The sequence below is a fragment of the Marinicella pacifica genome, from assembly GCF_014636635.1.
GTDB classification, from domain to species: Bacteria; Pseudomonadota; Gammaproteobacteria; order Xanthomonadales; family Marinicellaceae; genus Marinicella; species Marinicella pacifica.
In genome coordinates this window covers 1-48,059 of the sequence record NZ_BMEO01000015.1, presented here as the reverse complement: position 1 = coordinate 48,059, position 48,059 = coordinate 1, and the positions used below count along the sequence as shown (strand labels likewise).

Below are 48,059 nucleotides of genomic sequence, written 5' to 3'. Positions count from 1 at the left end.
ATGACGTAAGTAAATGACATATAAAACAATAACTTATATGTCAGTATAGAATAGTCAATATGAGGAATTGCATCCTGGTGGGCAATTTGGGCCAAGATCCAGAAGTCCGTTACACCCCCGCAGGCGCTGCCGTTACCACCATTTCAGTGGCCACCACTGAGGCCTGGAATGACAAGGACGGCAACAAACAGGAACGCACTGAGTGGCACCGCGTGGTGTTTTTCCGCCGCCTGGCTGAAATTGCCGGCGAATACCTGAAAAAAGGTTCGCAGGTCTATATTGAAGGTCAGTTGCGCACCAATAAATGGCAGGACAAGTCCGGTAACGACCGCTACACCACCGAAATCATCGCCAATGAGTTACAAATGCTTGGCGGCCGTCCCGGTAGTGGCGGCTCAATGGGAGGTGGCGGTAACATGCCCTCAGCCCCAAAAGCCAAGAACCCATCCAATAACAACAATAACAGCAACGATAACGGCCCCAATTACGATGATTTCGATGATGAAATCCCGTTTTAAAGGGCACGCTTTCAATACATAAAAGCCTGAACAAACAGGCTTTTTTTATACCCTTTATTGCAACATTCCTATGGCGGTTAAAATCCGAATTTCATCTGATTCATACCATATTGTGATTGCAGGCTATCGGCAACAATTGGCCAAAGCCATTCATCAAATGGGCGTGAGTTATTCAGTGCTCACTGAAAAACCACTTAAAACAACCCCGCCGGGTGTGCATAAAATCTGTGTGATACCTTTTTCGGCTCTCAGTAAAGCCACAAAAACTGACGATTTAATTCGCCATGGACTGTCATTCAAAAAAACACCCACGCATGTGATTGCCGGTACCGAATCAGGGGTGTTTCCGGCCGCCGTTCTGAGAACAATTTATGATGCCCGCCGTTCTTCTAAAGCCTTGTTAAATCGTTGCACGGATAAATTAGCCATGAAGAACTATTTAAAAGAACACAACATTCCGATGGCTCATTTTGTACCGCATCATAAGGATGTAAATACTGCAGCACTGACCGAAGAATTAGGTTTGCCGGTGGTGGTTAAAGACCGTAAAAATTCCGGTGGGCGCAATGTGGTGATAACACACACAGAAAAAGAACTTGGGCCCTTGCTTAGGCCCGGACGTCTTTACGAGCAATTTATCGATGCCCCGGAGGGCAGTATCGAGTCCTTTATTCATGATGGCCAAATAGTCTTTTCCAGTATCACCGAATACCACACCAATAAAGTGGCGAATATCGTTCCTGCCGGCTTTTCGGATGACGAGCAAAAGCGTATCCGCGCATTCAATGACCGGGTGGTTAAGATGCTCAACATTAAATGGGGTTTAACCCATCTTGAATATTATCGAGACAAAAACGGCTTGCTATTCGGTGAAATCGCCTTACGCCCGCCCGGCGGCTACATCATGGAATTAATTAGCTGCGCCTATGGCTTTGATCCGTGGAATGTATTTGTTCAGCTTGAGCTGGGAATACCGGTTCAAAATCTGCCTAAAACACCCGACCGGATTTGTGGGGTTGTTCTGTTTCATCCCGGTGCGGGCCAGGTGAAAAAAGTTTATCATCCGGTAAAATCAAATTATCCCACACTGGCCAGAACCCACATCAAGGTCAACCCCGGTGATAACATTAAACCGCGCGAAGGCGTCGGTGAAAGTGTCGGACATTGTTTTTTCAGTGCCGACACCTATAACCAGATCAGGGCGGATATTGATCGAATATGCCATGATGACCAGTCAGTCATCGAACTGGTGGATTAACCACTTTGTAATCGAACAGCCAGCCATCGCCTGGCAAAATCAACATCTCTGGAAACCGTCGCCTGACTGCAGTTAAGCATATCAGCGGTTTCAACGATGCTCACACCGGATAAAGTATGTAAGCGAAAAGCCATGGCATGGCGCGGATGAAGTGCTTGTAGGTCATCAATCAAAGTTAATATGTGTAACAGGGTGTGATCAGGTTGTGACAGCCCGGCCGATAAAGACAAGACCGGTTTTTGTCGTTTGATGGCCATGCGTTGACGCAAAAGATCAACACAGGTGGCATGCAAAATGGCAGAAGCCAAGTTATAAAAACCCAGACTGTTTTCCGGGGGATTTTGGTCAACAGCGCGCCCGATGCGTTCATAAGCTTCATGCACCACTTCCTGAGGATTCAGTGAAATGCCACCCACTTGTCGGTGTTTTTGGCGGGCCATGTTTACAAGCTTTTGGTAGGTAATTGTAATTAACTTTTTTCCGGCTTCAGCATCACCATGATGCCACTTCTGAATGAGGATGGTTATTTGACCTTTTGTTGGGCTCATTATATATTGACTAAAAAAGAGTTGATTAGCGAGGACTTACATGCCAAACAGTATAGTGGAATTATTTAATCGGTGCCATCAGTTAGATCGTGTAGAGCAACAAAAGGTCATAGAAAAACTCAGATTAGATGATCCCAAAATGGCGGATGAACTGGATGCACTGCTCAAGGCAGAACCGACCCAATTCGGTATCCCTGCAAAACCTGACGACCACCAAAGTTCATCTTTCCAGATACCCCAGGTTATTGATGAATACCGTGTTGAGGGTATTCTTGGTGTTGGCGGAATGGGTATGGTGCTTCAGGGACATCGTGCCGACATAGATTTGTCTGTTGCCATTAAAGTGGCGCATCAAAGTAACACCAGCAAAACCACAAAAATAGCCCTCGAACAAGAAGCCAAGATTTTGGCCTCATTGGAACACCCCAATATCGCTTCCATCAAAGATTGGGGAACAATTGACAATTTTGGTCACTTTATTGCCACAGAGTTTATCCGCGGCAAAACCATTCGACAATATTGTGAAGATGAAAACCTCTCGATTAAAGCCATTATTCAGCTCTTTTTAAAAGTCATCAGCGCCGTTTCACATGCCCACAGCCGGTTGGTTTTACACCGCGACATTAAACCCAGTAACATCATGGTCACCGACCAGGGTGAGCCTAAACTGATTGATTTTGGTGTGGCTAAAGTCATGACCTCGATTCACGAAAGTGAAGAGCAAACCCTCAGCGCAGGACTCACACCGTCTTATGCCAGCCCCGAGCAGTTGGCAGGGAAGCCATTAAGTATCAGAAGTGACATTTTTTCACTTGGCGTTGTAATGCTTGATTTAGTGCTACCAGTGAATTCTGACCATAAACTCAAATCAATCAACAACATAGAACAGCGGTTACAACTTTCTCGTCAAGAAAACAAAAAAATCTGGCAAGGCCTTAACAATCAAGCCGTCGCTGATTTAGCTTTGGTACTTATTACAGCCACAGCCGAAGATCTTAATGTGCGCTATAAAAATGGTGAAGATTTTGCCAACGATCTTAATGCAATCCTGTCACAAAGACCCATTAAAGCCAGAGCCCCCAGCAGCTGGTATAAGTTTAGAAAATTTGTATCGAGAAACCGTATAGCTGCATCCATTTTTGGAATCACCTTGCTCATGACATTAGCGGCATCTGGTCTTGCTGCCTGGCAATGGCAAGAGGCGATTTTGCAGAAAGAGTTAACATTGCAAACAAACAAAGAACTTGAAAGTTATTCAAATTTCTTAAATACAAATTTTAAATTAATGAATGCATTTAATGGCGGTGATCCTGATCTAAAGATGCGAGAGTTCATGAGTAAAGCTGTAAACTTGCTTAAAAATGAAGAAACTGTACCACCAGAGAGATTAGCCAAACATGCTTTTATGATTTCACAAACTTATAATAGTTGGGGAAAGTATAACGAGTCTTTGGATGTTATTGATGAGGCTTTGAAAATTATTGAAAACACTCATCATCAAAAAATCAGGATTGAATTATTAGCAGAAAAGGTTGTTTTGTTACACAATTTGGCAAATTTTCAAAGCTGTGTAACTACTGCTATTTTAGCTTTAGAATTAGCATCTGCTATACCCCATGATGGTCGTGATAAATTTCAGCTTTCTATTTTAAGCAACTTACAATTTTGTTACGTTGGATTAGGGGAGGTTTCAAAATCTATAAAAGTATCAGAATCTATACTCAAGTTGAAACCAGAACCAGAGATTGCTGCAAAAGCACATTTTGCATTAGCAAACTCTAGAGTTAGCTTAATGCAACTAGAGAAAGGTTATTTAAATTTGGAAGAAACACTTTCCTTCTACAAAAAGGAATATGGAGAAGATTCTGGACTATATTTGAATGCACTCGCTTTACAGTTTAGATACAAATCTCTTTTAAATCCTGAATCTTTAAATGATACGCTAGTGGAAGAGATTAAACAAAAATTTGTATCCGTATATACCCAAGAACACCTTAACAATACCATTGTTAAGGCTACATTTGCAGAAGCATATTATTTGGGAAACCAGATTGATAAGGCTGTAAAGCTACAGAATCAAATGCTTGATGAGTTTACCCAAATTGGACTACCACCAACAGTTATTGCTATGACTAAAATGCTCGCCATAAAGTATTTAATTTTGAATAACGAACTTGATAAGGCGAGTAAACTTCTATTATCAATTGATATAACTGATAGCCAGTTAACTAAAGCAGCAGAATTAAGTCAATTTTATTTGCTTAACTCTGATTTGGCTATAAAGATGGGTCAATTTGAACAAGCGAATAAGTTTTTGATGAAAGCAAAGAATTTTATTGATGAAACCGATTCACCTACAGACGATGTAGATTATTATTTCTTAATTGCGTTAGTAAGTGCAACACAGGATAACTGGCAAAAATGTTATCAATCAGCTAATAATACAGCCAGTAAAGCTATAGGGCTTTATCCAAAAACCTGGCAACTGCCCAACGTTTACCGTTATCTTGCTGATGTCTGTCAGCTAAAACATGACAACAGACAAGTCAATAATAGTGATTTCCCTTATCTGCAGGCGGTTATGGATTCACCCTGGAAGCAGGAAGCGATGCTGGTCTCGCAAATCTTGAATACAGAATAAGCCAATTATACAAACGCCTGCCAGAGCGCCCTTTTAAAATAAAAATTAAGATTTATTGAAAATAGTTGAGGTGATTCAGTCCCTCTTGACGACTTATTAATTACTGTAAGTTAAAAGAGAAAAGAATCATGAAAGATTTAGCCAAAGAACTATTAAATTTTAATAATCTCATCACCCCTCAGGTCATCACCTTTATCTATTGGTTGCTAATGGCCGGCTCGGTTATTGCCGGTTTAGCCGTGATGAATATGGGATATCGCAGCATGACCTTTGTTCAGTTTTTGGTGGGCTTGGGTACAATCGTTATTGGTATTGTTGTCACCAGAATCTGGTGTGAACTACTGATTGTCCTGTTCAAAATGAACGAAGCCCTGCAAGACATCCGCTCAAGCAAGCCATCAGGAGAGCAGTCATGAAAGTCAAATTATATGTATTTTTAGTGGCCTTGTTTTATGGTTTCATAGCGCAAGCCGCTGTTCCTCAAGCGGAAAGAGATGCGCTGGTGGCACTGTATAACAGCACCGATGGCGACAACTGGAATGAAAACACCAACTGGTTGGTGGGAGATCCATGTGATAATTCATGGTATGGGATAACTTGTGGTGTTGATACAGTTACTAAGATAATTTTGGGTGCATATGAAGATGGTAATAACTTAACAGGTTCAATACCTTCAGATATTGAAAACCTGAGCAATTTGAGAAATCTGGAATTAGGTTTTAATCATTTGACTGGCACAATACCTCCAGAAATAGGCAATTTATCAAATCTGGAATATTTAGATTTATGGAATAATCTAATTGAAGGTCAGATACCACAAGAATTAAGTCAATTAAACCTGATATCTTTGGAACTAAATTCAAATCGACTTGAAGGTAATTTACCAGACTGGATAGGTCATATGACCAGCTTGAGGTTTTTGTTTTTAAATAAAAACAAGTTTTATGGGGAAATCCCAACAAGTTATGAGAATTTGATTGGTCTGGTTGCAGGTGGTATTGGGTACAATGCTTTGTATACGGATAATCAGGCCATCATTGATATTTTTGATTACGATAGAGAAGTTCAAACATTAGCTCCCACTGAGTTTGAAATAACTGGATCAAGTCAGTCAAGTATTAGTCTAAAGTGGAGTAAATTGATTCCTGGGTTTAACTGGGAAACCAGGGCTCACTCAGGAGGCCATTCTCTATTTATATCTGAAAACCCTAATGGCCCATTCACTAAAATACATGAAACAGTAAGCAAAAGTGAGATTGCACACACGGTTACAGGTTTATCACCTTCAACAAATTACTACTTCAAAATAGAAACTTTCACAAACCCCAGCAGCGAATACAATCAAAACACTGTCACCAGTGAAAAGAGTGTTGCAGTATCAACCTACACATCGAACTTTTCTACAGAAGTTGATTTGGAGGTTAGTGTAGAAGCTGAAATTCGCAATTCACCCAGTTCCTATGATTATGAAATTAAAGTTAGCAACTTAAGTGCAGTTGATGTTTTTGGAGCAAACTTGATACATAACCTGCCACATGGAACTGTCAATTATGGCTGGACTTGTGAAATAGAATCTGGGAGTGCTGTTTGTCCAAGCATTAGTTCTGATCGTGATCTTGATTTGCTATTAGATTTACCAGCAAACTCAAGCTTGGTTTTTAATTCTAGGGCTTTTTTAGTAATAGATGAAGAAGACAGTGGTTTGATGTTAGCGACCTTGTTGCCTCCTGATAATATTTTAGATACCGACATCAGCAATAATTTTAGTTCAGTCAACATCAGAGACACCATTTTCGCAGATGGTAGTTTTGAGTGACACTCATTATTATATTTCTATAAATTTTTGAAAGATATTATTGGGATATTATTTTCGATGAGATTGGCCTTTAATAAGCCCTTGCGATGTAAGTACTGTCATGGTGGCAAAAATTGTCACCATGGCAGTGAAATATATTTTGGTTTGAGTTCAATAAGACCTGTAATATGGATTTGGGCTTAATTAGCGCACAATTTAGTTGACAGTGAACATTTTGCTTATTATTTTTATTTAAAAAAAGGTGAGATATTTCAGTTGTTTGCTAAAAAGTTCAGGTTCGATAATATATTTTTTGCCAAATTGATGGTGACCTTACTGGGTGTCTATGTTTTTGTAATTAAAGACTACTTTCATCTGGAAGAATACACCAACCAAATGAGTCAGAATGTGACCACACGGTTTCTGTCTTACTTTTACCCCCGGGAACCTGATGACATTGTGGTGGTGAACACCGATCAACACAGTGTCGAGCAATGGCCGCCTTCTTACATTGATTATGCCAAATGGCTTGAATTTCTGATTGATTACAGCCCCAAAGCCATTGTTGTTGATATTAATTTTGAACAGCGGCTGCATGCTGAATACAAAGACGCGCTGGTCGAGGTTTTGGCGGACGCCCATGATTATGAGGTGCCGATTTATGGGATTGTCAGTGAAAATTCTGATCCGGATATTGCTCAGTGGTTAAAGCCCATTGGCACGCGTTGGGATGATCTGGAATTGGGTTATTATCCGATTCGGGATAGTAACAATCATTTCATGGCGGGTGTGCAGATATATCATGATTTTTACACAGAAGTCGATCAGCGTTATCAGGTACCGATGTTTTTAAAATGGCCCAGTCGGCCTTTACCGCAAGGCAGTGGTTTTTGGTCAAAACTCAAAGCCGGTTGGGATTGTGTGCTGCATTGTGCTGATCATCCTGACGACAAACCGTATTTTGATAAATTTAAAGTCCAGGATATGGTGGTGTCGCATCAGCAAGCCACAGAACAATTCACCGATCGCATTGTTTTTTTCGGTAGTGAGCGCCCGGCTTCTAAAGATTTCTTTCCGAATCCGATTTACGGTCAGGTGCCGGGTGTGTTTTTACATGCGTTGGCTTTGGATAACCTGATTAAATACGGGGATAACTACATTAAACGAGATGATTCCTTGCCGCTTTTCGCCGGTCAGGGGGCTGGGGGATTAATCGAAATACTTTTACTGATCACCAATTTGTGTCTGTTTTTACGTTTTGAATCAACCTTGAATGAAGATGATTTCAAGCAACCGCGTCAAGTGGGCAAGGTGTTATTGAAAACGTTTTTATGGGCTGTTTTCTGTTTTGTAATTACTGTGCTGGGCGTGGCCTTGAGCCATCTCTTATTACGTAGTGATCCAAGTAATATCATCGGTTTACTGGCCACCAATATATTTATGTATGAAACGATTTACTATTTTTTTGTGTGGTTATTTGCGTTAAATATTTTTCGTTTGACTGCACGTTCACCATCAAACCAACTAAAGGAGAATCCATAATGATCAGATATATCTTAATCATGCTATTTGCCACAGGCGCTGTTTTTGCGCAAAGCCAGGAGAGCCCTGCCTTTCCAATCGTTAAGTTCAAAAAGGAAATGCTTAAATTGTGGGAATATCCAGAGGCAAAAAATTCCATCAAGATTAAATCATCTGAATTGGGCCAACCTTCGCAAGTGGCGGTTATTGGTTTTGCCGGTAAATCGAATGAACATCTGGTGATTACTTACCAAGGGAATGAGTACAGCTTTTCACGGGCAAAAGTCATTTTAAGTCCTGATTTTGATACAAGAACAGCCACAGGCTTAAGTTGCACCCAATCTAATCTCGGTAAAAATGAGCAAAGAGCAGAAACCACTTCTGTGTGTGAACGATGAGCCGGTTGTTATTTTTGAGAGCGACAATCACTGTGATTTTGTTTCAGGTCTCCTTTAGTCATGCTATTTTACCCGAGGAAGATCAGCCTAAAAAGAAAGTTCCAAAGGTTCAAGTTATTGAGGAGTTGGTAAAGATACGCAACAAAAACCTCAAGAAAATAAAAAGTGGCAGTGACGGTGTCTTAAAGATTCGTTCGGCAGATTTTGATAAGCAGTATTTTATCGGTGGCGACGTTCAAAATTATGTCCAACGTTTAAGCAATGATTTGATTGATGTACTGGCGGATGATTTTCCGGACATTCATCAACAATTGTTGGATCAGATAGAAGTTTATGTGGTGTATGGAAAAACCTTAAATGCACATGCCTCTCATAACAACATCATTTTATTGACATCACAATGGATTATGGATGCCAAAACAGAAGGTGAGATTGTGGCGGTACTGGCGCACGAAATTGCCCACATTATCTTAAAACACCCGGACACCAGTGTGGATAGAGAAGGTCAGGCCAAATCGTTAGAAAAGTTCGTCCAAATAGCCACGGTGGCCACATATTTTGCCAATATAGAAAGCAAATCAAGTGGCGACAATGTTCATTTATACTTGAAAAAATCCGGTCAAGAAGAGATTGCCAATGCAGTCATACTGGGTGCGTTAATGAATGATGTAAAGTTGCATTATATGAACACACGGGTGTCTCGTAAAAATGAAGAACAGGCCGATTATTTAGCAACTGATTTAATGGAAATAGCAGGTGTTAACCCCGATTCAGCTAAGAAAATGCTTCAGCTTTTACATGATGATGAGACCCGAACCGAAGCAGTTCTTGAGTCAGCTGAATCTTTGTTGGAATTAGCAGATCCATTTTTTCAGTCATGGGTCAGTCATGAATTAACCCGTTTGGCCGGCGATGATGTGCTTAAATTGATACTGGCACAGGTTGTACAGCAGTACGCGGCTAAAGTGGCAAATAAATTCAGTGGTTGGCTGAGTGACAAAAGAAGAAGTCATATGAAAGCAGCCATTCGCTATTACCGGGTTGACGATTATATTGATAAGTTTGATTATGGTGGCGATCGCCCATCAAAAAGTGAGCCGGGTGAATTAAGTTATGATGAAATAAAAAACCAAATTATAGCGCTATACAATGAGTTTGAACTGCTGGAAATAGCCAACAATCAAATTGATTTGGGTGAATACAACAAAGCAGAAAAAAATATTAAAGAGGCTTGGAGAAACATATCCAAAAAGAAAAATAAAGAACTCTACCAGCCGGCGGTTATCAAACAATGGGTGGTGCGTTCTAAATTAAGGATAGCACAAGGAAAAAACAAAGATGCTGTTGAAAATGCATGTTTATATATCATGCAGTTTGACAATAAAGACTGCCATAACGAAAACTTTGCGCAACAAGCCGAGGATAAACAATTTATTATTCCACAAGATATGTTTGTATTATTGGCTGAGGCCTACATAAATCTGGGTATGGTCAGCCAAGCAGAGGCGGTTATTCAACAGGGTGCTGAATACTATGATATCCATCCTTTTCATTTACATCATGTGTTTTTGGCTTGCCAAGCTAAAGATTATCAAAGATTTGATGAATCACTGGAATTGTGTCAGGACAGAAGTCATTTTGATTCAGCCAAGTTTTGTGGTGTTATCCGCAATGATTTAGATGTCATGAAAAAAACGGCTGACGAAGAATTACAAAAGACAAATCCGTTTGCAAGAGCCAAATTTGAGGACATTAACTGGTGGGAATCCTGTGGAATGGTAAGTAATCGTCCCTTTAGTTCTGTAAAAAGTTATCGACAAATAAGCGAAATAAGAGAACAAACAGAACAATTGATCGAGCAAAGAAAGCAACGCATGAAAGAAGAACAAGATAACCAAGCCAAGGTTGGAACAGCCGTTGAGTCAATTTAATTGAATCGCCCGAGCCCTTATAAAATCAGGCGGGCGCAAGTGGCTGATTTTCTGCAAATTGCCGCTTTAGACCGCGTCGGGTGGCAACAAAATAAAGCTGCCGACTATATACCGGACGGGGAGCATCTTTGGCGGTTTTTTGTGGCGTATTCCGCTGTTTTCGTGGCTGAACATGATGAAAAAATCATTGGTTTTGCCAATGTGTTTCGGGCCAATGATAAGGCGATTTTTGTATTGCTTAAGGTGGTTGTTGATCGTAAATTTCGTGGTCAAGGTGTGGGACAAGGCCTGTTCTCTCAGGTTGTAAAGGAATGTGATCGCCATGGTTTTGCTTGTTTGACTACAGTCGATCCCGAAAATAATAGCATGTTGCATGTGTGCCAGAAATTTGGCTTTACTGAAAAAGAATACAAAGCGGGTTATTATCGACCTGAAGAACATCGTTATGTCTTGAAGCGTTACCCCTCCCGTTAAACCGATTGCTGAATAGGTTTTCGTGCATTACGCCGGTTAATCATCACCGAAGACACTAAAATTAACAGCGCAAAGACAATAAACGCCCTTGTGAGGCTTGCCCCCAGAAACACGATTAAAATCGCCGTGGAAAACACAGGAATCAAATAAGCCAAACCCAGCACCGGTTTTATATGGCGGCTTTTCAGGGCCGCTTCCCAGGCAATATAACCCAAATTAACCACAGAAAAACCCACCAAACCAAACCATTCCCGGCTATCGGGTATGATCGGGCTTTCAAACACAATGCTGATGATACCGGCACACAATCCCATAAGCCCAAACACATAAAATAAACCACCTCGGGGAGCCTGAATAAGTCGGGTCAGATTATTGTAGAGCGCCCATATCAAGGCGGCCATTAAAGCCAGGAGATAGCCCCAATGAGCATTTTCAGACACCGTGAATTCACCTGTATGACTGAATGTTAATAAGCCGACACAACCGATAAATGCCGTCATCAGCCAAAACCAAAACACCCGATCCAGTCGAGCCACCCTAAAAAACAAGCCGCCCAACAACGCAGTGAAAACCGGCCATAAATAATTGAGCAAATTAACATGCAAAGCCGGCGCCAGTTTGAAAGACAGCACATAACAACAAAAATAACCAAATATACCGACAAAACTCACCCAGAAGCCAGTATTGAGCCGTGCAACAGCAGGAATCACGGGTCGCCATAAGAAATGGATAGCCACATAATAAAAGCAGGTTAGCAAAGAACTCACGGCCAGCGTCATAAAGGCCGGTACATTGCCGGTCAGCACCATCATGAGTGCTGATAACGACCATAAAATAACCGCTGTCAGCCCCAAAAGAGTGGCTGAATTCAATTTGGTCTGCAGAAGGTGGTTGTTTACTGAATGATTTTTCATGAGGTAAATACAGCATCAATATCGACTAAAAGATAAGTGTCCGGGTGGCTTGGGAAAAGTTGGCACACCAAAATATGACCTTTCCTCACTGCCCGGACACTTAATTATAGTCGCATATTGACCGTAAAGTGGTTCTTTGGCACATACCATCTAATAATTAATGAAAATAAATGATGCATTTTTAAGTGATTTGTCGACTTAAGAATTAATCAATCAGTTCAATGGGAAAGCAGCATGAAAAAATTTAACAAACTTTGTTTATTAATAGGGCTTTTAATGGTTAGTGCCGTTACACAAGCAACACCGCAAATGGCAGTAGAAATTAATCCCAATCCGCCGGCCATCGGTGAAATGGTGGATGTCCAAATTCTGTTATCCAATTCGGATAACACCGTAACCGGTAACTTGTCGGTTGAGCTGGTGTGGCCGCAGTATTTGCACGGCAACATAAGAGGACAAATCGGTGGTGGTGCCTGTTACGGTTCTTGTAGCACCGGAGAAGTGTTTCTTTGGGACACTTCGGACTTAGGCAGTTTGGCTTCCGGGCAGTCAAAATTAATCGCTGTGAATTCTGCCATATCCAATAATACACCGGATGGTTCAAACCTTGATTTTATTATCAGACTTTATGAAAATGGATATTTGCGCCAGACCATCAACAAAACCATTACCACAAGCACCACAGGCGAATTGGATTTAACCATTCAGTCCCGGTCAAACTTTGTGCAAGCCGGTGGACAGGTTATTTATGATGTGGTTTATGGTAACCACAGTGCCACACCGGCACAAAATACCCTGTTGAGTGTTCCGGTACCACCCGGGACAACTTATGCCTCCGCCACAGGTAATGGTGTGCTCAATAATGGTGTGGTTGAATGGAATTTAAACACCCTGCCGGACTACAGTCACGGCCGGCAACAAGTTACCTTTGATGTGAATGCCGGTTTAAATGAGGGGGATTTTATCAATATCGAGTCAGCAGAAATTTCAGCGGATTATAATTTTGTAAATCAGAGTGCTTTTGCTGATGCAATCGGTGTCATAAAAGCACATGAAACGCTCAAGTTCTCAGTGGAAGTGAACCCCAATCCGATTGAGTCCGGAGAAACTTTTGATATTCAGCTTAAAATCAGCAATACGGGTAGTGTCAATGAAGATTTATCGGGTTTGACGTTTCAGTGTGTTGATTATGTCCGAGAATATTATAAAACAACCGGTGGCGCCACTAATTATAATGGATGTTATGGGGGTGAATTTATCACCTGGAGTGATACCGCATTGGGTGTTTTGCCACCGGGTGAAACGGTTGTTGTCTCAGTCAATTCCTATGTTAATCAAGGGACTAATTCCGGCCAGGTGATTCCATTTGAGGCCCTGGTTTTTGTGGATGGCTATTGGCGTGGTCGCGTTTCCCACAGCATTGCTGTGGATAATGACAGCGGTTTGGATCTGACGGTGAGTCCACAAAATAATCCCGTGGCGCAGAATAATCAGCTGATTTATAACTTAAGCTACGGCAATCACAGCACCGCTCAAGCCACCAATGCTGTATTAAGTTTTCCTTTGCCCGAAGGCGCCATATTTGTTTCTGCGAGCGGTAATGGTTCATTGAATGGTGATGTGGTCGAGTGGACCATCGGCACCATAGCAGCCAATAGCCATGGCTTTCATCAGCTTACGCTGTTGGTGGATGGCGGACTAACCGATGGTACACCCTTGCTTGTTGAATCGGCGGTATTACAAGCCACCATCAACTATTTGCCTCAGGAGGCACAGGCCACGGCTGTAACACACGTCAAAACAAATGAACCCTTGCGTTTTGAGATGGAAGTGAACCCGAATCCGGTAGAGCCCACAGAAACCTTTGACATTCAGTTAAAAATCACCAACACAGGTGTTGTTAACGAGGATTTATCGGGTTTGAAGTTTCAGTGTGTTGATTATGTTCGGATATATTACAAAGCCACCGGTGGCGCAACAAATTACAGTGGTTGTGATGCGGGTGAATTTATTGATTGGAGTGATGCGGTGTTAGGCATTTTACCTCCGGGTGAAAGCCATGTGATTTCCGTCAATTCCTATGTAAACCAAGGGGTGGCCTCGGGTCGTGTGATTCCCTTTGAAGTGATGATGTATGCGGGTGGATTATGGCGCGGCAGCGTTTATGACAATGTGGTGGTGGATGCTGACAGTGGTCTGGATTTAGCGGTTTATCCACAGTCTGACCCGGTGGCACAAGGTGCTCAACTGCTTTACAAATTAAATTATGGTAATCACAGCAACTTACAGGCCAACAACACACATTTAACATTTCCCATACCAGAAGACACAACTTTTGTGTCCGCCAGTGGCAATGGTGTGTTCAATAATGGTGTTGTTTTCTGGAATTTGGCTGAATTAGCGACAGGCCAATTTGGTCAGGAACAGGTTATTGTTGCGGTTGATAATGGACTGGCTGATGGTGAAACACTGGTTGTCAATGCAGCAGCGCTTAAAGCATCAATCAATTATCTGACTGAAACCGTACAGGCCACGGCGGTCAGTCAGGTTAAAATGAATGAGCCGCTGCAATTTGAGATGGAGGTGAACCCCAATCCCGTCGAACCTTCAGAAACCTTTGACATCCAGTTAAAAATCACAAACACCGGAATGGTCAATGAGGATTTGTCAGATTTGCTGTTTCAATGTGTTGATTATGTTCGGATGTATTATAAGACCACTGGAGGTGCGACAAATTACAGTGGCTGTTCCGGTGGTGAATTTATTGCATGGAGTGATGCAAATTTAGGCTTGTTACCGCCCGGTGAAAGCATGGTGTTATCCGTGAATTCTTACGCAGGTCAAGGGGTGGCCTCGGGTCGGGTTATTCCTTTTGAAGCCATGGTATACGTGGATGGACTATGGCGTGGTGGTGTTTACAGCAACACCACAGTGGATGCGGACAGTGGCTTGGATCTGGCGATTGATCCCCAGATGGATCCGGTGATGCCGGGGGCTCAATTAACATATCATTTAACCTATGGCAATCACAGTGGTTTTCAGGCCATCAATGCCAGTCTGGTCTTTTCTGTCCCTCAAGGGACAAGTTTTGTGTCTGCCTCCGGAGGCGGTATCGAAAATAACGGTACGGTTACATGGCAATTAAGTCAAATTAATTCAGGACAAGGTGGCAGAGAACAGGTTGTGGTTGAAGTTGATTCTGCATTGCCACAGGGCGCTCTATTAACGGTTGAAAACGGTTTTATACAGGCTGACATTGATGGGTTGTCACAATCAAGTCACGCCATGAGCAGCAGTGAAGTTAATTTACCTGTCGATTTTGCTCTGGATATTATGGCCTGGCCGGTACCTGTTGACACAAATGATCAGTTAAATATGCTCATCGATATCAAAAACCTGCAAACCGTCAACAGTGATAATTTAAGTTTACGACTGATGTGGCCGGATTATATGGATCAGTACCCGGTAGCGACCAATGGCGGTTCCTGTTCTGATTGCGGTATTGGCGGTTATTTATCTTGGGATGAGAATGATTTAAGTTTATTGCCCCCACAAGGTATATTGAATATTTCTGTGGTGGAAGACGTCGATTATTACACACAAAGAGGTCGGGTTATTCCTTTTGAAATTGAGCTGTTTGAAGGGGGTATTTACCGTCGTAGTATCAGTGACAGTGTCTTGGTGGGTGATTTTACTGACTTCGATAATGATGGTATAGCCGATCCTTTTGATGAAGATGACGATGATGATGGTATGCCCGATTGGTGGGAAAATTACTATGGTTTGAACCCTTATAATCCGGCCGATGCGCATCAAGACCCCGATAATGACAACTTCACCAACTTACAAGAATATTTAAACGGTACTCATCCATTTATTTCAGATATTCCTGACTTAATATTTGAAGATGGGTTTGAAAGTTAAAATGGACAAATCCGAAGAGCCTCTGTCTTCGTGGCTCTTCGGATTGAAGTCAATGCTGTTAGTCAAAATATGTCGCACATATTTAACAGACATGAGGAAAATGCTCGCATAAACCTATAACTTACCTTAAAGTAAAAATCGAATTGTTCTTAAATATGTCCTAATTATTAAATATGCAACAACTTACTATCAAATTAAGTCCTGATGTTACCAAACAATATTTGGAAATTGTGGAAAGTAAAACACAGGCAGAACAAGAGAATAGTATGGAGGCATCCGGAGTGACTTTAGATATTAAGCTCAGTTTAATGCCAGGTTTGGAAATGCTTGATGACATACTGATAGATGGTCAATCTTTGATGTTGAATAAGGATGAAATTAATGGGGTCAGTGTATTGCTTGAAGACCTTGAAAATTAAACTTGTGAGACTCTAACAAGGGAAAAGGCACAATAAATCAATGATGAAAACAATAAAAAAATTAAAAGAACACAGCCCATCGACTACTGAACTTATGAATTTGGACTATAAGTTTCAGCCAGAATTGACTGTTAAATTAGACGAAACGAAGTCTGAATTTGATCAATCCGTGATAAACGAAATCGTTTTGTGGAAAACCAATCGCTATGCTCAATTAAGTATTGAAACGCTCAATTTGGTCAATAAAATTGACCCAAATTCTGATGCCATAGATTTAGATTTAACCCATAAGGTGTTAACAAATTTACTCAAAACCAAGGGTGTTCGATTGCCCATGGCTTCGACTATTTTAAGATTCAGGAACCCATATATTTACCAAATTATTGATCAAAGGGTTTTTCGATTACTGTATGGGTATGAGCTTAAATTAAAAGAGTATATAAATGATAATAATATAAATGAAAATATAAATCGATACCTGGACTATTTAATTGAATTAAAAAATACTTGTGATGAATACCAAATCCCGTTTACTGAATCAGACAGAATTTTCTACGCATACGACAAAAAAGTGAACAAAAAGAACATTAATTAAAATTGTCTAAAGCAGTTTTACTATTCAGGGTGTTTAGTTTTTTAATCTATTGCCCCAAAGCAAAAATCCCTTTAATCACCAGACTAATCATTCCGACCGCCAGCAAACCCAAACACCACAGGCCGATAAACCAGAGCCATTGTTTTGTTTTTGATTTTGTCATGATATTTAATACATGTGCTCGTGACTGCTTTTACCGCGGAAGGTGAAGAAGCTGAAGGCGGTGTAAGCAAGGATAATGGGTAGGAATATAACTGTACCAACCAGTAGCAGCATTAGTGAACTGTTGCTGGCGGCTGCTTGCCAAAGGGTCAGTTCAAAAGGTACGATCCAGGGGAAAATGCCGATAGCCAGTCCCACATAGCCGGTGACAAATAGTACCATGGCATAAATAAAAACTTGATTATGAGAGACTTTGTTTTGTAAATGCCGAATAATTTGTACTATCGTAAACAGGCTGATTAAAGGTATGGGTAATAAATACCAAAAGTTGGGAAATGTAAACCAGAGTTTGGCGATGCGTTCATCCATCAGTGGCATAATCATACTGATTAAGGCCATAAATAAGACCACGAAAATCAGGCAATATTTACCGGCGATGCGGGCCCACTTTTGGGTGATTTCATCGGTTTTCATTATGGTCCACCCGGCACCCAGTAAGCCATAAGCAAAGATCAAACCAACACCGCTAAACACGGCAAAGCCGTTGGCCCAATCCAAGGGGCCACCGGCGTATTGGCCATCGATGACGGTAAAGCCTTGCACAAAGTTACCTAAAATCAGGCCTTGCATAAAAGTGGCGAGTAAGGAGCCAAAATGGAAAGCCGCATCCCAGACCCAGCGTTTCATACCGGCTTTGAAGCGAAATTCAAAGGCCACGCCGCGGAAAATTAAGCCGATAAGCATCAAGATAAAGGGTAAGTAAAGTGCCGGCAGCACAATGGAATAGGCCAGCGGAAACGCGGCAAATAAACCGCCGCCACCAAGCACCAGCCAGGTTTCGTTGCCATCCCAGAAAGGTGCCACCGAATTCATCATCCGGTCACGGCATTGTTCTGAGGGCGCGAAGGGGAATAAAATTCCGACACCCAAATCAAAACCATCCAACAGTACATAAAGAAAAATGGCCAGGGCTAAAATGCCACCCCAGATAAGTGGCAAATCAAGCCAATTTGCAAATTCACTCATCACTCACCTCACTGCCTACTCGTTGGCGGCTGTGTTGATAATAATCCGGATCACTTTGATCACCCGGGCCTTTTTTGAAAATTCTGAAAATATAATAAGTGCCGGCGCCGAACAGGGCGGTATAAACCACGACAAAAATACCCAAAGACAAAGCCACTTGCTCACCGATGACCGGAGATAAGCTGTCCGCTGTTCGTAAATGACCAAATACGGTGTACGGTTGACGGCCGATTTCCGTGACAAACCAGCCGGCAATAATGGCCACGAAACCGGACGGTCCCATTAATACACACCATCGCATAAACCAATCAGAGCGGTATAAGTGCCCGCGCCAATAACGCCAGGCGGCGACTAATCCTGTAAAAATCATGGCAAAACCCACCGCCAGCATCACCCGAAAAGACCAGAATACCGGCGCCACGGGTGGGTGTTCTTCGACCGGCCAATGGTTTAAGCCTTTAACTTCACCATCCAAACTGTGTGTCAGAATCAGACTGGATGCATAGGGAATGTTGAGTTCAAAGTCATTGCGTTGTTCTGTTTGATTGGGCCAGGCGAGGACGCGAAAAGGTGCGCCTTGCTCGGTTTCCCAGACCCCTTCCATGGCCGCCACTTTAATCGGTTGATGTTCTAAGGTGTTTAAGCCGTGTAAGTCACCAATAATGAGTTGTGCCGGGGCCACAAACAAGGCCATGAGCATCGACATGCCCAGCATAATCCGGGCTTCGGGTAAGTGTCGCTGTTTCAGAATATGCCAGGCACCGACGGCACCCACCACAAAAGCGGTGGTTAAAAAGGCCGCGGTGACCATGTGTATCAGTCGGTAAGGGAAGGATGGATTAAATATAATCGCCCACCAGTCCTCAGGATGAAAAACCCCGGCAGCATCACGGCTGAAACCGGCCGGTGTTTGCATCCAGCTGTTGGCCGATAAAATCCAAAAAGCTGAAATTAAAGTGCCCACCGCGACAATCACGGTGGCGGCAAAGTGCATCTTTTGACTAACCCGGCCCCAGCCGAACAGCATAATACCCAGAAATGAAGCCTCCAGAAAAAAGGCGGTCAAAACTTCATAACCAAGCAGTGGTCCGAGTATATTGCCGGTTTGGGTGGAAAATAACGACCAGTTGGTACCGAATTGATAGCTCATCACCACACCGGACACCACCCCAAGACCAAAAGCCACAGCGAAAACTTTCACCCAAAAACGATAAAGCCGCTTATAAACCGGGTTGTCGGTTTTTAGCCATAAACCTTCAAGCACTGCTAAGAAGCTGGCCAGACCAATGGTAAAGGCAGGAAAGATAATATGAAAGGCAATGGTAAAACCGAATTGAATGCGTGCCAGAAGCAGGGCATCAAAGTTGTCTAATACAGCCATGATAAAATATATTAGAAAAATATAATTATAGTTTATTTAAATTATTAATTCAAATACTGGATGATATAAATGGAATTTATCACCGTATAGCCAAGCTATGTTGATAAATAAAATTGACACAGGTCATCATTTAATCGGCTTTGATTTTATTTTGATGAAGGCGATGCTAAAATGAGGACTTTCTTAAAACGAACGTTTGAATATGGCTAATTTACCCGCACCGATTAAAGACATACAATTTATTGCCGATGAAGTTTTGGACTTGACCGGCCACTACCAAAAGCTTGGCGTTCATGAAGAGCTGGATGCTGAAACCTTTGTGACAGTTCTGGATGAAGCGTCCAAGTTTTTGCATGAATATGTTGGACCGTTAAACAACCCGGCTGATGCGCAAGGTTGTCGTATTGAGGGCAACATAGTGACCACGCCGGATGGTTTTAAGGAACTCTATAAAAATTACTGTGAATCCGGTTGGTCGTCGTTGGATGGTGACCCTGAATATGGCGGCCAGGGCTTAAGTTACTGGCTTCAACTGATCTTAGGTGAACTTAACACCTATTATTGCCCCGGTTGGTCAAATTATCCGGGATTAACCCACGGTGCCAGAGAATTATTGGATCATTTTGCCTCGGAAGAACTGCAAGCAAAGGTATTACCGAAACTCACCACCGGCGAATGGTCGGGCACCATGTGTTTGACTGAGCCGCAATGCGGGACTGATCTGGGGATGGTGGCCACCGCAGCGAAACCCGCAGGTGATGGTAGCTACCGTGTCTCCGGTACCAAAATATTTATCACCTCCGGTGAACATGATTTGACCGAGAATATCATCCATTTGGTTTTGGCGCGTTTACCGGATGCACCTGAAGGCACCAAAGGCATATCGTTGTTCCTGGTACCAAAATTTCTGATTAATGATGATTTAAGTGTCGGTGAACGCAATGGTGTGGCGGCGGCCAGTATAGAGCATAAAATGGGCTTAAACAGTTCCGCCACCTGCGTGATGAATTTTGATGACGCCAAAGGTTATTTAATCGGTGAGCCCAATCAGGGTTTGCGTATTATGTTTACGATGATGAACGGTGCCCGTTTAAATACCGGTATTCAAGGTCTGGCAGCCACCCAGGCTTCTTTTCAAAATGCGCTGGCTTATGCCAAAGAACGGCTGCAGATGCGGGCGCCGGAAGGGCCTAAATACCCCAATAAACCGGCCGATCCGATTATTGTCCATCCCGATGTGCGGCGCATGTTATTAACCCAAAAAGCTTTTGCCGAGGGAAATCGTGCGATGGCTTATTTCGCCGGACAGCAGCTTGAGGTGATTAAACATTCCAAAGACGCTGAAGAAGTGAAGCGGGCTGAACAGATACTGGCTTTTTTAATTCCCATTATTAAAGGTTTTATCACCGAAACGGCTTTGGAGGCCACCACTCATGGCATACAGATTTATGGCGGCCATGGTTACATCAAAGAACACGGCCAGGAACAGTGGTACCGTGATGCCAGAATATTTACCTTGTATGAGGGCACCACCGGGATTCAGGCCCTGGATTTAACCGGACGAAAATTATTACAAATTCAAAAAGGTCAAATCGGCCACATGGCGGACATTATTCAGGATTTTATCAACCAGCATGACACACCTTATAACAAGCAACTGCAAAAAGCGCTTGATGACTGGCAAGACATAACAGCATTTATTACCCGGTCTGCCACCAAGGATCCGAATGAAGTGGGATCGGCTTCGGTGGATTACCTGATGTTGTCAGGTTATGTTGTCCTTGCATATTTCTGGGCGCGATTGCATAATTCAGCTGAGCACAGCAAAGGTCAGCTCGGTGCGGAATTTTATGCCGGTAAACAAAAAACGGCAGCATTTTATTTTGCCAAAATATTACCACGGATTGAAAGCCACCAGGCAAGCATCCGTTCGGGGGCTGATTCTTTGATGGATATTCAGGCATCAGAATTTTAATGAACCAGATTGCGTATACCTAAAAAACAATTCATAACATTATTAACATGGCTTTTCATCGTGTTAACCGGGGTGGTTTGGGGGCAGTTTTTACTGTTCCCCAAGCACCTGTCCGGTGAGATTGAATCGGCCACCGCGCCGCAAAAGTTAAGTGCCGATATTCAAAGTCGCCCGCCATTATCCGGCTACCACTTATTGGGTTCTTCTGCCACCACTGAAACCGACTTAAATCCCGCCATAACTGGTGAAACCGGTTTGGATTTAATCATAACAGGCACCTTTGCAAGCAATGAAAAAGAACACGGTCAGGCGTATATTCGGCAACCCGGCGGTGATGAGAAAATGTTCCAGGTGGGTGACCGGGTGTTTAATGTGGCCAAATTAAGCGCCGTTTATCCCGATTATGTGCTTTTGGAACACAATGGCCGGCAGGAAAAGCTGTCTTTGTCCAAAAACAGAATCCAAAGCAACTTTGGTGGTTCAGCGCCTTTAAATATAAACCAAAACCAAAGCGACGGCGGTGTGCAAAATCCGCTAACCGGTGGTCCCCAAAACTGGCAGGAAGCCTTAAATCAAACCAAATATGATCCCAATAAGATTGCCAAACTGGCCGGCAATGTGAGCGTGGTACACAATAATTCGGGTCAGATTGCCGGTTTGAAAGTATCTGCTTTAAGTGCCAATGATGCCTTGATGCGGCAGGGATTGCGCAGCAATGACCGCATCATCGCCATCAATGGCGTGGCCATCGCCGGAGATAACTTATTTGCCATTAAGCAACAGCTTGAGCAAGGCCAAAGCGCAACCGTGACAGTTAACCGCAACGGTCGGGAAATCCGCCTCAACCTCAATTTATCTGAGTTTCAACAATGACCAAAACAACCCATCTCATCTTGATAATCTCCTGGCTAATATTCAGCCTGACTGCCGCTGCACAACAAAAGGAACAACCGACCCATACTTTAAATTTACAGGACACGGATATTCGCTTACTGGTGGAAACCATCAGTGATATGACGGGAAAGAATTTTGTGGTGGATCCTGAGGTGCAGGGGAAAATCACGGTGATCTCCAGTCAGCCGATTCCAGAAGATGAGGTGTATGACTTGTTTTTATCCGTGCTCAGCGTCAATGGTTACACCACCGAAGAACAGGGCAATGTCATTAAAATTTTACCGCTGAGTAAAAGTAATCCGATGTATGCGCAAACCGACGGTCATCCCGATGACATGATGACCCGGATTTTCCGGATTGAACACATGTCAGCGGATGATGTCACGCAGGTGATTAAATCAATTAATCCCAAAGCCAAAATCATTGCCAATGCCGATGGCAATATGCTGATTGTTTCGGATAAGCGTAGTCACCTGGATAAAATGAAGTCATTGATTGATAACATTGACTTGCAATCAGACAGTGCCATAGAACTGATGGCATTACAACACGCCAACGCCCGGGATGTGGCTGAGACCCTGACACAGTTGCTTGATACCGGAAATAATTTAGGCCCGCAAACCAAAATTGTTGCCGACAGCCGCACCAATACCCTGGTGGTGAGCGCCAATCCCGCTTTGAAAAATAAAATACAGGGTATTATTCAGGAATTAGATCAACCCTTACAAACCAACACCCAGGCCCAGGTGGTTTATTTGAAATACGCCTCGGCAGACAATCTGGTACCGATTTTAACCACCCTCGCCAACAGTCAGCAAGGCGAGGAAAGTACCGATAACAGCATCAGTATTCAAGCCCATAACGAAACCAATTCGCTGGTGATTAAAGCGCCACCGGCGGTGTATCGCAATATCGAACAGGCCATTGCCAAACTCGACATCAGACGCCAGCAAGTGTTGGTGGAAGCGATTATTGCCGAAGTGTCGGTGGACAACTCCAAAGAACTGGGGGTTGACTGGTATGCGCCGATTGCCGGCGATGGTGATGATGGTTTGGTGGGAGGATCATTTACCGGTAGTCAACTGCCCAATCTGGGTGCGGACGATCCGTTGGATGTGTTTGGCAGTTTATTGTCAGGCGGTTTGAACCTGGGGTATCTGAATTTTGGCATCGGCAACGACGGTGAAAACCAATTCAAATTCGGCGGCTTACTGCGCGCCATCAGCACCGATGGTAACAACAACATTTTATCCACACCATCGGTGGTGACTTTAAATCACCAGGAAGCCTCTTTATCGGTGGGTCAGGAAGTGCCTTTTGTGACCGGTCAATATTCGGCCACCGGCAATGCCGACAGTTCCGGCTCACCCAATCCATTCACCACCATTCAACGTGAAGACGTGGGTTTGTCTTTAACCGTAACGCCGCATATCAATGAAGGCGGGCAAATTGTGGTGGACATTGCCCAGGAAATATCCAGTATCGATCCCAACGCCACCACCGCGGTGGACATTGTCACCAAAAAACGCACCTTAAATACATCAGTGATGATTCCGGATAATTCGGTGCTGGTGCTGGGTGGTTTGATTGATGATTCGGTGCAGGAAAGCATTAAAAAAGTACCCTTGCTCGGTGATATTCCCTTAATACGAAATTTATTCAGAACCAAAAAGCGCACCCGGGTGAAACGTAATTTAATGATATTTATCCATCCGCAGATACTCCACACGGATGGCCATCAGGAAGCCATCACTCGTCAGCGTTATGACGACATTCGCCGGCAGCAATTAGAGGAAGTGAAACCCGAGACTTTTCGCCGCGGCAAGCCTGAATTAGCCCCTTTGAAAGATCAGGTCAGTGACGGACCGCCCTGAGTACTATGAAATCTATTGAGTTACCCAGCTATCGTTTTGCCAAAAACCGGGGGGCCACCATCTGGCAACAAGCCGATGACGGCACCTTGACGCTGGCGGTTTCAGAAAAAGCCCAGCCGTCCGCCATCGCCGAATTACAACGCTTGTCCCAACAACCGGTTGAGCTGAAATTTCTGGATGAAAACCAATACCGCAAGGTGATACAAAAAATATACCACCACCAGCAATCCATGACCGAAGACGTGGTGGCGGACCTGGACAGCAGTGAGTCGGAACTGGCGCAAGTGGCCGAAGTGCTGGCAGAGCCTGAGGACTTACTGGAAAGCAAAGACGACGCGCCGATTATTCGGCTCATTAACGCTTTACTGGCCGATGCCGTGAAATTGGGGGCCTCGGATATCCATGTGGAACCGGGTGAGCAGCAATTGTCGATTCGTTACCGGGTTGATGGTGTTTTACAGGAGGTGCTGACCCCCGATCGCGCATTGGCCGGTTTAATCGCTTCGCGCATTAAAATCATGTCGAAACTGGAAATTGCCGAAAAGCGCCTGCCGCAAGACGGCCGCATTTCCTTAAAAATCGCCGGCCACCCGATTGATGTGCGGGTCTCCACCATACCAGGTGCCTTTGGTGAACGCATTGTGATGCGCTTATTGGATAAACAAAGCGGTCAATTGTCTTTAAAACAGCTGGGTATGAACGACACCCATCTGGCGCAGATGCAGCAATTGCTACAACTTCCGCATGGTATTGTGCTGGTCACCGGCCCCACCGGTTCGGGTAAAACCACCACCTTGTATGCCGCCTTAGAAGCGCTGAATGAACGCTCGCGGAATATCATGACCATAGAAGACCCCATTGAATACCACCTTGATGGCATCAGTCAAACCCAGGTTAACAGCCGAATTGACATGACCTTTGCGCGGGGTTTACGCGCCATTTTACGGCAGGACCCTGATGTCATAATGATTGGCGAGATTCGAGATCTGGAAACCGCAGAAATCGCCATCCAGGCGAGTTTAACCGGTCATCTGGTGTTTTCAACCCTGCACACCAACACCGCCATCGGTGCGGTGACCCGATTGATTGATATGGGCGTGCCGCCGTTTTTATTGGCTTCATCGGTGAAAGCCATGATTGCCCAGCGTCTGGTCCGGCGTTTGAATCCCGCGCATCGAATTAAACAAGCCCTCACAACACAAAGTCGAGAAACTTTGGGTTTGCCGGAGAATGTAGAACATATTTATCAAGCGGATGAGCATTTACCGATACAACAGGCCTACAGTGGCCGAATTGGGATTTATGAAATCATCACCATGACTGAAAACTTAAAACAACTGATTCATCAACAACAAAACGAACAGGTGTTGGCGGCAGAAGCCCGGCAGCATTTTGCGCCGATGGCGGCCGATGCCCGCGAAAAATTACTGGCCGGTATCACCTCAGCGGATGAGATTATGCGGGTTTTAAGTGACTGAGCATGGAGGCCTTTGAATACACATCCTTAGATGCCGCCGGACGCACCCGTAAAGGCATTGTTCAGGCCGAAAGTGCTAAACAGGCACGCCAGTTAATTCGCGCTCAGCAGCTCACGCCGATTGATGTCAAACAGGTGATTGAACGCCGCAGCCGTCAATCAGACAGCCGTCAGTTTCGAATACGTTTTAAAAAAAATGAACTACCGCTGGTGATTCGGCAATTGGCCACATTGGTGGAAGCGGGTTTGCCGCTGGATGAGGCGCTAACCACTTTGCAAGAGCAAAGTGATCACCGCAATACTGAGCGGATATTATCCACTTTACATGCCAAGGTTATGGAAGGCCAGTCGCTGGCTTATGCCATGCGCTTATTCCCCAGAGCCTTTGATGAACTGGTGGCCACCAGTGTCGAAGCCGGCGAACAGGCCGGACAACTGGCCGAAGTGTTATTGCAATTGGCCGATTATCTGGAAACCCGCGAAACCCTCGGTAAAAAATCCTTATCAGCATTAATTTATCCGATGATTTTAATTGTCACCGCCATTGCGGTGGTGGCCGGATTGATGGTTTACATCGTGCCCAAAGTGATTGATGTGTTTGCCTCGGCCAATGTGGCCTTGCCGATGATGACGCAGATTTTAATTACCGTCAGTGACTTTCTGGCTGGCTACGGCTGGTTATTGTTGCTGGTGTTTGTGTTGTTGCTCATGGCTTTTTTCGCTGCTCTGCAAAAACCTGAATTTCGTTTGGCCTGGCATCGGGGGTTGTTGAGGTTGCCGGTTTTTGGCCCATTGACCCGAACCGCGCAAAGCGCTCGTTTTACCCGGACGCTGGGGATTTTAACACACAGTGCGGTGCCGATTGTGTCGGCCTTGTCCCTGGCCGCTCAAGTGGTGCGCAATGCAGTCATGCAACAGGCCTGTCAACAAGTGGCGACGTCGGTGCGTGAGGGTGCCTCACTGGCCGGTGCCATGCGTTCGGTGGGGGAATTTCCGTCGCTGGCTGTCAAACTGGTGCATTCCGGTGAACAAAGCGGTCGGTTGAGTGAAATGCTGAACCGCATTGCCCTGGTGCAGGAGCGGGACGTGGAAAGTAAGCTCACCACCTTAACCAATGCCATTCAGCCGCTGGCAATCTTGTTTGTGGGTCTGATGGTGCTGTTTATTGTCCTCGCCATGCTGTTACCCATATTTCAGATCAATACCTTGTTGAATTAGATATGATTACCTTTAATCGCGTCAGTAAATCTTACGGCAAACACAACAAGGCACTGAGTGATGTTAGTTTTGAAGTGGATGCCGGTGAGATGCTGTTTTTAACCGGTCACTCGGGTGCCGGTAAAACCTCGATTTTAAAGCTTATCATGCGCATTGAAACCATTTCCTACGGTCAGGCCGAAGTAAACGGCCACAATATCCGACATTTGTCAGATGCCGCTTTGCCCCATTATCGCCGGGATTTGGGCATGATTTTTCAGGACCATCGCTTACTTGAAAATCGCACCATTTTAGATAATGTGGCGATGTCCATGTGGTTGCGGGGCTTCACGGTCAAAGAAAGCCGCAAACAAGCCCGGGTCATTCTCGGACAGGTGGGGCTGGCTGAAAAAACCCGGTTTTATCCCAGTCAGTTATCCAGTGGTCAGCAACAGCGCGTCGGCATTGCCCGAGCCATTATTTCAAAACCGGCGATTTTACTGGCCGATGAGCCCACCGGTAACCTCGATCCGGATTTGTCCCTGGAGTTGATGGATTTGTTTATGCGCATCAATGCCAATGGCACAACGGTGGTGATTGCTTCTCATGACCTTATTTTGATTAAACGCCTGCGTAAGCGGGTGCTGGTGCTTGATTCGGGGCAGCTCATTGATGATTACAGACCGTCATGAACCAAACTGTTGATAATCAACCCAATGCCTTCAAACGCTGGTACCGTGGACATGGCCGGGCTGTACTGGGTGGCTTTCAAACACCCTTGCAAACCCCTTATAGCAGCTTGTTTACCGTGATAACGCTGGCCATTTGTTTTTATCTGCCTTTATTGATGTGGACTCTGTGGCAGAATTTTGACGGCGTACAGCAGCAGTGGCAAAACCAGGGCAGCGTGGCGGTGTTTCTAAACCCCAAGGTGGGCGAACAACAGCGCCAAAACCTGCAACAAGAATTGTCTCATAAAAAACTGATTGCTGATGTGACCCTGGTGGCCAAGCAAAAGATCAAAGCTGACCTCAGTGACGACCCGCAACTTAATCAGGTGATTTCGGTCATTGATGATTATGATTTACCCGATCAACTAATGCTCAAACCGCATAAAGCCGCCACCGTTGAACAATTAAAATCCCTTGCAAAGCAATTACAATTACACCCCGATATTGATTATGTCAGCTTTGATGCCGACTGGTATCGCCAACTTCAGGCCGTAACCCAGGCGCTTTATTATCTCACTCAGGGCAGTATTGTTATCTTTCTCACCATCGTGCTGGTGTTCTTAAGCCATTCCATCGGCAATGAAATCGCCGCCCACAAAGCTGAAATCAGCTTGAAAAAACTGCTCGGCGCCGCCCCCGGCCAGATTCGCCGGCGATTTTTATACAGTGGTGTCTATTATGGAGTGCTGGCCGGTTTACTGGCCTGGTTATTACTGATGATTACTTTGTGGTGGATGAAAAAACCACTGATGGCACTGACCATGAGCTTTGGCAGAGCTTTTGAAATTAATGTTGGCTCCTGGTCACAATGGCTGATTTTTATCGGGCTCTGCGGTGCCATAACCTGGCTCGGTGCCCGCATCAGTAGCTCCGGTCATATTCACAAACTGTGAACAATTCAAAAACAGTTTTGATGCGTATCGTGTACAATAAAGCCCATGACTGATTCCCATAAAGTTTTGATTGCTGACTCTTCGAAATTGGCGCGCACCATGACTGAAAAGCTGGTGAAAAAAATTAAACCCTACACCGATGTGATTGCTGTCAGCAGTGTCGCTGAGGCGTTAGAGCATCTTAAAGAGCATCGGGTGGATTTGATTTTGACGGCCTTGCGTTTAAAAGATGATGATGGCACCAAAATTTGTGCTTATGTGCGTGAAAATCATCATTATTTGCCGGTGATTGTGGTCTCAGGTGATGTGGATAATCGACTTAAAGAGCGTCTGCTGGGTAGTGATGTTACCGATTATATGGACAAAGCCGCTGGCCAAAAAGGGCTGGAGATTTTTTTATCGGGATTGTTACAGCCCGAAGATCAAATCAACGGTAAAATTCTCTATATCGAAGATTCCGCGGTGGTGGCCCATGCCACCAAAAAACTGTTGCAAAACCATAACCTGGATATCACCCACACCTTAAGTGTCACCGATGCCAAGGCCCTGATTCCGGATGCCGAGAGCGCGGCTGAACAATTTGATCTGGTGCTCACTGATTATTACCTGAAAAATAACGAAACGGCCATGGATATTCTTAAATATGTGCGCAGTGAGTTGGGTTTGGATAAGATTGATATGCCTTTTGTCATCATGACCGGCGATGAAAACACGGAAAACCAGAAGAAAATCTTGCAAAGCGGTGCCAATGATCTTATTGGCAAGCCGGTCAATCAGGAAGCGCTGGTGAAAAAAATTAAATTCCAAATTCGTTTCACCCAATTTCACCGCGCAAAAACTGCTCAAGCCGATTAAGTTTTGTGGCTGAAACCCTGACTCCTAAAATTGAAAACAGTTGGCTGAAGGTTCTTAATCAGGAATTTCAACAAGCCTACATGCAACAACTTAAACAGTTTTTGATCAGAGAAAAACAGATCAAACAAGTGGTGTATCCGCCCGGATCACAGATTTTTGCGGCCTTTAATCACACACCATTAACCAATGTCAAAGTGGTGATTTTAGGCCAGGACCCTTATCACGGACCCGGTCAGGCCCATGGGTTAAGCTTTTCGGTGCAGCCGGGAACGGCTTTGCCGCCTTCTCTAAAAAATATATACAAAGAACTCAACTCGGATTTGTCGGTTCACAACCAAACAGGTGACTTAACCTCTTGGGCCAAGCAGGGCGTGTTGTTATTAAACAGCGTGTTGACGGTACGTCAAAATCAGGCCGCCAGTCATCGTGACAGGGGTTGGGAGCGCTTTACGGATGCGGTGATTACCACGGTTAACAGCCACTGCAATCACGTGGTTTTTATGTTGTGGGGCAGCTATGCACAGCAAAAAGGACGTGTGATTGATAACAAAAAGCACCTGATTCTCCAAGCCCCGCATCCTTCACCCTTGTCTGCTCATCGGGGTTTTTTCGGCTGCCGGCATTTTTCCAAAGCCAATGACTATCTAAAAAAACATCATAACACTGAAATAATCTGGCAATTACCCTAAAACGCATATTTTTGTTTTTTAAAGAGGCTTATGCTGTTTATAATTAAAACATGATCGGTATAAAAAAAACACAGCTGTTTCTTTTTGCAGTCTTCACTTTGGGCTTTGCTTCAGTACACAGTGAATTAAAACTGCCCGATTCCCCTGCGCCCTGGCTAAAAGAACTTATTGATCAGCCTCTGTACAAAGACCACATAAATCGTTTTGGTTATGCCGTGGGCGGTGAAATGCGCTTAAAACTTGAACAACAGTTGGCCGATGGTATCGTTATACCGAATTTGTATCAGGGTGGGCGTCGCTTGTTGGATTATGATCAGCATTTGGGTGGACAGTATGTGACCGGAGAATTTGCGATCAAAAAGGTGGGTGGCTTACAATTATTTTTACCGTTTGGCATTTTTGAAGGTGTGCAGTCCGGTCAATTGTTTATTGAAGGCAGTTTGATTCTGCGTCATCAGGGACGGGTCCTGGCGTTTAAGGATTTGCGTATAGCCCATGCCAAACGCCCGCCAAAAGCCGGTGATATGGCGGTATTGGACATCACCACCGGTCAGGGTGAGGTGTTGTTTCACCTTGATAATATTCACACGGTGTGGGAACAGGGCCACAGTGTGCTGCGCTACCAGCATGTGGATGTGCGCTTAAGCAGATGGTTGGCTGAACGTTTGGATAAAGCGTATTTATCCGGTTATGTGGTGGGTTCGTTGCAAATGGTGAATGATGTCACCGTGAATGATCTGAACGCGGGCATTAAAGGCGGACCGCCACAATGTGACTCCAGACCATTATGGCCTTCACCGCAGGATCCTGCAGATGTGATGCTGATTGAACTCACCGGTGAAAGTCGTCAGGTCAATGGTGGCGGTACGGATCGCATTGTCATTCCAACAGCACGCTTACAGAATATCGGTGATGCCGATGTGCCCTGGTATCGCCAGTTTACCGGTTCTTTCCCGCCCTATAATAATGATCAACATCCCTATCTTATCTGGAACTTATACCGGGAAAAAGATGGTCGATTTACCCAAGTTGCCGCTTCTGCGCTAAAACATGCTTTTTATACCACTAATCAACAATGCACCTTGAACTGTTATGACAATAATATTTTGTGGCCGGGTTGTCGGGACACCTACGGAAAACAAAGTAACGACAACAGTGCGCATCTGGCACCAAGAAGTGAAATAAATCCCTATCTGGGCACCTGGAACAGTTGTGGTTCATTTTTTGACCCGGGTTGTACGGGTACGCAAACCCAGGGTGCCGCCGCTGATGAGCACCGCATGCGTATTAAAGTCAGCGATCTGAACGACATCGAGGCCGTCTATTATTTATCCGCCTGGTACATAGTGCGTGATGATATCAATATTTATAACAGTATGGGTAGTCGGCCTGTGGCGTATAACCCTGCCAATCAATTTTTAACCAATACCGGTTCGTTTGCACAAGGTCCGGCCGCCGATCGCTGGGTACCGGATAATGGCTATGATATTGTGAATAATACCGCTTCATTTCGGGTTTTACGTCCCAATAAGGGGTATTTATCGGTCAAAACAAAGGTGATCGATTTAGGTGGTGGTTTATACCGTTATCATTACTTTGTGGAAGCCTATGATTATCATGCCGGCCTATCTGCTTTGCGTGTGCCAATGCAAAGCGGCACGTCGGTCAGTCAGTATGAATTCAACGATGTGGATGACAGTCCACTCAATAACTGGTTGATGAACAACACCGGCAATACACTCCAATTTAATGCGCAGCAGAATAATTTTATTCATTGGGGTACCGGCTATACATATTCGGTCACGTTAAATCAATCTCCGGTTACGGGTGCCGTGCAACTAACCGGTGAACAGGCTGAAGGTGAGTTTTGGGTGCCGGCACTGGTGCCATTAACTGATTTGATTTTTGCCGATGGCTTTTAAGGTCTCATTAACAACTGTTCAGCTTGTCACTGTAAAAATATCCACTTTCTGGTAAAATGACCCTCTTTTTTTTGAGAAGACCTAATAATTTATGGCAAAAGAAGATGTAATTGAATTACAGGGCAAGGTTATCGATACCTTACCCAACACCATGTTTCGTGTTGAATTGGAAAACGGACATGAAGTGGTGGCGCATATCTCTGGACGCATGCGTAAGCACTATATCCGTATTTTAACCGGTGATACCGTGACTGTAGAACTCACCCCTTACGACTTAAGTAAAGGGCGAATCACGTTCCGCAGCAAATAATTAAATCGTCGGGTTGAGCCGTTTGCGCAAAACCGATGATTTCATTACATCAGGTTAGGTTCACTCTGCTTTTTCTTTCTCAAGGGCTTGTTTGACGTCGGTTTCAATTTCAAATGTTAATGTTGCCTGATCGACGTCAATTTTAACCAGACCGCCGTTTTTTAAATCACCAAATAAAATGTCATCCACCAACGGTTTTTTGATGTGCTGATCAATAGCACGTTGCATTGGTCTGGCACCCATTTCTCGGTCATAACCTTTGTCCACCAGCCAGCTTCTGGCAGCAGCACTCAGCTTAAATTGAATTCCCGGATCACTTAATTGATGTTCCAATTCAATCATCAGCTTATCGACAATCCGTTCAATGTGACTCACCTCTAAATTGGCAAAGGGCACAATCGCATCCAGTCGATTACGAAACTCAGGGATAAACACCCGTTTAATTTCCTGCATCGCATCACTGCTGTGATCCTGTTCCAGGAAACCAAAGCTGCTGCGACTGTGCAAGGTGGCACCGGCGTTAGTGGTCATCACCAACAACACGTGGCGAAAATCAGTTTCACGGCCATTGGAATCGGTCAATTTTCCGTTGTCCATCACCTGTAACAAGATATTCATAATATCCGGGTGAGCCTTTTCCACTTCGTCCAACAAGACGATGGCGTGGGGTGTTTGATGTACCTTGTCGGTTAATAAACCGCCTTGTTCGTGACCCACATAGCCGGGTGGTGCGCCAATCAGTTTTGAAACGGCATGAGGTTCCATATATTCGGACATATCAAAACGTATCAGTTTAAGGCCCAGGTGGTGAGATAACTGCCGAACAACTTCGGTTTTACCGACGCCGGTGGGTCCTGCAAACAGTAAATTGGCCACCGTGCGGTGATCGCGGTTAAGGCCGGCGCGTGACATTTTGATGGTGTCGGCGAGAATTTCGATGGCCTCATCCTGACCGAAAATTACGTGTTTTAAATTGCGTTTAATGGATTTGAGTCGGTCAGTGTCCTGTTGGTTTAAATCAGCCACCGGAATTTTGGCGATCGAGGCCACCACCCGCCGGGCATCGGCAGCTGTAATGGGTTGCTCTTGTAGACCGTGAATACGCTGCCAGGCACCGGCTTCATCTATCACATCGATGGCCTTATCCGGTAAAAATTTATCACTGATGTGTTTGGCGGATAATTTAACCGCTGCGGTCACTGCTTCATCGAGATAATTGACCTCGTGAAAGTCTTCATAATACGGTTGCAAACCACGCAATATTTGAATGGCCTCAGATTCTGACGGTTCCGTGATGGTGATTTTCTGGAATCGTCTGGCCAGGGCTCGATCCCGGTCAAAAATGGTGCGCACTTCATCTTGGGTGGTGGCACCGATACAACGCAAACTGCCTTTACTTAAGGCCGGTTTTAAAAGATTTGAAGCATCCAGAGAACCGCCTGAGACCGCACCGGCACCGATAATGGTGTGTATTTCATCAATAAACATAATCGCATGATCAATATCAGCGATGTATTTAATCACCGATTTTAAGCGTTTTTCAAAATCACCACGGTATTTAGTGCCGGCCAACAGTGCGCCCAAGTCTAAGGCAAAAACCTGCGCATTCGCCATCACTTCAGGCACTTTGCCTTGAACAATTTTAAGGGCAAGGCCTTCGGCAATGGCGGTTTTACCGACGCCGGGCTCACCCACTAATAAGGGGTTGTTTTTAGATCGGCGCATTAAAACCTGAATGACCCGTTCCACTTCCTGATCTCGACCGATTAATGGATCGATTTTACTTTGCTGAGCCTTTTTATTGAGGTTAATCAGAAAGCTTTTGCCGCTGTCCGGCTTTTTCTTGTCGGCCTCATCACCCTGATCATCCTGTTGCTCGGTGAGGGGTTGTTCTACTTCATCAAAACCACCATGGGCAATACTTCTGACCACATCATAACGCGACACACCCTGTTTATTGAGTAAATAAACCACGTGCGAATCCGATTCATCAAACATCGCCACCAACACCCGGTCACCGGTGACCTGACTCACCTCAGCTGATTGGGCGGAATAGATGGCGCGCTGTATGACCCGACGAAATGCCAGTGTGGGTTGGGTTTCAAAATCCGCCTCAGCCGGTAAAATCTTGACATGCTGCGCAATCAGCACCTGCAACTCTTGTTCCAGCAGATGCAAATCAGCACCCACCATTTTTAGCACTTGCAAGGCTTGCTTATTTTTGAGCAAAGCCAGCATGAGATGCTCCATGGTCAGCAGTTCATGGCGCTTTTGACGTGCCAGTGTATATATTTCGCTGATATTCTGGTCTAATTGACTGTCTAACATTTACACCACCTCACTGACACACAGCAACGGATGCTCATGATCACGGGCATAATCGTTGACCAATGTGGTTTTGGTTTCGGCCACTTCATGGGTAAAAATACCGCAAACGCCTTGCCCGCGCGTGTGGACGTGCAACATAATTTTAGTGGCTTGTGATTCGTCCATATAGAAAAATTTACGCAACACTTCAATGACGAAATCCATCGGCGTGAAATCGTCATTAATCAGCATCACTTTGTACATTTTCGGGTCTTTAATCTGTGATTCGAGTTGTTCCAGCAGATCAACACCTTGTTGGGTTTTGTTTTGTTTATCGCTCATGGGTTGTATTATCTAAGGGTCTGAACATAATATCATGGCATTTAATGTGCTTTTCAAGTTCACTTCATTTTACACCAAGCCGAGACAAATAAAAAATCCGGAATAAATCATTCATTTTTCACAATATATCGCTAAACTAACACCATGAAAAAAATTAAAATAGCCATCAGTGCTTGTTTATTGGGACAACAGGTGCGCTACAACGGTGGTCATAAACGCGCCCCTTTTTGCACTCAGGTACTCGCTGAGTGGTTTGATTATGTGCCCATTTGCCCGGAAGTTGAGATAGGCTTGGGTGTACCGCGTGAACCCATACGTTTGGTGATGGAAAATGATGGGGTTAAAGCCAAAAACGTTAATGACCACAAAAACGATTATACCGAACAATTAGTGGATTTGGCGCAAAAACGCCTCCCGGACTTGGCAGATGTCTGCGGTTATATTTTTATGCAAAAATCCCCCAGTTGCGGCCTTTTTCGTGTGAAAGCCTATTTACCCAACGGCATGCCTCATAACGAGCCTCAAACCGGTATTTATGCCAAAGCCATCGATGATGCCATGCCCTTACTGCCCAAGGAAGAAGCCGGGCGTCTGAATGATATGCGTCTGCGCGAAAACTTTATTATCCGGGTGTTTGGCACTGACCGATGGCGCCGCGAAGTTCTGACGGATCCAACACCCGGCGCCCTGGTAGATTTTCATCGCCAACATAAATTCCTGTTGCAAGCCCATTCAGAAGTCATGTACCGTGATTTGGGCCGCATTGTCGCCAACGCCGGAGACGGCGAAAAAGTACGCGATGAATATTTTCAATTATTTATGCAGTGCCTGTCCCGGCAAGCCAAAATTAAAAGCCATGTCAATGTCCTGTATCATTTACTGGGTTTTTTCAAAAAAGAACTCCCCTCAGATGCCAAAGTCTCCATCATAAAAACCATCGAACAATATCAGCAACAAAAGGTTTTTCTGATGACACCACTGACATTAATGCGCCATTATGCAGAAGTGCATCACATAAATTACTTATTAGACCAGGTATATTTAAAACCCTATCCCAACGAACTGGGGTTACAAAATCATTTATAAGAAAGAGGACAATGAGAAATTTAATCGACTTATTTTTATGTATGGCTGCGCTTGTGGCCTTTCAACAAGCCAGGGCCATCAGCTTAAGTGATACCAATCAGGGACAGGCTTTAATCTTCCCTTATTATTCGGTACAAAATGATTTAAGAAATTTATTGACCATTGAAAACAACACAAACCAATACAAGGCCATCTCAATCGAATTTAGGGAAGGCTTTAATGGCCAACCGGTTTTGCCATTGAATTTATATTTATCTCCATTGGAATCATGGACGGGTCAATTGATTTCTGGATTGTCCTCATTGCCACCGCCTTATACAGGTCAGTCCAGCACACGATTAGTGTCCTTCAACCAGGGTTGTACCCCGTGGTTAGGCAATCCTCAGGACTTTCTGCCTTATGAACTGGATAATGATCCGGCCGTTAATGATTTGGTCCGGAGCCAGACCGGCTTTATCCAGGTATATGAAATGGGCGAAGTTGTTGGTGATCACGCTAATGCCATCGATAATGATTGTGATTTCATAAAAAATTCTTTTCAAAATGGACAATGGTCTTATGATGCGGCTGTTGATATACAACCGGCAACCGGCGGAATTTCGGGTTCCATGACGATTAAAAACATGATTGGCGGTCATCAATTTGATTACCAGGCCATTGCCATTGAAGATTTTCATAATGATGGTCAATTTTTTCATGCGCCACCTGGAAATTACTTGCTTTTGGAAGCCAACACACTCCAAAACCAACTTATTTTGGATAACCAAGCCCAAGAACACACTTGGATTACAGTTTATGAAGCGGCCAGTGCTTCGTTTATGCGCACATTATTGAGTGGCCAATTTTTAAACAATCAAACAACTGCTACTGAAGTGGTGTTGACTTTCCCCACTAAAAATAAGTATGTAAACCTTAATTACCCGCAATACTTTGCCCCTTTTACCCAGCAATTCCTAAGCAATGGTGCCTGTGAGGTTGTTCCCGTTAATAGTTTTGACGATAATGGTGTTTTAGAACCATTGGTTAATCCACAATCAGTATCGCTTTGCCGAAGCGTTAATGTTTTGGGTTTCAATAATCCAACTTATTCACCGGTACCCTTTTTGATTGATCAGCATCATGATGTTGTAGATACAGAAAATGAATTAGGTACAGTTGAGTTTGATTTTTCTCTGTTCAACACCTCTACAGGCAGGGACAGTCATAACAACAATGAACGTTATGTCTATTATGGTTTACCGGTAATCGGTGTGGTGATGCATAAAGTTGAAGCCGGTGGTAACACTTCGTTAACAATGCAAGAAATGACCCATCAGCAACGAATTGTCACAGATCTGATTTATGAACATGGTTTTGCTCAATAATAATTACAAAAGTTACTATTAATTTTAATCAGGTTGCTAAGAAGAGGTAAAACTGTCTTTAAGCTTAGGTAAAACGGGCTCTTTGCCGAACCATATTTTAAAGTAGTTATTTCGGATGAGCGGGTCTTTAGTGCTTTGAATCAGGTTGTTATTTTTGAACAATTTGAGTGTACCTTCCTGGTCAATGACTAAATCGTAAACATCACTGTCGGTGACATCCTGGTAGCTTTGATTGAAATCCTTGATAATCTTTTTGGCTTGTGGGGATTGGGGTTGTTCGAGATTGCGTAAAAAGTATTCAGTGGCACTGTCGATAAAGAATTCACGGTCGATGTCACGCAAATAAGTAAAGCGCAGTAAAACCGGTGTTGTCGTTAAAATATTTTTGTCTTTTCGGCATTCAGTGGAGAACCAGTCGATGTCGGCGACTTTGAAGATAATGCCTTTGCGGACCATGTGGTGATTACATTGTTGCCAGTTTTGATCATAAGCGGTGAGTGATTGGGGTTGATCTGATAATTCAGTGGCCTGTGCCTGTCCAATTATTGAAAGCACGATAAAGGTAAGAGCAATTGTATTTTTCATAGACTAAAGTCGTTGTTTTATCTTGATTAAAAAGCGTCCGATGAAGGGTAAATGCTCATAAAAAGCCTCGCTGCTGTTCCAGAAGTCATGCTGAAAAGTAATCTGACCGTGTTCATTAAAACGTAATTGGCTGATGCCCACGGAGTTCGATTCGATGTCCTTGCCGACGGCAGAGAAAGCCATCTGCATGCGCCAGCGGACATAGTAATCATCATCGCTTTTAATCACCTCTAAAATCTCCACTTTAGTGTCAGCGTTTTGGGCGGTTTCACTGAGGTACTCGACCAGTTTATCCCGGTCGGTAATGATCTTAAAGGTGTCATTAAAGTAAAGGTCTTTGGCATAGACCGCTTCGATGGTCTCCGCGGTGGCACCTTCTGACATATCCGCAAACACCCGTTGCATTTGCTGTTTGGCATCTGCCTGATGGCTGGCAGGGTGTTGGGATATGGCATCAAAATAGGCTTGAAAGCTCTGGTCCGGCTTATGACCGGGCGATCGGGTGCAGGCATACAGCACCACAACAACAGCAATCAATATCAAAATAATTTTCAGCACAAATCACCACAATTTCAAAACGTTTATATTAGCGGGAATGGTGTCGATATGCCGTGAACAGAAGGCGTAACCACTTCACATTGTTTTCACCGCTGAAACATAAAATAAGTGTTTTTATAAGAAATATCGTTGATGAAAAAAATGTGGCTACAATGGTTCGATAACCAGCATAACCAGCCTGATTCAGATTCTGAATCCATTGCCTGGAGTCGTATTGTGCCATTTATTTTGTTGCATTTAGCTTGTCTGATGGTTTTTTGGGTGCCATTGACCGGTTTTGCGCTACTTGTTTGCGGTTTGTCCTACTTTGTCAGGATGTTTGCCATCACCGGTTTTTACCATCGGTATTTTTCTCACAAATCATTCAAGACCAGTCGTCTGATGCAAACCATATTTGCCGTGATTGGTGCCACAGCGACCCAACGCGGACCTTTGTGGTGGGCGGCCCATCACCGACATCATCATATCCATGCGGATACGGATGCTGATGCGCACAGTCCGAAACATGGGTTCTGGCGCAGTCATTTGGGCTGGTTTTTACAGGATAAAAATTTTGCCACCCAGCAAGAACGAGTCAAGGACTTAAACCAGTTTCCTGAGCTGCGCTGGATAGATCGCTATGACATCATTTTCCCCGTACTTTACATCATTTTCTTGTTTGCTTTAGGTGAAATTTTAGATGCAGTTTTTCCGACTCTAAACACCTCCGGCCTGCAACTGGTGGTCTGGGGTTATGTGGTTTCAACCGTGTTGTTGGCGCATATCACCTATGCCATTAATTCACTGGCTCACGTATTTGGCAGCCGGGAATATGAGACCGGGGACAATAGCCGCAATAACTTTATATTGGCGATTTTGACCCTTGGTGAAGGTTGGCACAACAATCATCACTGTTCGCCCGGATCCGTGCGACAGGGGTTCCGCTGGTGGCAGATTGATATCAGTTATTACATTTTGTGGTTGATGTCTAAAACAGGTTTGATTTGGGATTTAAAACCGCCCAACAAAATACTCTTGGCCAAAAAGAAATTACGCGGAGCAGCGGTATGAAAGTGGCAATTATCGGTGGCGGCATTTCAGGCTTGATGGCTGCCGACACACTCAACGGTCACATGGATTACAGTTTGTATGAAGCCGCACCGGTTTTGGGCGGTCATGCCGACAGCCATGACATTGAAGTGGATGGACAGCCTTTAACCGTTGATACCGGGTTTTTGGTGTTTAATGAGGACAGATACCATCATTTCGTCGATATGTTGCGGCGGTATAAAGTACCCTATGAAAATTCTGATATGAGTTTTGCAGTGTCTAATCGCCACAGTGGTCTGGAATATAACGCCACCAATCTGAAAGGTCTGTTTTGTCAGCGCAAAAACCTTATCAGCGCACAATTCTATCGTATGATTCTGGATATTCGTCGATTCTATCGACAGGCGCCGGCGGTCTTAGATGCACAGGATAACACCGGTATTTATGAATTTTTGCAGCGTGAAAATTATTCACAAGTATTCATTCATGAGCACATGATGCCGATGGTTAGCGCCCTGTGGTCTGGGGATTTTGACACGGTGAAAGACTATCCGGTGCATTATTTACTGCGTTTTATGGCCAACCATCAGATGTTGCAACTCACCGGCCGGCCGGTCTGGCGCACCATCACCGGTGGATCGCGAAATTACGTCAGCGCCATTCAACGGCATATGCAGGGACGGGCATTCACAGCCACGCCGGTGCAATCGGTTTTGCGAGATAATCAGGGTGTTCTTATCACCACAGAAGCGGCTGTCGAACGATATGATGCCGTGATTTTTGCCACCCATGTTGATGATACGCTGGCGCTCATTGAACAACCGACTTTACAAGAAGCGGCCGCCCTTGGTGGGATCCGCTACGTGGACAATGACATGGTTTTACACACCGATGCGTCCTTATTACCCCATAATCCTAAAGCCTGGGCCAGTTGGTCGGTGAATTATTATGGCGAGGACAATCAGGGCTGTCAGGTTAATTATTACCTCAATAAACTCCAGAATTTAACCGTTTCATCGCCGGTGATTGTCAGTCTGAACCAAACCGATCGCATTAATCCAGACTTGTGTCTGGTTCAGAAAACCTATCGACACCCCGTTTATGACCGCAAAACGCCGGAACGACAACAACAAATTCAGGCCCTGCAAGGCCACAACAACAGCTACTATTGTGGGGCTTATCTCGGTTGGGGATTTCATGAAGACGGCGCCCAAAGTGGTGTCGAAGCCGCCCGGAGATTATTAGAACGCCATGTCTGAATCTGTCAACATAACTGACAGCCAAATTTTGCAACCGGGTTTTCTGAGCGGTGAAGTGGTGCATCACCGCTTTAGCCCCAGAGAGCACCGCTTTACCAATCGCATGTACTGGCATCTGCTGTCGTTAAATCAAGTACAGGACTGGTCCGGTCAATCGCTGTTTCGAAGCCTGAACCGATTCAATATTTATGCTATTGACAACCGTGATTATGTGTTCTGTCAGTCACGTTCAATTTTAGAGCAAATCAGCGATTATGTGACCCATCAGAGCGGTGAAGCGTTTTCTGGTGAAGTGTTGCTCATGACCCATCCGCGATTTATGGGGATCGGGTTTAATTCGGTGAGTTTTTATTTCTGTTATCGGCAACAACAACTGCACGCCATTGTCTCGGAAATTAACAACACGCCCTGGGGCGAGAAACAGCTGTATTTTCATGACTGTCGCCAACAACAAAACACCGACAATCACTATGATTTTAGTTTTGATAAGTGTTTCCATATTTCTCCCTTTGTGTCCATGGATATTCATTATCAGTGGCGCTTTGTGGTGAACGCCTCAGGCGTCGATGTGCACATGAAACTGTTTAAAAACGATGCAACGCTGATGTATGTGGGCATGAAAACCTCATGGCTGTCCGCTGATAGCGGTATCACCATCACAAAACCGGCACAGGCCTGGAAAATGTGGCTGAATATTTATTATCAGGCCGCCCGTTTATGGCTCAAAAAAGTCTCTTTTTACAATCACCCAAACACAGAATAATATGTCTCAAGTTAACTACAAAGTAAAAACTAAAAGTATTCAAAGTGAGTTTAACAGCCCGCAAAATGGCCAACCCGTTGCTCACAAACGTCCCCAACGCAGTCGCTTCACCCGCTGGCTGAAGAAACAGCTTCTTAAACAGCTCCAAGGGATTCGGCATGCCCACCTGATTATTATCGAAGGGGATCAACAGTTTCATTTTGGTGATGAATTATCTGACTTGCAGGTCAGTATTCGGGTGCATGATGACCGGTTTTATTCGGCCCTGGCGCTGGAGGGCAGTGTCGGTGCGGCGGAATCCTACAGTCGTGGTGACTGGGATTGCGATGAATTAACCCGCCTGATTCGGGTGTTTGTGCGTAACCGTGACTGGCTCGATGGTGTTGAAAATGGTAGTGCACGGATTAAAAACGCGTTGCTCAAAGTGGGGCATTTTTTTAACAAAAACTCACAACAGGGCAGTCGCAAAAACATTTCTGAGCATTATGATTTAGGCAACGATTTATTCCGTCTGTTTCTGGATAAGCGGATGATGTATTCCTCGGCGGTGTATGAAAGCCCGTCGGATGACTTAGAAACAGCGGCAACGCGAAAATTACAGCTTATTTGTGAAAAACTACAACTGAGTGAACAGGATCATGTGATTGAAATTGGCACCGGCTGGGGCGGTTTTGCCCTTTACGCCGCAAAAAATTACGGTTGCCGCGTGACCACAACCACCATTTCTGAAGAACAATATCGCTACGCCTGTGAACAGGTTAAGCGCGCCGGATTAACAGATCGCATCACGCTGCTGAAACAAGATTACCGTGATCTCAGCGGTGAGTTTGATAAGTTGGTTTCCATTGAAATGGTCGAGGCCGTGGGCCATCACTATTTGGCCACTTATTTAAAACAATGCGATGCCTTATTAAAAGACGATGGCCTGGCATTAATTCAGGCGATTACCATTGAAGATAGCCGTTACAAACAAGCCCTGAAATCTGTTGATTTCATCAAAAAGCATATTTTTCCGGGTAGCTTTATTCCTTCGGTGAGTACTTTGGTGGGTACTGCCGGTGATCACACCCAATTAAAGCTCATTAATTTAGAAGACATCGGTGGCAGCTATGCCCGCACCCTGGCCGATTGGCAGCAGCGCTTTAACCAACAAACCGAACAATTAGATAAACTGGGCTACGATCAGCATTTTCGCCGTATGTGGCGGTTTTATTTCAGCTACTGTGAAGGTGGTTTTATTGAACGCGCCATCAGTGATGTGCATTTACTGCTGGCTAAGCCCGGTAACCGCCGACCCATGTGGCGCAAAACGGATATTTCATAAGCGATGTCCAGTCGAATAAAAACGCTGATTCATGCCATGCTATTGAACGCCTTGTGGTTTTCAGTGGTTCTGGGCGTGGCTTATCAGCATAAGCTTACCGCGCTGGCGGTGTTTGTTTGTATGGTGTTGGTCACCGCTTACGAAGGCTGGGAACGCAGTGACTGGATGGCGTTATTGATTGGTTTATTGGTCGGGGCTGTCCTGGACGGGTTTTTGCGCGCCAGTGGCTGGATCGATTACGGCCAGTGGTTTAATAACATCCCATGGCTGCCGCCTTACTGGATATTTATGCTGTGGATGGGCTTTGCGCTGTCCTTAAAAATTGGCATGCGCTGGTTATTTAAGCATTACTGGCTGGGTGCGGCATTTTTAATTATTGGTGCGCCCTTAAGTTATTTTTCAGCCGATAAACTGGGCGCCGTGGTGTTACAAAAACCCACCGCTGTGATGCTGCTGATTGCCGTCGGCTGGTGGTTTTATTTCAGTGTTTTATATGGCGTGAATAAATCGTGGAGAAACGCTTATGAGTCTTAACCATCCCATTATTCTGGCGACGGCTGCCTGTGTTTTATTACAGCTGTGTGCCTTTATTTATCAGGTCAAAACAAAACATGCCGACAGTGTCGATATGGCCTGGGCCTGGGGTATCGTCGTGGTGGCGATTATTTATCAGCTGACCTTAACCGCCGATATCAGCAATCACCTGATGGTGCTGATTTTCCCGGTCATCTGGTATGGCCGTCTGGGCTGGCATCTGGTGGCGCGTTATGACGGTCAGCAGGAAGATTCCCGTTACCGTCATCTGCGAAATCACTGGTCTGAAAACACGCAGGTAAAATTCTTTGTGTTTTTTATGTTCCAGGCGGGCTTAAGTATTCTGTTTTCACTACCGGCCTACTGGTTATTAACGTCCGGCGCGCTGGCGGTGTGGCAAATGGTCGCCGCTGTGCTGATTGGTGGCGGTGCTTTTATCGGTGAAAGCCTGGCGGATCGGCAGTTGCATCGCTTTAAGAAAAACCATGACAGCAGTGAAGTCTGTAACGTCGGTTTGTGGCGTTATTCGCGTCATCCGAATTATTTTTTTGAATGGCTCCACTGGTTTGTTTACCCGGTTTTGTTGTGGCACAGCGATTATATCTGGTACGCCTGGGGCATGGTGGCGCTGATGTTACTGTTCTTATTAAAGCTCACCGGTATTCCGTTTTCTGAACAACAAGCCCTGAAAAAACGCGGGCTGGCGTACAAACGCTACCAACAAAAAACCAACAAATTTTTTATAGGACCTGTCAACAATGATTTCTAATGCCATCAACTGGGTCGAGCGTGGCCTCGTCCCTGATTTCATGATTCGCGCCGGTATCCGGCATTTAATTAAAAAGCGCCTGAAAGAAGAACATGCGTTCAATCCGGGACAGGCATCAAAGCGATTTCATGAATTTCTGGATGAGCTGAAAAAAACCGCCATGGCCATCGACACCGACAAAGCCAACGAACAGCATTATGAAGTGGACGCTGAATTCTATCGCTGGGTACTCGGTGATTACGCCAAATATTCATCGGCCTACTACCAGCCGGGCGATGATTTATCTACCGCCGAGCGTCGGATGCTGGATTTATATATTGAACGGGCGCAATTAGCAGATGGTCAGCATATTCTGGAACTGGGTTGTGGCTGGGGCTCGCTGACCCTGTTTATGGCCGAACAATTTCCAGAAGCCCGGATTACCGGCGTCTCCAATTCCCATTCACAAAGAAAGTACATTATGGGACAGGCACAGGAACGGGGTTTAACGAACGTCGAGATTATCACTTGTGACATTAATGAATTAAGTTTGGAGCAACAATTCGATCGCATTATTTCGATTGAAATGTTCGAACATATCCGTAACTACCAGCAATTACTGGCCAACTGTTCGTCCTGGCTGAAGCCTGACGGCCTGATGTTTGTGCATATCTTTTGCCACCGCTTTTTAATGTATCCTTACGAGGTGCGGGGTGAAGATGACTGGATGTCGAAGTATTTCTTCAGCGGCGGTCAAATGCCGGCGCAAGATACCTTTTTATTTTTCCAGGATGATATGACTGTTAAGCAGCGCTGGCTGTTATCCGGTCAGCATTATGAGAAAACATCGAATGACTGGTTGGCCAATATGGACCGGTACAAAGCCGAAATTATGCCGGTATTACAGCGGGTTTATGGTGATGATGCAACGCTGTGGTGGCAGCGATGGCGCATCTTTTTTATGTCATGTGCCGAGCTGTTTGGTTATGATAAGGGCAATCAGTGGCTGGTGGGCCATTATCTGTGGTCGCCAAAAAATAAATGAACAACACCATTAAAAAAGATAAAGGCTTAGTCAGTAAACTCAATAAAGTCTTTATTATTCAACTGGTCTTTATCAGCCTGGCCACCATCGGCGGTGTCTTTGGTGCCGCCAAAGTGGTGGAAAATGTGTTGATTAAACAGGCTTTACAGGGCGAGGCCAAATTCTTCTGGGAACACCGGGCGAAAAACCCTGATTTCCCACTGCCTAAAACCATGAACCTCACCGGTTATATGGTCAAAAATGATGATTTTTCCGCGGTTCCCGCACCTTTAAAAACCATGGAAGAAGCCTACCAACGGGTTGAACTAAACCATAAAATGCCGATTGCCTATGTAACGCAGAAAGGTAATCAGAAATTGTTTCTGGTGTTTGAAGAAGCCCAGGTCTCGAAACTGGCCTTTTATTTTGGCATCACGCCACTGGTGATTGTGTTACTGGCGATTTACCTGCCGGCCTTTATTTCCTACGTGCATTCGAAACGGGCCCTGTCGCCAATTTTGCAACTGGTGCGGAAATTGGAGCAAGTGGATATTTCACAAGCGGGCCTGAGTCAATTAAGTTTTGATGATTTGAATCAGAACGCCAACAACGAAATCGCCACGTTGGTAACAACTTTTGAAAAAGTATCCGGAAAGATTGCTGAATTTGTCAGTCGCGAACGAAACTTCTCACGTTATGCCGGGCATGAACTCAGAACACCGCTGACTGTTTTAAAGGGCAATATTGAGCTGTTAAAAAAACAGCCCTTAGCGCCCCCGGCAGAAAAGCTGGTTAATCGCATGGAACCGATGGTGGCGGATATGCAGGCATTAATTGAAGCCTTGCTGGTGTTATCCCGTGAAAACCAGGTCACCAACCAGGAAGTCACCGTGGTGAATGATGTCCTTAGAAACAGTGTTGAACAGGCCATTGCTTTATTCTCTGAAAAGACAGTTCATCTGCATTGGCAGGCCAGACACTTGATTGAAGCACCGCTGTCAGAACAGGTTTTTGCCATGATTATCAGTAATCTGGTGCGTAATGCCTGTTTGTATTCAGGCGATGAACCGGAGATTACCGTGACCATCGATCACAATCACATTATCATTGCCGATCAGGGCAAAGGCATGGACACCGAAACACTGGCGCGCATTAAAGAACCTTTTTATCGCGGCGATGAATTCGGCGAAAAAGGCTTCGGCCTCGGCTTGTCCATTGTCGACTGGCTATGCCAACAAAGCGGCTGGCAAGTGGATTTTGCCAGCCAGCCCGGGCAGGGAACCCGCGTGACATTAACGCTAACCCAAGTTAGAATATTAGCTTCTGAGGAAAAAAACACATGAGCAATATAACCGTTTTACTGGTGGAAGACCACCAATCACTGGCCGAAACCGTCACCGACTTTCTGGAACTCGCTGACATCACCGTGGATTATGCCGCCGACGGCATCACCGGCCTGCATCTGGCCGTCACCAACCACTATGACGCCCTGATTTTAGATGTCATGCTGCCAGGCATCGAAGGCTTTGAAATCTGCCAAAAAGTCCGCAAAGAAGGCCGCTCCGATGTACCCATTATCATGCTCACCGCCCGCGACCGGATCGACGACAAACTCACCGGCTTTGATTCCGGTGCCGATGATTATCTGGTGAAACCATTCAACCCCGACGAACTGGTGGCCCGGGTTAAATCGCTGGTCCGCCGCCACCGCGGCGAATTCGACCAAAGCGCCCTGCAGGTCGGCGACCTGGTGTTTGATCTCGCCACCATGCAGGTCAAACGTGGCAACGAAGTCCTCAAAGTCTCCCCCACCGGCATGCAAATCCTCAAAGTCCTGATGAAAAAATCCCCCGAAGTCGTCACCAAAGAACAACTCACCCAACAACTCTGGGGCGACCTCGTCCCCGAATCCGACGTCCTCAGAAGCCACCTTTACCTCCTCCGCAAAACCATCGACAAACCCTTCGACAAAGAACTCCTGCACACCATACCGGGTGTAGGATTGAAGATGGCGGATGAGGGTGGAAATAAAGAATAGTCAGTATGTTGAGCGCTGCCAACCAAGATAGCTCAAATCTGATCAAACCGCTTCAAATTTGCACTTTAATCCCGATATATTCAGATAATAGTGCACTAATGCACTTTAAACTCGAAATAACCGAATAATAGTGCAATTTTTAGGTATATATGTGTAATTTTAAGGGTAAAAACGCCAAATATCACTGAAAAGCACCCATTTTCTGCTATAGTTAAGGGTAAAATGCACATTTAATAAATTGTTAGAGCAAAAATAGAGAATCATTAGATGCCTAGAAGATTGACCCAAACCAAAGCCGGTACACACCAGGCACTCAAAAATACATCATTTGAAAGTATGGTGGTGAGCTGGCTGATGCAGGATGGATGGCAAGTATTTATTCCGATTCTTGATCATGGGCATCAAACAGATATATTAATTTCAGATGGTCCAAATTATTACCGTATCCAAGTTAAAACCGTTAATGCAACAGGCGATGATCATTTGGTTCAGAATTGCTGGGAAAATAGTAACGTAGATGTGGTTATCTATTTTGTCAGAAACTCAAATTGGGGTGTAATTACTCCAGGGTTTTCGGAGAAAGAGCGAAAGCTAAATCATGAAGACCATAGAAAATTCGCTCAAAATAAAAAGGAGTTTTTACGTGAATTCCACCAGCTCTAACAAGGCCATCAATTTGACAGTTTTTCCGTTACGCCTTTTGTGCTTTAAAATAGCACAAAAGCCTCCACTCCAAAACTGCAAATTATGGCAGCGTTAACCCCTAAGGAAGTATC

The 48,059-nt window shown here is 44.6% G+C and carries 43 protein-coding genes; 35 read left to right on the top strand and 8 right to left on the bottom strand.

Annotated elements, in window-relative coordinates; translation table 11 throughout:
- The first annotated feature begins 59 nt into the window (after positions 1-59).
- Positions 60-518 (top strand): single-stranded DNA-binding protein, encoded by a 459-nt coding sequence (locus IEV16_RS12285; RefSeq protein WP_188366017.1) that lies wholly within the window; start codon positions 60-62, stop codon positions 516-518.
- A 70-nt stretch (positions 519-588) separates the two neighbouring features.
- On the top strand, positions 589-1,776 hold the full coding sequence (locus tag IEV16_RS12280) for an ATP-grasp domain-containing protein (protein WP_188366016.1): 1,188 nt from the start codon (positions 589-591) through the stop codon (positions 1,774-1,776).
- On the opposite strand, the gene IEV16_RS12275 is transcribed toward IEV16_RS12280, so the two are convergent.
- Positions 1,773-2,324, bottom strand: a complete 552-nt coding sequence (locus tag IEV16_RS12275) for a sigma-70 family RNA polymerase sigma factor (protein ID WP_188366015.1) — start codon at positions 2,322-2,324, stop codon at positions 1,773-1,775. The two genes, IEV16_RS12280 and IEV16_RS12275, sit on opposite strands and share 4 nt — an antisense overlap.
- Before the next feature lie 40 nt (positions 2,325-2,364).
- Between IEV16_RS12275 and IEV16_RS12270 the strand changes: the two genes are divergently transcribed.
- The 7 genes from IEV16_RS12270 to IEV16_RS12240 all read left to right on the top strand — a co-directional run bounded on the left by IEV16_RS12270 (position 2,365) and on the right by IEV16_RS12240 (position 11,084).
- Positions 2,365-4,965, top strand: coding sequence for a serine/threonine protein kinase (locus IEV16_RS12270; protein ID WP_188366014.1), 2,601 nt, complete (start codon positions 2,365-2,367; stop codon positions 4,963-4,965).
- Between the two features lie 128 nt (positions 4,966-5,093).
- Complete coding sequence (locus tag IEV16_RS12265) at positions 5,094-5,381, top strand: DUF4282 domain-containing protein (protein ID WP_188366013.1); 288 nt, start codon at positions 5,094-5,096, stop codon at positions 5,379-5,381.
- Positions 5,378-6,781 carry a fibronectin type III domain-containing protein gene (locus IEV16_RS12260; RefSeq protein ID WP_188366012.1) on the top strand — a complete coding sequence of 468 codons (1,404 nt, stop codon included), beginning with the start codon at positions 5,378-5,380 and terminating at the stop codon, positions 6,779-6,781. Before IEV16_RS12265 ends, IEV16_RS12260 begins: the two co-directional genes overlap by 4 nt.
- A 303-nt stretch (positions 6,782-7,084) precedes the next feature.
- Complete coding sequence (locus IEV16_RS12255; protein ID WP_188366011.1) at positions 7,085-8,302, top strand: CHASE2 domain-containing protein; 1,218 nt, start codon at positions 7,085-7,087, stop codon at positions 8,300-8,302.
- Positions 8,302-8,679 (top strand): hypothetical protein, encoded by a 378-nt coding sequence (locus tag IEV16_RS12250; protein WP_188366010.1) that lies wholly within the window; start codon positions 8,302-8,304, stop codon positions 8,677-8,679. The genes IEV16_RS12255 and IEV16_RS12250 overlap by 1 nt, the downstream gene beginning before the upstream one ends.
- Before the next feature lie 14 nt (positions 8,680-8,693).
- Positions 8,694-10,610 carry a M48 family metalloprotease gene (locus IEV16_RS12245; protein ID WP_188366009.1) on the top strand — a complete coding sequence of 639 codons (1,917 nt, stop codon included), beginning with the start codon at positions 8,694-8,696 and terminating at the stop codon, positions 10,608-10,610.
- The gene (locus IEV16_RS12240) at positions 10,611-11,084 is read left to right on the top strand and encodes a GNAT family N-acetyltransferase (protein WP_188366008.1); all 474 of its coding nucleotides are present in this window, start codon (positions 10,611-10,613) and stop codon (positions 11,082-11,084) included. It begins immediately after the preceding gene.
- Here the strand turns inward: IEV16_RS12240 and IEV16_RS12235 are convergent.
- Entirely contained in the window at positions 11,081-11,956 is an 876-nt protein-coding gene (locus IEV16_RS12235) for a DMT family transporter (RefSeq protein ID WP_188366007.1), read from the bottom strand. The two genes, IEV16_RS12240 and IEV16_RS12235, sit on opposite strands and share 4 nt — an antisense overlap.
- Before the next feature lie 351 nt (positions 11,957-12,307).
- On the opposite strand from IEV16_RS12235, the gene IEV16_RS12230 reads away from it, so the two are divergent.
- The 3 genes from IEV16_RS12230 (at position 12,308) to IEV16_RS12220 (ending at position 16,936) form a co-directional block, all read left to right on the top strand.
- The gene (locus tag IEV16_RS12230; RefSeq protein ID WP_188366006.1) at positions 12,308-15,922 is read left to right on the top strand and encodes a DUF11 domain-containing protein; all 3,615 of its coding nucleotides are present in this window, start codon (positions 12,308-12,310) and stop codon (positions 15,920-15,922) included.
- A 173-nt stretch (positions 15,923-16,095) separates the two neighbouring features.
- Entirely contained in the window at positions 16,096-16,341 is a 246-nt protein-coding gene (locus IEV16_RS12225) for a hypothetical protein (protein WP_188366005.1), read from the top strand.
- A gap of 40 nt (positions 16,342-16,381) precedes the next feature.
- On the top strand, positions 16,382-16,936 hold the full coding sequence (locus IEV16_RS12220) for a hypothetical protein (RefSeq protein WP_188366004.1): 555 nt from the start codon (positions 16,382-16,384) through the stop codon (positions 16,934-16,936).
- 168 nt (positions 16,937-17,104) lie between these two features.
- Here IEV16_RS12220 and cydB read toward each other — a convergent pair whose 3' ends face one another.
- On the bottom strand, positions 17,105-18,124 hold the full coding sequence (gene cydB / locus IEV16_RS12215) for a cytochrome d ubiquinol oxidase subunit II (RefSeq protein WP_188366003.1): 1,020 nt from the start codon (positions 18,122-18,124) through the stop codon (positions 17,105-17,107).
- On the bottom strand, positions 18,117-19,505 hold the full coding sequence (locus IEV16_RS12210) for a cytochrome ubiquinol oxidase subunit I (RefSeq protein WP_188366002.1): 1,389 nt from the start codon (positions 19,503-19,505) through the stop codon (positions 18,117-18,119). The genes cydB and IEV16_RS12210 overlap by 8 nt, the downstream gene beginning before the upstream one ends.
- Positions 19,506-19,707: 202 nt before the next feature.
- Between IEV16_RS12210 and IEV16_RS12205 the strand changes: the two genes are divergently transcribed.
- The 11 genes from IEV16_RS12205 (at position 19,708) to infA (ending at position 32,322) form a co-directional block, all read left to right on the top strand.
- Entirely contained in the window at positions 19,708-21,480 is a 1,773-nt protein-coding gene (locus tag IEV16_RS12205) for an acyl-CoA dehydrogenase C-terminal domain-containing protein (RefSeq protein ID WP_188366001.1), read from the top strand.
- 60 nt (positions 21,481-21,540) lie between these two features.
- Positions 21,541-22,353: a type II secretion system protein N gene (locus IEV16_RS12200; protein WP_188366000.1), complete on the top strand. Its 813-nt coding sequence runs from the start codon at positions 21,541-21,543 to the stop codon at positions 22,351-22,353.
- Complete coding sequence (gene gspD / locus IEV16_RS12195; RefSeq protein WP_188365999.1) at positions 22,350-24,248, top strand: type II secretion system secretin GspD; 1,899 nt, start codon at positions 22,350-22,352, stop codon at positions 24,246-24,248. The genes IEV16_RS12200 and gspD overlap by 4 nt, the downstream gene beginning before the upstream one ends.
- A 5-nt stretch (positions 24,249-24,253) precedes the next feature.
- Complete coding sequence (gene gspE / locus IEV16_RS12190; RefSeq protein ID WP_188365998.1) at positions 24,254-25,726, top strand: type II secretion system ATPase GspE; 1,473 nt, start codon at positions 24,254-24,256, stop codon at positions 25,724-25,726.
- Between the two features lie 2 nt (positions 25,727-25,728).
- Positions 25,729-26,943 (top strand): type II secretion system inner membrane protein GspF, encoded by a 1,215-nt coding sequence (gspF, locus tag IEV16_RS12185; protein ID WP_188365997.1) that lies wholly within the window; start codon positions 25,729-25,731, stop codon positions 26,941-26,943.
- Between the two features lie 2 nt (positions 26,944-26,945).
- A complete protein-coding gene (gene ftsE, locus IEV16_RS12180) occupies positions 26,946-27,614 on the top strand; it encodes a cell division ATP-binding protein FtsE (protein ID WP_188365996.1) in 669 nt (222 codons plus the stop codon).
- The gene (locus tag IEV16_RS12175) at positions 27,611-28,546 is read left to right on the top strand and encodes a cell division protein FtsX (protein WP_188365995.1); all 936 of its coding nucleotides are present in this window, start codon (positions 27,611-27,613) and stop codon (positions 28,544-28,546) included. Before ftsE ends, IEV16_RS12175 begins: the two co-directional genes overlap by 4 nt.
- Positions 28,547-28,591: 45 nt before the next feature.
- A complete protein-coding gene (locus tag IEV16_RS12170) occupies positions 28,592-29,401 on the top strand; it encodes a response regulator (protein ID WP_188365994.1) in 810 nt (269 codons plus the stop codon).
- Between the two features lie 5 nt (positions 29,402-29,406).
- Positions 29,407-30,090: a uracil-DNA glycosylase gene (gene ung / locus IEV16_RS12165; protein WP_188365993.1), complete on the top strand. Its 684-nt coding sequence runs from the start codon at positions 29,407-29,409 to the stop codon at positions 30,088-30,090.
- Between the two features lie 50 nt (positions 30,091-30,140).
- A complete protein-coding gene (locus IEV16_RS12160; protein WP_188365992.1) occupies positions 30,141-32,012 on the top strand; it encodes a hypothetical protein in 1,872 nt (623 codons plus the stop codon).
- 91 nt (positions 32,013-32,103) lie between these two features.
- Positions 32,104-32,322, top strand: coding sequence for a translation initiation factor IF-1 (gene infA / locus IEV16_RS12155; protein WP_188365991.1), 219 nt, complete (start codon positions 32,104-32,106; stop codon positions 32,320-32,322).
- A gap of 60 nt (positions 32,323-32,382) precedes the next feature.
- Here infA and clpA read toward each other — a convergent pair whose 3' ends face one another.
- Both clpA and clpS read right to left on the bottom strand, forming a co-directional pair.
- Complete coding sequence (gene clpA / locus IEV16_RS12150) at positions 32,383-34,650, bottom strand: ATP-dependent Clp protease ATP-binding subunit ClpA (RefSeq protein WP_188365990.1); 2,268 nt, start codon at positions 34,648-34,650, stop codon at positions 32,383-32,385.
- Positions 34,651-34,971, bottom strand: a complete 321-nt coding sequence (gene clpS, locus IEV16_RS12145; protein WP_188365989.1) for an ATP-dependent Clp protease adapter ClpS — start codon at positions 34,969-34,971, stop codon at positions 34,651-34,653.
- 144 nt (positions 34,972-35,115) lie between these two features.
- On the opposite strand from clpS, the gene IEV16_RS12140 reads away from it, so the two are divergent.
- Positions 35,116-36,057: a YbgA family protein gene (locus IEV16_RS12140; RefSeq protein ID WP_188365988.1), complete on the top strand. Its 942-nt coding sequence runs from the start codon at positions 35,116-35,118 to the stop codon at positions 36,055-36,057.
- Positions 36,058-36,068: 11 nt separating this feature from the next.
- Positions 36,069-37,421, top strand: coding sequence for a hypothetical protein (locus IEV16_RS12135; protein WP_188365987.1), 1,353 nt, complete (start codon positions 36,069-36,071; stop codon positions 37,419-37,421).
- Between the two features lie 36 nt (positions 37,422-37,457).
- On the opposite strand, the gene IEV16_RS12130 is transcribed toward IEV16_RS12135, so the two are convergent.
- Positions 37,458-38,006 (bottom strand): chalcone isomerase family protein, encoded by a 549-nt coding sequence (locus IEV16_RS12130; protein ID WP_188365986.1) that lies wholly within the window; start codon positions 38,004-38,006, stop codon positions 37,458-37,460.
- Positions 38,007-38,009: 3 nt separating this feature from the next.
- Entirely contained in the window at positions 38,010-38,564 is a 555-nt protein-coding gene (locus IEV16_RS12125; RefSeq protein WP_188365985.1) for a nuclear transport factor 2 family protein, read from the bottom strand.
- Positions 38,565-38,696: 132 nt separating this feature from the next.
- On the opposite strand from IEV16_RS12125, the gene IEV16_RS12120 reads away from it, so the two are divergent.
- From IEV16_RS12120 to IEV16_RS12075, 10 genes are all read left to right on the top strand, one after another.
- Positions 38,697-39,614: an acyl-CoA desaturase gene (locus IEV16_RS12120; protein WP_188365984.1), complete on the top strand. Its 918-nt coding sequence runs from the start codon at positions 38,697-38,699 to the stop codon at positions 39,612-39,614.
- Positions 39,611-40,852, top strand: coding sequence for an NAD(P)/FAD-dependent oxidoreductase (locus tag IEV16_RS12115; protein ID WP_188365983.1), 1,242 nt, complete (start codon positions 39,611-39,613; stop codon positions 40,850-40,852). The genes IEV16_RS12120 and IEV16_RS12115 overlap by 4 nt, the downstream gene beginning before the upstream one ends.
- Positions 40,845-41,615, top strand: a complete 771-nt coding sequence (locus tag IEV16_RS12110; protein WP_188365982.1) for a DUF1365 domain-containing protein — start codon at positions 40,845-40,847, stop codon at positions 41,613-41,615. The genes IEV16_RS12115 and IEV16_RS12110 overlap by 8 nt, the downstream gene beginning before the upstream one ends.
- Before the next feature lies 1 nt (position 41,616).
- Positions 41,617-42,939, top strand: coding sequence for an SAM-dependent methyltransferase (locus IEV16_RS12105; RefSeq protein WP_188365981.1), 1,323 nt, complete (start codon positions 41,617-41,619; stop codon positions 42,937-42,939).
- A gap of 3 nt (positions 42,940-42,942) precedes the next feature.
- Positions 42,943-43,473, top strand: coding sequence for a DUF2878 domain-containing protein (locus IEV16_RS12100; RefSeq protein WP_188365980.1), 531 nt, complete (start codon positions 42,943-42,945; stop codon positions 43,471-43,473).
- Entirely contained in the window at positions 43,463-44,242 is a 780-nt protein-coding gene (locus IEV16_RS12095; RefSeq protein WP_188365979.1) for a DUF1295 domain-containing protein, read from the top strand. Before IEV16_RS12100 ends, IEV16_RS12095 begins: the two co-directional genes overlap by 11 nt.
- Positions 44,232-45,266, top strand: coding sequence for an SAM-dependent methyltransferase (locus IEV16_RS12090; protein WP_229728345.1), 1,035 nt, complete (start codon positions 44,232-44,234; stop codon positions 45,264-45,266). The genes IEV16_RS12095 and IEV16_RS12090 overlap by 11 nt, the downstream gene beginning before the upstream one ends.
- Positions 45,263-46,588, top strand: a complete 1,326-nt coding sequence (locus IEV16_RS12085) for a sensor histidine kinase (RefSeq protein WP_188365978.1) — start codon at positions 45,263-45,265, stop codon at positions 46,586-46,588. The genes IEV16_RS12090 and IEV16_RS12085 overlap by 4 nt, the downstream gene beginning before the upstream one ends.
- The gene (locus IEV16_RS12080) at positions 46,585-47,283 is read left to right on the top strand and encodes a response regulator transcription factor (RefSeq protein ID WP_188365977.1); all 699 of its coding nucleotides are present in this window, start codon (positions 46,585-46,587) and stop codon (positions 47,281-47,283) included. The genes IEV16_RS12085 and IEV16_RS12080 overlap by 4 nt, the downstream gene beginning before the upstream one ends.
- A gap of 267 nt (positions 47,284-47,550) precedes the next feature.
- The gene (locus IEV16_RS12075) at positions 47,551-47,946 is read left to right on the top strand and encodes a hypothetical protein (RefSeq protein ID WP_188365976.1); all 396 of its coding nucleotides are present in this window, start codon (positions 47,551-47,553) and stop codon (positions 47,944-47,946) included.
- Positions 47,947-48,059 lie beyond the last annotated feature (113 nt).

What these genes read in the sequence shown, in the direction of transcription:
- IEV16_RS12285 (WP_188366017.1), top strand. Translation starts at nt 60, where the DNA reads ATGAGGAATTGCATCCTGGTGGGCAATTTGGGCCAAGATCCAGAAGTC.
- IEV16_RS12280 (WP_188366016.1), top strand. Translation starts at nt 589, where the DNA reads ATGGCGGTTAAAATCCGAATTTCATCTGATTCATACCATATTGTGATT.
- IEV16_RS12275 (WP_188366015.1), bottom strand. Translation starts at nt 2,324, where the DNA reads ATGAGCCCAACAAAAGGTCAAATAACCATCCTCATTCAGAAGTGGCAT.
- IEV16_RS12270 (WP_188366014.1), top strand. Translation starts at nt 2,365, where the DNA reads ATGCCAAACAGTATAGTGGAATTATTTAATCGGTGCCATCAGTTAGAT.
- IEV16_RS12265 (WP_188366013.1), top strand. Translation starts at nt 5,094, where the DNA reads ATGAAAGATTTAGCCAAAGAACTATTAAATTTTAATAATCTCATCACC.
- IEV16_RS12260 (WP_188366012.1), top strand. Translation starts at nt 5,378, where the DNA reads ATGAAAGTCAAATTATATGTATTTTTAGTGGCCTTGTTTTATGGTTTC.
- IEV16_RS12255 (WP_188366011.1), top strand. Translation starts at nt 7,085, where the DNA reads ATGGTGACCTTACTGGGTGTCTATGTTTTTGTAATTAAAGACTACTTT.
- IEV16_RS12250 (WP_188366010.1), top strand. Translation starts at nt 8,302, where the DNA reads ATGATCAGATATATCTTAATCATGCTATTTGCCACAGGCGCTGTTTTT.
- IEV16_RS12230 (WP_188366006.1), top strand. Translation starts at nt 12,308, where the DNA reads ATGGCAGTAGAAATTAATCCCAATCCGCCGGCCATCGGTGAAATGGTG.
- IEV16_RS12225 (WP_188366005.1), top strand. Translation starts at nt 16,096, where the DNA reads ATGCAACAACTTACTATCAAATTAAGTCCTGATGTTACCAAACAATAT.
- IEV16_RS12220 (WP_188366004.1), top strand. Translation starts at nt 16,382, where the DNA reads ATGATGAAAACAATAAAAAAATTAAAAGAACACAGCCCATCGACTACT.
- cydB (WP_188366003.1), bottom strand. Translation starts at nt 18,124, where the DNA reads ATGAGTGAATTTGCAAATTGGCTTGATTTGCCACTTATCTGGGGTGGC.
- IEV16_RS12210 (WP_188366002.1), bottom strand. Translation starts at nt 19,505, where the DNA reads ATGGCTGTATTAGACAACTTTGATGCCCTGCTTCTGGCACGCATTCAA.
- IEV16_RS12205 (WP_188366001.1), top strand. Translation starts at nt 19,708, where the DNA reads ATGGCTAATTTACCCGCACCGATTAAAGACATACAATTTATTGCCGAT.
- gspD (WP_188365999.1), top strand. Translation starts at nt 22,350, where the DNA reads ATGACCAAAACAACCCATCTCATCTTGATAATCTCCTGGCTAATATTC.
- gspE (WP_188365998.1), top strand. Translation starts at nt 24,254, where the DNA reads ATGAAATCTATTGAGTTACCCAGCTATCGTTTTGCCAAAAACCGGGGG.
- gspF (WP_188365997.1), top strand. Translation starts at nt 25,729, where the DNA reads ATGGAGGCCTTTGAATACACATCCTTAGATGCCGCCGGACGCACCCGT.
- ftsE (WP_188365996.1), top strand. Translation starts at nt 26,946, where the DNA reads ATGATTACCTTTAATCGCGTCAGTAAATCTTACGGCAAACACAACAAG.
- IEV16_RS12175 (WP_188365995.1), top strand. Translation starts at nt 27,611, where the DNA reads ATGAACCAAACTGTTGATAATCAACCCAATGCCTTCAAACGCTGGTAC.
- IEV16_RS12170 (WP_188365994.1), top strand. Translation starts at nt 28,592, where the DNA reads ATGACTGATTCCCATAAAGTTTTGATTGCTGACTCTTCGAAATTGGCG.
- IEV16_RS12160 (WP_188365992.1), top strand. Translation starts at nt 30,141, where the DNA reads ATGATCGGTATAAAAAAAACACAGCTGTTTCTTTTTGCAGTCTTCACT.
- infA (WP_188365991.1), top strand. Translation starts at nt 32,104, where the DNA reads ATGGCAAAAGAAGATGTAATTGAATTACAGGGCAAGGTTATCGATACC.
- clpA (WP_188365990.1), bottom strand. Translation starts at nt 34,650, where the DNA reads ATGTTAGACAGTCAATTAGACCAGAATATCAGCGAAATATATACACTG.
- clpS (WP_188365989.1), bottom strand. Translation starts at nt 34,971, where the DNA reads ATGAGCGATAAACAAAACAAAACCCAACAAGGTGTTGATCTGCTGGAA.
- IEV16_RS12140 (WP_188365988.1), top strand. Translation starts at nt 35,116, where the DNA reads ATGAAAAAAATTAAAATAGCCATCAGTGCTTGTTTATTGGGACAACAG.
- IEV16_RS12135 (WP_188365987.1), top strand. Translation starts at nt 36,069, where the DNA reads ATGAGAAATTTAATCGACTTATTTTTATGTATGGCTGCGCTTGTGGCC.
- IEV16_RS12130 (WP_188365986.1), bottom strand. Translation starts at nt 38,006, where the DNA reads ATGAAAAATACAATTGCTCTTACCTTTATCGTGCTTTCAATAATTGGA.
- IEV16_RS12120 (WP_188365984.1), top strand. Translation starts at nt 38,697, where the DNA reads ATGAAAAAAATGTGGCTACAATGGTTCGATAACCAGCATAACCAGCCT.
- IEV16_RS12115 (WP_188365983.1), top strand. Translation starts at nt 39,611, where the DNA reads ATGAAAGTGGCAATTATCGGTGGCGGCATTTCAGGCTTGATGGCTGCC.
- IEV16_RS12110 (WP_188365982.1), top strand. Translation starts at nt 40,845, where the DNA reads ATGTCTGAATCTGTCAACATAACTGACAGCCAAATTTTGCAACCGGGT.
- IEV16_RS12105 (WP_188365981.1), top strand. Translation starts at nt 41,617, where the DNA reads ATGTCTCAAGTTAACTACAAAGTAAAAACTAAAAGTATTCAAAGTGAG.
- IEV16_RS12100 (WP_188365980.1), top strand. Translation starts at nt 42,943, where the DNA reads ATGTCCAGTCGAATAAAAACGCTGATTCATGCCATGCTATTGAACGCC.
- IEV16_RS12095 (WP_188365979.1), top strand. Translation starts at nt 43,463, where the DNA reads ATGAGTCTTAACCATCCCATTATTCTGGCGACGGCTGCCTGTGTTTTA.
- IEV16_RS12090 (WP_229728345.1), top strand. Translation starts at nt 44,232, where the DNA reads ATGATTTCTAATGCCATCAACTGGGTCGAGCGTGGCCTCGTCCCTGAT.
- IEV16_RS12085 (WP_188365978.1), top strand. Translation starts at nt 45,263, where the DNA reads ATGAACAACACCATTAAAAAAGATAAAGGCTTAGTCAGTAAACTCAAT.
- IEV16_RS12080 (WP_188365977.1), top strand. Translation starts at nt 46,585, where the DNA reads ATGAGCAATATAACCGTTTTACTGGTGGAAGACCACCAATCACTGGCC.
- IEV16_RS12075 (WP_188365976.1), top strand. Translation starts at nt 47,551, where the DNA reads ATGCCTAGAAGATTGACCCAAACCAAAGCCGGTACACACCAGGCACTC.